This window comes from Ruminococcus turbiniformis, from assembly GCF_020687545.1.
Lineage (GTDB): Bacteria > Bacillota > Clostridia > Lachnospirales > Lachnospiraceae > Mediterraneibacter > Mediterraneibacter turbiniformis.
The window spans coordinates 57672-102265 of the sequence record NZ_JAJEQX010000011.1 but is presented as its reverse complement, the minus strand read 5'-3'; the positions used below and the strand labels follow the sequence as shown (position 1 = coordinate 102265).

Here is a 44594-nt window from a genome sequence, read left to right as displayed (position 1 = left end):
TCATAAAAAACATCCCTCTGGGGTTTCTGCCCTTTGGTCAGCCAGATGAATGCAAGGTCTCTCTGACACAGGTCAACAATACGGTCAACAGCCCGGACTCCGCGCATGTTTGCATAGGTAACAACAGCATACAGCATGATTGGGTTAAACCCGGTTCTTCCCTTATCTGAATAACAGGCCAGCAGGCCTGAAAAATCCAACTCCTCCATCACGTTTTTTAGGGTATAGACTGGATCGTCATCGGGTAAACTCAATTCGAAGAAACTGAAGTTAATTTTTTGTTGCCCAATTTCAAAAAAATCGTTATAATAATCTTGTTTTAGCATAGTTCCATTATAACATGGAACGGAGAGGAAGATGGTTGTCGTTAGCCATCTTTTTCTCTTTTTAGAGGATAAATTTCAGGGGCAGATGTGACTCGTATGAGTCACATCTGCCCCTGATTTGGACTATCTATTTCCCGACAGCCCCTTTTTCATTATGATTCCAGTTCACGTATAACGCATCTGCCCTTGCTGCTGTATTTAATCTCATAGAGCACTCTGTCCGCCTTTTTATACAGATCGGAGAAGGACTTCGCCGTTGTGCCATACACGCCGCCCATCGACACAGAAGTCCCGGCCAGCGGATAGCGGATCTCCGCTTCCTTCTGGTATGCGCTGATCATATTCTCTGCCTTTTCCCGGATTGCGTCGATACTGCTGCACGGATGCGCAAAAAGGACAAACTCATCTCCGCCCAGGCGGAAGGCAACGTCCGTCTGCCGAAACGAATTTTTCAGAAGCTGCCCGGTAAAACGAAGCATTTTATCGCCCGCCTCGTGTCCGTAGATATCGTTGACCCGCTTGAAATTATCCAGATCTATCATAAGGAATATATAGGGTTCACCCTTCCGCATTTTACGGTCAAACATCAGTTCCCCGCTTTTTCTGTTGTAGATTCCTGTCAGGGAGTCTTTCTCAGCCTCCTCCATCAGATGTTTTCTCACCTTCATACTGTCCGAAATATCGACAAGTACGCTTATGATCGCATCTCTTCCGTCTGCTGCGACAATCTTCCGGCCGATATCGTATACCCACAGATAAGTACCGTCCTTTTTCTTGACTCTGTACTCTACCGCATACTGCTTTCCTGACCGCAGCCGCTCCATAACAAGCCGGGTCACTCTTTCACGGTCCTTTTCATAAAAACTGTTTGCAATATTCCCCCCGGTCTCTTCGATAAACTCGTCATAAGTATATCCCATCATTTCAAGCAGTGTATCGTTCACAACATAGAGCGGAAACCCTTCTTCTATGTAGCCGCCTATGATCCCGCCCGGCATCATCTGGCAGAGAATATCAACCAGCTCATGCTGAGCCGTACCATTAAGTTCCCGTGCATTTTCCGACACATACTTCAGAGGAAAAAACTCTTCCGTTTCCTGGTATCTGCTGCTCTCGGACATATGAAACGCCGTTGCAAGAAAGCGTCCGTTCTCTTCCTTAAATGCTGCGGTAAGCCGGGTTCTGTAATAGACTTTTCCCTGTGTTTCCGCATCTGTCATCGTTTCCATGCGGCAGCAGCATTCCCATGTATGCTCTCCCGTACGTTTCTCCGTGTAGTTTTCAATTCTGAATCCTATAGAATTGGGAAGTGCTGCGATTTCCCGCTGCAGAAGCTGTTTCAGTTCCTCTTTTCCATATGCGACTTCCTCATCCCCGGTTCCTACGCTGTATATGTCATCTGATATCATCGACAGAGTGTCTTCTATATTTCTCGCAGTGAGATAAGACTCAAAAAATCTGGTGAGCACCGGATAAATCACCTGTTTTTCCATTTCAAATCCTCCTGTCTCCGACCTTCTCCTGTGCCGGTTTATATAATCTGTATATCAGTTTTGCCAGTTGTTATAATTGAGACAGCCTTTTTGCCTATTTATATAATCTTCGTATTGGCTTCTCTGCGGCGAAAAAGCATTCCAGAAGTTCCGGATTGAACACGCCGCACTCGCCCTGGCGGATCATTTCAATCGCTCTGTCTACTTCGATCGCGCCCTTATATACCCTCCTGCTCACAAGCGCATCATACACATCCGCCAGCGAGACAATCTGTGACCACACAGAGATCTCTTCTCCTTTAAGTCCGTCCGGATACCCGTTTCCGTCCCACCTCTCATGATGGTGTCTGGCAATATCACAGGCATACCGGAACATCCGGTCCTGCGCCATGTTCGGAATCTTCTGCAGAAGCTCCGCTCCTCTGACTGTATGGGTCTTCATCACTTCATACTCTTCCGATGTCAGTCGTCCCGGTTTGTTAAGTATCGCATCCGGGATCGCAATCTTTCCGACGTCATGCATAATCGCAGCAAGGGAAATCTCCCGGATCTCGTTCTCTCCCAGACCGTTTCCAAGTTTTGTGTTGCGCAGCAGATATTCCGTAATGTCGTGAATTCTGTGTACATGGTCTCCCGACTCACCGCTTCTGAATTCGATGGCCGCCGCCAGCGACTCTGCCAGGCTCATATTCAGCCGGATAATCTGGTGCGTCTGGCGCAGAAGTTCAATCTCCTGCTCTGCCACCTTATTTCTAAGGCTCCGCCTTGCCCGGTAAAGTTCGATCACGGAATCAATTCTTCGTTTTACAACATATGGCACAACAGGTTTGCGGATGACATCCATCACTCCCAGTGAATACGCTTCCCTGAGCACTTCGTCGTCCGTTTCCGCTGTAATTAGAAAAACCGGAATCTGCTTTTGGAGCCCTCTCATACTGATCTCTCTTAAGACGTCCATACCGTTCATAACCGGCATCACTACATCCAGAAGAACCGCACAGAACTTTTCCCAGTTTTTCAGGAGTATATCGAGTCCTTCTTTTCCGTTCTCCGCCTGCTCCACGCCGTAGCTCTCCTGAAAAATGTTTTCCAGTATCGCACGGTTAATTTCATCATCGTCCACAATCAGGATTGTCCCCTGATTTTTCTGTTCTTTTTCCAGCGTCCCGCTGTCTCTCTGCATCTGATCACTCCGCCCTTTTTGCATCTAACAGTTTTTTCATTGTTTCTTTCAGCATCCGGAAATCGATTGGTTTTGAAATATGTGCATTCATTCCCGCCTTCTTAGTCAGGGCAATATCTTCTGCAAACGCATTTGCCGTAACCGCTATAATCGGAATATCCGCTGCATCCGGCTTTCCGCTTTTCCGTATCATCTCAGCCGCCTCGCAGCCGTCCATCACCGGCATCTGCATATCCATCAATATGATATCGAACCAACGCGGCTCATTTTTCACAAACAGCTCATACGCCTCTTTTCCATTCCATGCCTGTATCACATCCAGTCCGAACATACCGAGCATCTCCGCGGCGATCTCCATATTGATCGCATTATCCTCTGCAAGAAGAACCCTCCTGCCTTTCAGGATGTCCTCTCCTTCTTCCTGCGGGGAGACTCCTGATCCTTTCTCTTCTATTCTCTCAGGACCGGCCGTCTCCTCGCTTATGCGGAACGGAATTGTAACTTCAAATACCGTTCCCTTTCCAAGTTCGCTGTCCACCTCGATCGTTCCGCCCATTTTCTGCACAAGCTCATGCACGATTGGCATTCCAAGTCCGGTTCCGGCCACTTTGGCCGCTCCAAACTGCACTTCTCTCTCAAACGGAATAAAAAGTCTTGATAAAAAGTCCCTGCTCATACCCGCTCCGTTGTCCCGGACGGTAAAGCAGTATTTTCTGTATTTGCTGTTGCTGTCCACAGTCTCGTTTACTGACAGCGTTATTATACCATCACTTCCGGTAAATTTCATCGCATTAGACAGAAGATTGTTCAAAATCTGCTGTATCTTTCCCCAGTCTCCCACCACACAGACATCTGCGATATCAAGATCTGCTGTAAAGATCTTCCCTTTTTCTTCCATCTGCGGCTGATAGATCGCTGTCAGCTCCTCCAGATTCTCCTTCATCATGAAACTCTCACTTTTAAGTTCCAGTTTCCCTTCTTCTATTCTTGAAATGTCCAGAATTTCATTGATCAGTTCCAGAAGCTGACTCCCGAGCTGCCTGACCTTTTTCAGTGTATCCGCCATCTTTTCCGGATCGTTTACCTGTCCTTCGGCAATCCTCGTAAGTCCGATGATTCCATTCAGCGGCGTACGCATGTCATGGGACATCTGGGAGAAGAACATGTTCTTGCTCTTCGTCATACGGTCCACGGATTCCAGCGAATTTTTCAGAAATTCCAGTCTGGAAAGATCCTGTTTCTTCGCCTCGTTTACATCTCTGAAGGCCAGTACAACCGTTCCCTTCTGAAGGGATTCATCGTAGAGCATCTGCACATGTACCCAGCGGTACTCTCCATTAAAGAGTCTCCGGAAGTCCCCTCCGAAATCACGCACACGTTTTCTGACCAGCTCCTGCATGTTTTTCGTGGAAAATGTACGGCTGAATTCACCGTAATCCTGCCTGTAAATCACTTCCTCCATAATGTTCACGAGTTGGGCATAGTCTCCACGCCGGGGAATATTGTTCCGGACATAGTCCGAGCCCTTCATCATATAATACTCTCCCCGGGTCAGATCGACCTGGTAAAGCGCATAGTAGGAATTGCCAAGTACCCCGATGATCTCATTGTAGATCTTCGCCTTTCTGTTTGTCCTGAAATCAATAATGGCAAAAATAATCACAGTCAGCATAAAGACAACGATCACGCCCACAAAAATCTGCCACGCGCCAAGATACGGCTCCACGAGCACCTGATAGGGGATCGTGACAACAGCATACCAGCCCGAGTCAAGCTGATAGTAGTATACCCCCCGGCGCTGTCCGTCTATACCCGTAATATAATTGACTGCACTTTTTTCACTGCCTGCAGTATTGGTGTCAGTCTCATTTTCTCCGCTGATCACAGCCCGGAAAACATTATTGAACTTGTCCTGCAGCGCATCGTGCTCTGCCTCCGTGACAGAGGAGAACAAAAGAGTCCCCTCTGAATCACAGAGATAATAATTTGTCCCCTCAGGAGTCCCCGCTGTCCGTGCTTCTCTCATACCGCTCATCGGATACATGTCCACTGCAACGACGTCATCTGTCCCCTGAATTTTCATCGCAAGAGTCACTACTTTCTCCCGAAGGCGGGCGTCTGTGTAGACGTTCGTGTAAATAATCTCTCCGTCCGCCTCGATGGCTCTCTGATACCATTCTGTACTGTATACGTCAAACGTCTCGTCTCCCTCCCAGTAAGTAGCGGCATGTATTTTCCCGTCGATGACCGCATAAGCCTCCACTTCGCCCAGATCTCTTATATCCATCACAAAATCCAGGTACCTGCCGATGAGATACGAATAATCCTCCGTGCGGTTCTCCGGCCGGAGCTGATATTCCAGTGTCTCAAGTATTACTTCATATTCATTGAGAACACTCGCTTCGTTGAGCGCATATACATGCGCGCTTTCATCCCCCGCCATCTGAACGTTGTCGATCACAGCGTCATTCATTTTCCTGATTGCAAACGGTATCACCAGTATGATAACCAGTATCACAATAATCAGATACAGATATCTGTTCTTGTACTTTCTTTCCATAATAACATGGTTTCTCCCTGCTTCTTTTCTGCAGCCGCAGCTGCTTTTCTTCAGTATAGCAGATTCGTATGCCTGCCGCAATTATTCATTGAATCGCGGCAGTCCGCATCATTGAATATGCGGTACCTTCCTCCCAATCTCATCGCTGCCCGCGAAAATATACTTGACGTCATTTTCCTACAAGTGTAATATATAGATATCCTGCGAATCTCTGCAGTTCAGATTCCCGAATATGAAAGGGGAAGGATATATGATAAAATCACCAGTAATAAAATATCTGACTGTATTGTTCAGTATCACCTGCCTGACAGGCTGCTCCGGCGCATACACAGGCAGTTTTCCTGCGGAGACTGTCCCCGGAACCGCATCCCGGGAAGAAGCAGAGGCCGGGGCAGTCCCCGCATTGGGAAACAGCACGGACTCCGGATCGAAAGACACGGAAAACAGCGATCCCTGTGAGGCGGATTACATCGATCTTACTGAGAATGAAAAGAGATCTGTCCAAAGGCGCATCTCTTCTGCCGGTGACCTGTGCAGAGAGATTTACGCCGCCGCTGACAAAGGCAGTTCCTCCAATATTGTCCTGGACGAAGAGATCGTGCATGAGATGATTGCCGCCGTATCCGGACAGGGCGCGGCCGTGACATGCGGGAGCTACGACTTTAACATGCTGAATTACGAAAAAACAGACAGCAGCCTGCGTGACGCCGCAGAGGGTAAACATTCCAATACCGAGTTCTACGAAATAACAGCAAGCGGACACATCAAATATTTTGCGCTTGAATCAGAAAAAGGCGAGATGACTGTCACATATGCAAATTCTAAATTCAATGAGGATGCAGAACTTCGGATTCAGCAGCTTGAAAAATTCCGCGTCTACGACTGGGAATACACGGACAAAGGCTGGCTGATCTGGGAACAGGCACTCTCCAGAAATCAGGAGATGGACATGCACAGTTTTTTCCGTATCCTCCCTCTTGATGAGATGTGCCGGGAACTGGGGAATCAGTATATCCTTCCTGTCAGCTATTTCTGCAACAACCTGTTTCTGACTGAATGGGATACAGACAGTATGGACAAAATTGAATTTAACGACCTGTATGATTTTCTGTATGCAATGAAATACGGAGAAGCGCTCGATGCAGACTCCGTACAGGGCGGCATCCCAAAGGACGAGTTCGAAAGCGTTGTACTGACTTTCTTTGATCTTCCCAAAGAGGCTCTTGAAACAATTGCCCGGTATGATTCCGGAACCGGACTGTATCCGTGGGAGGCAATCGGGGCATGGAACCGCGTCCGACAGCTTCAGCCTTTTCCCGAGGTTGTAAAATGTACGGAGAATCCGGACGGCACATGGGCGCTGGACGTCGAGGCGATTCTGATCGAGAACGGGGACGACTGCGCTTTCAGGCATACGGTCACAATGAAAGAGGAGGACGGCAGATGGATCTATCTTGGGAATCATATCCCGGAGGAAGAAAAAGAAAGAGCGCCGGGATATCGGCCGAGACGGGAATTTGCCGGGCAGTCCGGACAGTAAAGCACATATTTTCAGACTTTCAGACATGAAAAAAGCCCGTAAACACGGGCTTTTTTATCATGGAGTATACGGGATTCGAACCCGTGGCCTCCACAATGCGAATGTGGCGCGCTCCCAGCTGCGCTAATACCCCATGACGCGAGTATAGCACTTTTTCAGATAAAATACAAGCAGTTATTTCTTTCTGCATCACACTCATGATTGTCATGATTGTCATCTGTCCTGTCTTGACTTCCCTCCCCTTCCCTTCTATAATCAAAAAAGAGTTTTACAGATATTTTCAGCATTCTTTTAAGGAGGGTACGCGATGAAATACAAGAATATTGTTTTCGATTACGGAAATGTAGTCGGAAGATTCAACGGAAGTTACATACTGGATCAGTTCTGCTCTTCTGAGGAAGACCGGGACATGCTTGCATCGATCGTCTACTCCGGATGGGCCGAACTCGACAGAGGAACCGTAGACTATGACGAATACGCCGAGGCGGCAGTTGCCCGTGTTCCGGAGCGGCTGAAGGAAGTGACCCGCACGTTCTTCAGAGAATGGCCGCGCCACGTTATCCCGCTTGAGGACACCATTCGTTTCATCCGGGAGCTGAAAAGTGCCGGAACGCCTGTGTATCTTCTCTCCAACGCCCCGACCTGTTTTGCGGAATGGGCGAAGGCCGAAGGAATGACCGACATGTTCGACGGCGTCGTCTTCTCCGCCCCCATCAAAATGGCGAAGCCCGATCCGGATATTTACCGGTATCTGTTCGAGAAATACACGCTGAAACCGGAGGAGTGTTTTTTCATCGATGATCTGAAGGAAAATATCGAGGCCGGACGTGCGCTTGGCATGGACGGGATCGTCTTCACCGGTGACATAGACGCAGTAAAAGCCGCTGTCGGTTTCTGACGGCGGCTTTTCTCTATTCACTGCTTTTTTCTCAATTCACTGATTACAAGAAGCGCAGACCCTGCTGCGATGAAAAAGTCACCCAGGTTGTATGTAATCCCGGAGATTTTCTCATTCTTCGTTTGAAATCCGATATAGTCAACCACATATCCTCTCGCAAGTCTGTCGAATGTGTTGCTCCACGCGCCTGCGGTGAGAAGGGACAGACCCGCCCTCCGGCAGATTCCTTTCTTCCGCACGCACGCAGACGCATACATCACAGTCACAACTCCCGCTGCCGCGGCAGAGAGACCACGCACGATCCGGGGCCTGTCTGAGAGAATATTCAGACACATTCCCCGGTTGTGAACTCTTCGGAGAACGATCCGGTCTGTCAGAGTTCTTTCCTCATTTTTCTCCATATTCTGCTCCGCATAGGACTTCATAATCTGATCCGCTGCAAAAGCGCCCGCAGTTCCCCACGGCAGCTGTCGTATTTTCATCTGTACCTCCAGTTATCCGGTTCTCCGGTGTATTTCACGGTCAGGCAACGGTTTTACTGCTCGTTTAACTTGTCCGCAGCCTTTCCCGCTGCATCACTGATCTTCTCTGCCGCTTTCTCTGCCATCTCACCGGTCTTTTCCGCAGCTTTTCCTGCTATCTCGCCGGTCTTCTCCGCAGCTTTTCCTGCCATCTCACCCGCTTTCTTCGCGGCCTCTTCTGCCATCTCTCCTGCTTTCTTTGCGGCTTCCTCTGCTTTGTCCGCGAGGTCTTCCGCCGCATCAGCCATCTTTTCCTTCATCTGGTCCGCATAGCTGTCAGTCTCTTCCGCTTCTGCCTCTGCCTCGCAGTCTTCTGCTTCCGCTGCGGTTACCTTCTCTCCGCAGTACGGACAGTAGGCCATATCTTTTGCCACCAGCTTTCCGCAGTTCGGACACTCGGACGCTCCTTTAATCTTTGAAATTTTTTTCTCATAATCCTCCATGCTGGTCTCACGGTTCTGAATTGCCTCACACAGTCCCTGCGCAGCCTCCTCTACCGCTTCTCCAGCTTTGTAGCGGTCATAGATCATCTTTCCGAGTTCCATAAGATCCACCGCGTTTCCTCTTGCCATATTCCGTATCTGGCTTTTCAGTCTCTGAATCTCGATGGCATCTCCTGCCTTATTTGTCATTGTCTCCGCTGTTTCACCGATGCGTTTTCCCAAATCTTCGAAAAAATCTTTCATTGTAATCCGTCTCCCTTCTTCTTTCACAGCAAGTCTGTGTAAATATCATACAAATCTGTGACCTTAACATACCATTATTATACCCTATTATCCGACAACTTCAACAAAAACGGAGCGAATTTATACTTTTTTAAGCTGCGTTCTCTTTTCTTTATCTTTCTTCCGGACAGGTAATCTTTTCACGGCTTCAGGCATATAATAGTCCGAACAACACTTAAGTGAGCCCCTATGCCGGATTTAGAAGAATGCAGAAAACAGATTCTCTCGGAAGACTACCGTGACTTTATCGGAAATCATGTACGCACTCCTTTTTTCAACAGTATCATGCAGCAGGAACGCTGTGAACAGAATGCGGGATTTGGCTACAAATGCTTTTATCTTCCTTCTGATGCCGCTGACCCTGTCACGCTGACCAGATACTCTTACAACTCCATTCCCAAGTGTTACACACCGCTCAGCCTGGAAACGCTGAATCAGGCGGGTATTCTTCCCGTCCAGAACTATCCCACCCTGCAGCTTAAGGGTTCCGGTATTCTTATCGGTTTTCTGGACAGCGGAATCGACTATGAAAACTCTCTTTTCCGAAACCTGGACGGCACAACACGAATTGCCGCCATATGGGACCAGACGGTACAGAGCGGCACACCTCCGAAGGGCTTCTCCTTTGGAAGTGAATATACCCGCGACGAGATTAACGCCGCTCTCTCCTCGGAATCTCCCTTTGAACTCGTTCCCTCCTCAGACGAAAGCGGACATGGAACATATGTGGCAGGCCTGGCCGCCGGGGGCGCCAACGCGGAGGAAGGCTTTCTCGGAGCCGCTCCGGAGGCCTCCATCGCCGTGGTGAAAATCAAACAGGCAAAAAAATATCTCCGGAATTATTATTTCATTCCGGAAACCGCTGTATGCTACCAGGAAACCGATCTCATGCTCGGTCTGAAATACCTGAATGATCTCTCTGATTCTCTCCAGCTCCCGCTTGTTGTGTGTATGACATGCGGCACAAGTATGGGCGGACATGTCGGCACCCTTCCGCTGTCATTTCTCATCGATGGATACAGTTCCCTCGCGAACCGCGTCACTGTAGCCGGAACAGGCAACGAGGCGGATAAACGGCACCACTGCTCGGACATACTTAAAAGCCGGGAAGACACGCGAACCATCGAACTCCGGGTAGGAGAAGGCGTCTCGGGATTTTCCATGGAGCTGTGGACGGAAGTGCCCAACGTCCTGTCCATTTCCATCATTTCTCCGTCCGGCGAGAATACATCACGCATTCCCCTTCGCGCCGGAGCAGGTGCCGAAATAGACTTTCTCTTTGAACGCACAAAAGTATCTGTAGACTATCGCCTTCTCGTGGAAAAAAGCAGCTCCGAACTTGTCTTCTTCCGCTTTGACGCCCCTGCTCCCGGTATATGGAAAATCGTTGTGGAACCGCTCTCTGTTGCCGACGGAGTCTTTCACATGTGGCTTCCTCCCGCGGAATTTTTAAGCGGTGAAGTCTTTTTTCTCGAGTCGGACCCATACAGTACTCTCATGAATCCCTCCAGCGCGGACAGTCCTGTTGCCGTCTCTTCCTACGACGGCAGCACCGGCGCGGTATCCCAGACTTCTGGCCGGGGAAATACGCGGACCGGAAAAAGGAAACCCGATATCACCGCCCCGGGAGTCAGCGTGCGGGGACCAATGCCCGGAGGACGCTTTTCCTCCCGTTCCGGCTCGTGCGTCTCCTCCGCGGTCACCGCGGGAGCCGTGGCTCTGATGCTGGAATGGATCCTCTATATACAGAAAGCCCCGGGCGTTGACTCTTTTCAGATCAAAAGTCTGCTCATACTCGGAGCCGTCCGCCCGGGGACAATGACCTATCCGAACCGTGAGTGGGGATATGGTCAGCTGAATCTGTATAATACGTTCGAGGCAATGCGCCGTCTCTGAATTTTCTATCCGAGAAGAGGCATTTCCTGCCCCCTCAGACGGATAACCGGACCGCCGGTGCCCTCGATATACGCGCGGGTAATCGTAACCTCACCGATGCTGTCATCCTTCGGGATCTCATACATGATATCCAGCATAAATTCTTCGATGATTGCACGAAGCGCCCGGGCGCCGGTATCTTTTTCCATTGCCTTCTCCGCGATGGCCTCCAGAGCCCCGTCGTCGAAATCAAGTTTCACCTCGTCCAGGGCAAGGAGTTTCTGATACTGCTTTAAGATCGCGTTCTTCGGCTCTTTCAGGATCTTGACAAGCATATCCTTATCAAGACCTTTCAGCGTAAATATGATCGGAAGACGGCCGAGAAATTCCGGTATCATTCCAAATTTGCGGAGATCTTCCACCGTCACTTTCGAGAGAAGATCCTTGTCGTCTCTGTACTTGTCCTTGAGCTCCGCGTTAAATCCCATGGAAGTCTTCTTCTGAAGTCTCTCCCTGATAATATTTTCCAGATCCGGGAACGCGCCTCCGCAGATAAACAGGATATTCTTTGTGTTTACTGTGGTCAGAGGCACCATGGCATTCTTGCTGTTTGCTCCGACAGGAACTTCCACCTCGCTTCCCTCAAGAAGCTTGAGCATTCCCTGCTGCACAGACTCGCCGCTTACGTCTCTCTGGTTTGAATTATGCTTCTTCGCTATCTTGTCAATCTCATCGATGAAAATAATTCCCTGCTCTGCCCTCTCTACGTCGTTGTCTGCAGCGGCCAGGAGCTTGGACACTACGCTTTCGATATCGTCGCCTATGTATCCCGCTTCGGTCAGAGATGTGGCATCTGTGATAGCAAGCGGCACATCCAGCAGTTTTGCCAGTGTCTTAACCAGGTAAGTCTTTCCGCTTCCTGTCGGTCCGATCATCAGCATATTTGATTTCTCAATCTCGATGTCATCCATCGTCCCGGTCGCCACTCTCTTATAATGGTTATACACGGCCACAGACATCGCTTTCTTCGCATATTCCTGTCCCACTACATACTCATCCAGGCGGGCCTTGATCTTATGAGGCGCCGGTATCTCTTTGATATCGAGCTGATGGAACTCTTTCGGCTTTTCTTTTTTCTTTTTGATCTTCTGCTGTCTCGGCTGCATATTTTCAAGATCAGACATATTGAAAAACTGTACCCCCGGCATATTCATCAGCCGGTTTAAATCTACGGACCCGTTGGTCATGGCGTCAAAGCTTCTCTGCATGCAGTCAGGGCATACCGTGATATTGTTGGGAAGATCGATCATCTTTCCCGTCACGCTTTCCGGGCGGTGGCATATAAAGCATATCTTTTCATACCCGTCGTCTTCTCTGTCTTTCTCCTTTTTGCCGTCAGCCGGTACAACATTCTTTTTATCCCCGCGGTCTGAAGCTTTCTCTCCCTCTTCCCGCGTATTCTCTCTATCTTCCTCATCCACAAGGATGAAATCATGATCTGACATATCTGCTTCCCTTCCATCTGTAAAACTGCAGGAGAAAAAACTTCCCCTGACACCATTTCATTATAGTACACTTACCCTGGTTATACAAATGAACTTTTTCTAAAAGCCCGCTCCGTAAAGCCTGTCACTGTACTTCCTGAAGACGGAGTCCCGCCGTATCTGTCACCGGAATGGAAAACACAACCGATTTAGCCTTACTCTCAAGTCCCGCGTTCTCCATAATGGACTTCATAATCGCATTTTTCATCTCTGTTTTTGTCACAATAAAGATAATCTCTTTCTCATCCGCAATGGAGACGCCGAGGAATTTCTCCGCGCGCTCAAGCCCTGTTCCCATCGCATGAATCGAAGTTCCGCCGCCGGCTCCCTGAGCTCTCGCCGCATCCATCACTTCCTCTGTATACCCATGGTTTGCAATCACGACAATCAGTTCATATTTTGTGTTTTTCATCACACTCTCCTCTTCTTTCTCATATACCTGTCCGTCAAGCAGAAACTGCATTACTTTTTTCCCGCCTATGCTTGAGAGCGGCATAAGAAATGCAATCCCCGTTCCCGGGACATCGATCTGAAATCTGTCCTCGAGCTCTCGTTTCACTGTTTTCCATGTGTTGTCCGTAACCACAGCCAGCATCACCGTCTTCTCGGTAACTTCAAGTCCAAAATAGTCGAGTGTCTCGCTCGTAGCCGTGCCCTGTGCAAGCGTACACAGTACGGACGGAAGCCCGTTCTGCTCATAGCACATCAGTATCCTCTTTGCCACAGACCGCTTTGAAATTGTCATCATCAAATAGATTTCACTCATATCTCTACCTCAATTAAAGTTCAATGATATCGTCATCCGGAAGCAGATCAAACGCACCCGCCGCTTTCGCTGTTTCAAGTTTCTCAAGACGTCTGGACTTGATCTCATAGACAAGTCCCAGAATCTGAATTGTAATCAGAGGCGTCATCGCAACCATAGCGACCACCCCAAAAGCGTCTGTCACAATATTTCCGCCCACACTCACACAGGCTCCGATCGCGAACGGCAGAAGGAACGTAGCTGTCATTGGTCCGGATGCCACACCGCCCGAGTCAAACGCGATCGCAGTAAATATCTTCGGTACAAAAAAGGAAAGCGCAAGGGCAATCGCATAGCCGGGAATGATAAACCAGAAGATGGAGATTCCCGTCAGCACACGGGTCATTGCGAGCCCTACGGAGGCCGCGATACCGATCGAAAGGCTCATCCCCATCGCCGATGCCGGAATTGATCCCGATGTAATATCTTCGACCTGATGAGTCAGAACAATAACCGCCGGCTCCGCCCGGACAATAAAGAAACCGATCAGCATTCCGATTGGGATGATAATCCATTTATACGGATTGGCCGCAAGGACCTGTCCGAGATAGTTTCCCGCCGGCATAAAGCCCACATTCACGCCCGTAAGAAACACGACAAGCCCGACATAAGTATAGACCATACCGATGGCGATCCTGATCAGTGTCCTGCGGGACATTCTTCTGAAAACAAGCTGAAAGATCACGAAAAAAACGATAATCGGAAGAAGCGACACCGCGATCTCTCCCATGTAGGCGGGAAATTCTTCCGCGAATATGTGCCAGAGTTCCACTGAATCCGAGATAAACGGCACCGAATCCGGAACATACTGTGCGCTGTCCGGACGGTAAATCAGGCTCAGCACAAGCACTGACAGAATCGGTCCCACAGATGAGAGGGCGACAAGTCCGAAACTGTCATCCTCCGCGCGCTCATCGCTTCGAATCGCGGCGATACCGATACCAAGCGACATAATAAACGGAACAGTCATAGGTCCGGTTGTCACTCCGCCGGCGTCAAACGCCACCGCCACAAAATCTCCCGGCGCAAAATATGCCAGGGCAAATACAATGATGTAAAGTCCGATCAGCATGTGTGCAAGCGTAATGTTAAACAGAATACGCAGCACAGCGGACACAAGAAATACACCGACACCGAACGCCACGGAAAGCACAAGTATCATATTCGGCACCGCGGGCACCTGTTCGGCGAGAACCTGAAGATCAGGCTCAGATATGGTAACAATAAATCCGAGTATAAAACTCAGAAAGATGATAAGTCCGAGTTTCTTTGTCTGGGTCATGCATGTTCCCACACTCTCTCCGATCGGCGACATGGCCATGTCCACCCCCAGGGTGAAGAACATCATTCCCACAATCAGCAGCACTGCTCCCAACAGAAATGCCAGAAGGATTCCCGGTTCAATCGGTGCGATGGTAAAACAAAGCACAAGCACAATCGCGATCACGGGAAGGACTGCCTTTAAAGTTTCATTCAGTTTTTCCTGCAGTTTTTCGACTAATTTGATTTTTTTTAAATTCACGCGTTCCCTGCCTTTCTTTCTTGGGTTTACAGAACAGATCCCGGACTCCTGTTCTGTTGTCACTCATTCATCATAGCTATAAATTCGTCTTCTGAAATAACAGGAATTCCGAGCTCCCTGGCTTTCCGGTTTTTTGATGATGCAGAAGCCGCATCATTGTTGATGAGATAATTCGTCTTTGAAGTCACGCTTCCTGTGACTTTCCCGCCTCTTTTCTCAATCTCCGCCTTTACTTCCGCCCGGTTCGCGAAGTGTTCCACACTCCCCGTTATGACAAAAGTAAGCCCCTCAAAACTCTGCGTACCCGCGGACTCTTCCTCTTTCGGAATCTCTACTTCTCTCAGAAGACGTTCAAACAGATCTCTGTGTTTCGTGTCCGCGAAATACGACACAAAAGTCCCCGCAATCACTCCGCCCACACCGGAAATGCCGCTTAATTCTTCTTCCGTCGCGTTTAAAATCCGCTGCGGATCATTGTCAAGCGCCGTACAGATCATCCGTGCGTTCGCAGCTCCGATATTCGGAATTCCCAGACTGTATACAAGCCGCGGCATTGTGGTTGTCCTTGCAGAGCGGATACTGTTCTGCAGATTTTCATAGGACTTTTCCCCGAAGCCGTCCATGTTCTTGATCTCTTCCTCATACCGGTCAAGGTGGAACAGATCGGTAAAATCTTTCACGTACCCGTTCATGATGAATTTTTCCAGAGTTGCCTCGGAAAGCCCTTCGATGTTCATGGCGTCACGGCTCGCAAAGAGCGTGAACGACTTGATGTGCTTTGCCTGACATCCCGGATTCGTACAGAACAGTGTCTTTGTCTCGTTTTCCATTGTAATCCGTGTGGCGCCTCCGCATACGGGACATGTTTCCGGAATATCCCTGACACCGCTCCGCGTCAGATTTTCCGCGATCTGGGGAATGATCATGTTTGCTTTGTACACGGTAATCCGGTCTCCCACTCCCAGTTCAAGTTCCTCCATGATGCTGATGTTGTGCACACTGGCACGGCTTACAGTCGTTCCTTCCAGTTCCACAGGCTCAAAAACCGCAACAGGATTGATCAGTCCTGTTCTTGAGGGACTCCACTCAATTTCCAGAAGCGTGGTCTCCGCTGACTCGTCGGCCCATTTAAACGCGAAGGAATCCCTCGGGAACTTCGCGGTTGAGCCGAGAGACTGGCCGTAGGCAATGTCATCGTAGACGAGGACAAGACCGTCGGACGGCACTTCATTGCCTCTGATATGATCCGCAAACCATGCCACCTCGCTGTCAATCGTCTCCGCCGTGACAGGATGATTTTCCACGACGTCAAAGCCCTGTTCTTTCAGCCACTGCATCTGGTAAATTCTGGAGTTTTTAAAATCTACGCCTTCCGCACGTACAAGCGTGAAGGCGTAAAACTTCACGTTTCGTTTCGCCGTGATCTCATTGTTGAGCTGCCGCACAGATCCGCTGCAGAGATTGCGGGGATTCTTGTACTTTGCCTCCGCGTCCCCGATCTCTTCGTTGATCTTCTCAAAATCCTTATAGGAGATCACTGCCTCCCCCCGCAGAACGAGTTCACCCTGATAGGGGATCTGAAGCGGAATGTTTTTAAACACTTTCGCGTTGTTCGTCACCACCTCACCCACTTCTCCGTTTCCTCTCGTCACGGCCTTTTCAAGTCTCCCGTTCCGGTAGGTGAGAACAATCGTCAGCCCGTCCAGTTTCCAGGAGATCATCGCTTTCTGATCTCCGAGAAATTCTCTGAGCCGTTCCACTTCTTTTGTCTTGTCCAGAGAAAGCATGGGACGCTCATGCCGCTCTTTTGGAAGTGAGCTTAATACCTCATAGCCCACATTCACAGTGGGACTGGAAGCAAGAGTTGTATTCAGCTCCTTCTCCAGTCCCAGCAGTTCGTCATAGAGCCTGTCGTATTCGTAGTTGCTCATGATTTCCATGTCTTCCTGTTCATATGCCTTCCGGGCACGGTTAAGGAGCTCAACCAGTTCCCGCATCCGCTCCATCTTCTCTTCCGTGCTCTTCTCTGTCATGCCCTTTTCCATCATGCTGCTCTCTGTCATGCGCTTCTCTGCCGCGCTCTTTTCTGCCATGCTCTTTTCTCCCTTACTCTCTCCCCTGTTTTTTCTGTTCCGGCACTGACCTGAAATCGTGGATCATATCATAGAGATCATCCAGTTCACGGTCCGTCAGCTCCCGGTATTCGCCCTCTTTCAGACTCCCCAGACGGATATTCATGATGCGCACGCGCAGAAGGTCTCTTACTTCATATCCCAGAGCCTCGCACATGCGTCTGATCTGGCGGTTCATCCCCTGTGTCAGAATAATCCGGAATGTGTATTTTCCGGTTTTTTCCACCACACACGGCCGCGTCACCGTATCCAGTATGGGAACCCCCGCGGCCATCCGCCTTACAAAATCATCCGTAATCTCGCGGTCAACCGTCACTTTGTACTCTTTCTCATGCCGGTTGGCCGCGCGCATAATCTGATTGATCAGATCCCCGTTGTTCGTCATAAGAAGAAGTCCCCGGGAATCTTTATCCAACCGTCCTGCGTATGTGATCCGCACCGGGTAATCAAGGAACCGGACAATACTGTCCCGCTCTCTTTTCTCCTGCGTGCATACAATTCCGCGGGGCTTGTTTACCGCGAGCACAACCATCTCGTCCCGCCGGGATACTGTCTTTTTCCCGACTTTTACCGTCTGGCCCGGCGTGATCCGCATTCCGGTCTGCGCAGTTTTTCCGTCCACCGTGACGCGCCCGCTCTCAATTAAGCGGTCCGCTTCTCTCCGGGAGCACACTCCCGCCTCACTCAGATATTTATTCAGCCTTACAGGCTCCTGTTTTCCAAGAAATTCTTCCCTGATCCGATTACTCACCCGAAAACACTCCGCTTATATTGTTGTCTGTAAAAAAGGTATTTCCACTGTACAGAATCAGGGTGTCCGTAATCCTGTAAGTATCCATAATATCATCCATTGTGCCGCTGTAATACCTGGGATCCACCACGACAATCTCCCGGAAATACGGGGTAAGAAACGGGATGAAGCAGTCTGCAAAGGAATCTTTCACAATGAGAAGCCGCCTCTGGCTCGTGGATACCGTCTTAATGTCCACAACCGACGTATTTCCGCCGAGGAACACACCGTATTTGTCCCTCGTCTCCAGCTTGGAGGAATCATAGAGAGACGTTGTCTTTCTTCCCTCGTCCACATAGTTGACAACCACATCGTCGTCTCCCTCTGACGGCACGTAGATGTCAATCTGCTCATACTCGTCAAGCCCGACGCCGCTCGTTGAAGCGAGCACCCCGTTAAACTGATCCGTCACCGTATAGGAAACAAAACTTCCCGACACATCTTCGTCAATCCCAAGTGTTTTTGCCGCATCCTGAAATACATAGAACGCGCCCTGCGTCGTCCAGTGATGGTCTGTCTTATAGTATATCTTTTCTGTTCTGTGCTTATTCAGAGTTGATATGGTATCTACCCATGTCACGGAATCGCCCAGCTCGCGCGCAGCCATTCCGAACATCTGGCTCTGATCCTCCACTGTTGCGAACGCCGGAAGCTGGTCCGTCAGAATACATGCCGCGTCCGGGACAAGCATCATAACCGTAGGAATGTCGGAATACCGCTCTGCAAACCCTTTTATCGCCTCCAGGTTGTCGGAGAGCTGCTGCTGATCCGGCACTTCAATATCATCGAGAAGCTGTCCGTTTTTTCCGATATAGACACCGTTCTCCAGCCGGCTGCCGCCCAGGCGGTCAATTCCAACCTTGAGACTGCGCCAGAAATTTCTTCCCACGAACTGATCGCTCATATAGCTTTCCCACTGCTCCATAAAATCGCCGTTCATGATCGTGCTCATGTTCAGATCCGGCCGCTCCTGGAGCACCCGGTTTTCCTCTTCCGACTGCTCCCTGTCCGGAACAATAAAATTCACAATCATCACGGCAAAAAGCAGCAATATGAATATTTTTCCGATCAGACCTGCGGTCCGTCCTCTTCTTTTCCTGCTGTCCATAAATCCTCACCTGAATTTCCGGGCCTGAGCCTAGAATCTGAAATACAAAAACGGGTTAAATGTATCTGTCACAAGGAATGCGACCGATATCAGAAACATACCGATATAGATCACAACTGCAGCCGCTGTGCGCAGTTTTGCGTTCCGCGGCGCCCGTATCACGCCTCTTAAAACCGACATTCCGAAAGCCGAACAGCCGAGCACCGACACAAGATACAGAAGCCAGTGGGTAACCAGAAGGAACGCGCCTTCTGAATCAACAATCCCTGCTCCTCCTCCGATCATGGCAAACAGATACCGGATCGCATATCCGAGGCTGGGGCTGAAGAAGAATACCCAGCCGACCAGGACGAGTACGCCCGCGTAAATGTGGCGCACCACATTCGGCAGCCTGTCCACGTATGCTCCCCATACATATTTTTCCAGCACAAGTATGACTCCGTAGTACACGCCCCATGCGATAAAGTTCCACGCCGCGCCGTGCCACATGCCGGTGAGCGCCCACACAACCATAAGGTTGAAAATGTTTCTGGACACGGAACACCGGTTTCCGCCCAGCGGGATATACACATACTCGCGGAACCATGTGCTCAGGGAAATATGCCATCTTCTCCAGAATTCAGTCACGCTTTTCGACACATAAGGATAGTCAAAATTCTTCCGGAACTCGAAGCCGAACATCCGGCCGAGTCCCAGCGCCATATCCGAATATCCGCTGAAATCAAAGTAGATCTGAAATGCGTAGGAAAATACTCCGATCCACGCCGTAAGAATCGACAGGTTTCCTGCCGCCATGCCCGACACCTGCTCAAAGACAGCTCCCGTGGAATTTGCAAGAATGACCTTTTTCGCAAGTCCGATGATAAAAAGCTGTGCTCCCTCGCCGATCTTCCGGATACCCATATGCCTGCGCCGAAGCTGCTCCTCAATGTCAGCATACTGCACAATCGGCCCGGCAATGAGCTGCGGGAACATGGAGATATACAGGGCAAAATACAGAATATTGTTCTGCGGCTGCGCCTTTTTCCAGTATACGTCCAGGATGTAGGAGATCGCCTGGAATGTATAGAATGAAATTCCAACCGGCAGCGGAAGCTCCCTGTACGGAATGTCTATCGGAAGCATCGCATTCAGCGTCTCAATAAGGAATCCGTAATATTTGAAAAATCCCAGGACAAACAGATTTGCCGCAACAGCAAAGATCACGCCAAGCTTCGCCCTGCGCGGATCCTCCTCATTCTCTTTGATGTCCCGCCCGCAGAAATAATTGAGCATAATCGAGAGAATCATGAGAATGACATAGACCGGTTCCCCCCAGGCATAGAAAAACAGACTCGCAATAAGCAGGACAATATTTTTCGCCTTAAACGGTACGATATAATATACTGCCAGCACAACCGGCAGAAACAAAAACAAAAATGTAATACTGCTGAATAACATCTGACGCTTTCCTCTCTGTCACAGACTGTTGTTAAAAGCGGCGAGATACTCCCCGGCCTTTGGCGCCGAGGCAAAAAAGATATACGTTCCCCTCACACTCTGCACGGAATCCTCAAGCAGCTTCACTTCCTCAGGCGCGTAGCCGTCAAAATCATTCGTCCGTGACTCCACACGGTCTTCAATCGCTTCCGTGACTGCCTGTACCTGGTCACTGTTTTTTACTTTGACCAGAAGCACTTCCTCGGCCGAGATGCTGAATTCGGAAGAATAGTACATAACCCCGTCGTAGTCCGCCGCGTTCAGTCCAAAATTACGCTTAAACGCAGCGGCGTCTTTCTCCGTGAGATTGGACGTGTCAAGAGAACTCTCCACCGCCTGTCTCACTTCCTCAAAAGGCCTGCTGCTTCCGCTGGCATACAGCATAAGCAGTACGACAAACACCACAATCAGGACACATACAACATATTTCATAATGCGCGCAGCGCTGAATTTCTTCTGTGTCATAATGAAGCCATCTCCGCCATGCGCTCACCCCATACCGGGTAAAAATCCGCTTTGAAGTGAATGCCGTCCTCTTCATAGTACTGATCCTGCACAAGCTCCGTATTGTCTATAAAACCGATCTGGAGACTGTCGCAGAGCTCCTTTAACGCCTCGTTGCAGGCCGCAATATTCTCCAGCGACGCGTCTTCCTCCAGCGCGTTATCCTGGACCGGAAAGATCGAATTCACAAAGATATGCGCGTCAGGCACATCTTCCATAATCTTTTCGAGAACAGTTCTGTACTGTTCCGTGAAACTTGCCGTATCCTGCGCCACATCATTCATTCCCACTGAAAGGAAGATAATGCCGGGACTTAATCCCTGCACCTGCGTAATCAGGTCATCAAGTTCGTTTAAATGCACACCGATCTGGGAGACGACACTGGACGCGTTCAGCACGTCATACTCCAGAAATCCCGCAGCGATGGAATCCCCGAGGACAACCGCGCCTGTAAACTTTTCCTTCAGGCTTCTGGTGTCTTCCCCATTGCTGTCCTGCTTTTCAAGAAGATTGATCTTTTCCTCAATCTCCGCCACATCTCCTGCTTCTTCCTGTTTGATATATTCAACCCCTGCGGTAACATCCGCCTCTCTGCCAAACAGTCCCATCACTCCCCGGACAATCAATATTATGAGAATGAGAACGACAACTGCAAATATGCAGAGAATAATACGTCTTTTTGTTCTGTTTTTTAACTTTTTCATTTAATGCCGCTGACTCTCTGTAAATCATTTTTTAATATCTGTAGTATATAATGCATATAGTACACCACTATATCTATATCATCATACTTTTTTTGCCGCAAAAAGTCAATGGGGCTATCGGGAAATAGATAGTCTTAAACAGGAGCAGGTGTGACTCGCACGAGTCACACCTGCTCCTAAATTTATCCCCTAAAAAAGAGCAAGATGACTAACGACAACCATCTTGCTCTCCGTTCCATGTTATAATGGAACTATGCTAAAACAAGATTATTATAACGACTTTTTTGAAATTGGGCAACAAAAAATTAACTTCAGTTTCTTCGAATTGAGTTTACCTGACGACGATCCAGTCTATACCCTGAAAAACGTGATGGAGGAATTAGATTTTTCGGGCCTGCTGGCCTGTTATTCAGACAAGGGAAGAACCGGGTTTAACCCAATCATGCTGTATTCTGTTGTTACCTATGCAAACATGCGCGGAGTCCGGGCTGTTGACCGTATTGTTGACCTGTGTCAGAGAGACCTTGCATTCATCTGGCTGACCAAAGGGCAGAAACCCCAGAGGGATGTTTTTTATGATTTTAAAGGAAAGAAGTTGGTCTGTTAGGTATTTCCGGGGCGGTTCTCGCAAAAAAGCGGCCTGCCGGACGGAAATATTTTTGCGGTGCAAGCCGCCATAGCAGGGTTTGGGGAAGGCACTCCCCAACAAGTTTCCCGCGAGGGGCAAAACCGCAGAATTGCGGATTTTGGCACCGTGGTAGAAACTTGCTCTGTAACTGCCGCAGACTTGCCCCTTTCTGGTTTTCCCGTACATAGAACGGACAGGACAGGGCTTGTTTCATAAGGGAGCAACTTACTCATACCGGCACGCCTCCATTTCCTCGCGCAGCCGCCGCAAGGCAAGCTGGATATGCCGCCCCGCTGTGCTGCGCGTCCGGCCGATATGTGCGCCGATCACTCGCTGCGGCTGGCGCAGGAAGTAGTAGCGCAAAATCACTTCCTGTGTCTGCTTTGGCTGGGCGGAGAGCGCGGCGGCAAGAGCGGCGTTACAGAGCAGGACGGTCTGGCCGCAGACGGTAAAGGGGTATTCCTCGTCCGGCTCCGGCCCGGCAAACTGGACAAACTTCTCGTCCATCAGATAGTCAAGGGAAATTTGCCGCTCCCATTTCCGGCGAAGCTGCAAAATCTTATCGCGGGCAGCATAGCGGATTACTGCCTTACAAAAGGCGTTGTGCTTGCGCTGGATGTACTCCTGATAGGCTTCAAAGTCGGTCATGGGAATTCCCCCTCTCTGAATAATAGTGCGGGGCGGCAGCACTCCTTGCTGTCGCCCCTTGATTGCCTATCTGCAAAGGCGGGCGGGGCTGTCAACGGCGGCGCGTATGCGCCGTTCATCTTGACCGTTGACTGGCTCGGCTGGCTTTGCTATTACCTTGCGGTGAACGTAAATGGATATGATCGCAGTAATCACTTCCGTGATCCAAAACGCATTCCAGACGCCAACCGCTCCGAGAAACCTGCTGAGTAAAAACGCAGCCGGGATGATTACCACTACATACCGGCAAAGAGAAATCAGTAAGGAGGGCGTGCCTTTCCCCAGCCCCTCCAATGCGCCGGAAGAAGTAACAGAAACCGCCGAGACGATAAATCCGGCTCCGATGATGCGCAAGGCAGTTTCCCCGGCCTGGATCGTCGCTTCCGTGTGGGTAAACAGCCCTATCAGCTGGCCGGGGATCAGCAGACATATCGCGGTTCCAAGCACCATAATGATACCGCTCATGCACAAAACAATCTGATAAATCTGGCTGACTCGTTTGTGCTCCCCTGCACCGTAGTTATAGCCGATCAGGGGGCGCATCCCCTGCACAATGCCATTCGCCGGAAGATAGATGAAGGTCTGCAATTTGTAATAGATCCCCAAAACCAGAATATACACTTCGGAATAGGCAGCTAAAATCGCATTGAGCGCCGAAATCAAAAGAGACGGAAGTGCAAGATTCAGGGTTGCGGGAATGCCGATAGAATACAGCTTGATGACCATCTTTTTGCTGGGCAAAATGTACTGCCTGCGGATATGCACGCGAATTGGCCGCAAAAGATAGACTACAAGGTAAATCGCCAGTGTCAGAGCCTGTCCGATGCCGGTTGCCAGCGCAGCGCCTTCAATTCCCATTTCCGGGAATGGGCCATAGCCAAAAATCAGAACGGGGTCTAAGACGATGTTTGTGATGCACCCGCACATCAGGCTGATCATGGTTGTCTTCATGTTTCCTACTGCCTGGAACAGTTTCTCAAACGCCATGCTGACGGTAACAATGAGCGTAAAGGCGAACGCAACGATAGAATAGCGGACGCCAAGTTCAATGACCGCTTCGGATGAAGTGAACATCCGCAGGAAAACCGGCATGATGGCGATACAGCAGACTGTCATAACAACGCCATGAATCACGGCAAGCACAAGTCCCTGCGTGGCGGCCTGATCCGTTTTTTCATGATCCCCCGCGCCCAGATAGAAGGCGATCACTGCATTGATCCCAACGCCAAATCCAATTCCGGCAGCATTGATAAAATTTTGAACCGGGTAAACCAACGATAATGCCGTCATAGCCTCCTCGCTGATCTGCGCGACGAAAAAACTGTCCACAATGTTGTAGAGGGAATTGACCAGCATGGATAACACCATAGGCAGGGACATGGATAAAATCAGCGGTAATACCGGCTTTTCTTTCATGAAAGTATCGTTCATAATTCCTCCTTCGCAGAATACGTTATGATTTTTTACGGTGATACCAGGCCATCATTATGAGAGCAACAAGCAAGGTGCCGGTTTCCGCGACAGGGAATGCAAGCCAGATTCCGTTCAGATGGAACAATTTGTCCAGACACCATAAGGATGGAACAAGGAAAAGCAGTTGCCTGCATAATTGAATTGCCATGCTGGAACCTACTTTTTCTGTGGCCTGAAAATAGGTGGAAATCATCGTGGAGAGGCCGCAAAACAGATAGCTTGCCGCCATAATCCGCATAGCGGATATTCCAAAGGAGCGCATGGTTTCCGACGCCGTAAACAATCCCAAAATCTGTGCCGGGAAAAGGATGACGGCCAACGTCCCCAGTATCATCATGCCGGTGACCAAAGCGGTTCCGTATCGGAAAGCAGCATGCAGCCTTTCACTGTTGCCTGCGCCGTAGTTAAACCGCATGACAGGCAAACAGCCCTGGATCAAGCCGTTTACCGTCATAACGATCAACTGCTGCACCTTAAAATACGCGCCAAAGAATGCGATCGCCGTATCGGAATAGGCCACCAGAAAAAAGTTTACAAAAGTCACCATAAAAGAACTAAGGGCGTTCATGATGAAAGACGGCAAGCCAAAGGCAAAAATACGGCGGATCATCTGCTTTTGCAAATGAAATCCTTTGATCTTTATCCGCACTTTTTGCTTTTTGCCCAGCAGCAAGGCAAATGCCAAAATCATGGACAGCAAATAGCCTGCAACAGTAGCCACCGCAGAGCCACGGATTCCCATAGTGGGGAAAATGCCAACACCAAAAATCAGAATGGGATTGAGCGCAAAATTGACCACCACGCCCGCAATCTGGAACCACATGGGAGCGACCATATTTCCGGTGGCCTGTATCATCTTCTGGATGGCGATATGCACCATATTGGGAATTTGCATGAACGAACATACGCTCATATAGGCAATGCTCAACTGATAAATTTCTTCATTATTGGTGAATGCCCGAAAGTAGGGTTTCATAATCAGCAATGACAGAAGATTGAACAAAGCCCCAATTCCAAAGGCCAGTAACAATCCGTGTGTAACGGTGATATTTGCTTCATCTTGCTTTCTCTCCCCAAGATACCCCGCAATCAATACATTCACACCGACACCGATCCAGATGGACGCTGCGTTCATCAGGGTTGTAATCGGGAATGACAGAGAAACAGCCGTCAACGCATTCTCACTCAGCCGCGCTACAAACGCGCTGTCTATCAGGTTATAGGAATATTGCAGGAACATGGAGATCAGCGGCGGTATCGACATTTGCCAAATCAGTTTTCCAACGGGCATGACAGCCATTTTGTTTTCCGTCTGCATACGATCCCTCGCTTTCCACAAATTGTCCGGCGCAGGAAAACTGCGCCGGACGGCAGGACATTAAATCCGAACAATATAGTTTTGTTTCCGCGCTGCGGGCTGACCGGATTCTTTGGCCGTATAACCCAGCGCAATCGCTCCGACGCCGCGCAAGGTTTCCGGCAGCTTCCACTCCCGCAGGAGAGCCTTGCCTTTTTCGCTGTCAAAAATCTCACGTTCCCGATGTACCCATACGGTTCCAAGGCCAAGGGCATGGGCGGCCAGCATCATATTTTCAAGGACGCAGCTTCCGTCCTCCACAAAGGTGCTTGCACCGCCATCTGCTAAAACCAGGATCACGACAGGCGCACCATAGTAGGGGTCTGTGCTGCTCCCCATCACTTCTGCGTTTAACTTGGCGATCTCCTGTCGGTATTTGGGGTCTGTGATTGCAATAATGGTGGGGGATTGATGTCCTCCGCCGGTAGGTGCATAAGTCCCGGCTTCCAGTACAGCGTCCAACGCCTCGGAAGGGACAGGTTGCGGTTTGTAAGCCCGTACACTACGGCGCGTCTTGATCAGAGATAAGAAGTTGTTTTCCATAAAAAATCATCCTCCATTCTGTCAACATTTCCGAGATGCAGGCAACAAAAAAGCCACACAACTATCATAAGACAGTTGTGTGGCAAAAAGATGACCGAATCCGGAAAAGTCCACTCAAATTTTACGTCTATTATTATAGCGAGCTTTCGGGAGACTGTCAAGTATCAATCTCTACGGAATTGTGGCGGCTGTCTGTTGCTTTTTGTGTTACTTTATGGCACATGAGCATTAAATCCCGGTTTATCATGCTGAAGAAGTTAAACGTCGCCTTTCCCGGCGCAATGGTAAGATAATCCTGGTAATTCCCGAAAAAGTGTATCACACTGTTCGCCTCGTTGACCACAACAGATGCAGGCAGAAAATTCTCCAGATAATGTATGTACGCACTCTCCAGTGTGTATTCGCTTACATTCCGGTCTGACGGAGCAGCAGATGTCCTGGGTGAAAACGTCTGAACATTCGGTATATTAAATGAAGGCGGTGTAAACTCATCCACTTTTCCCTCTCCTTTGTGAATATAGATTTTTTCTGTACTGCATACAGGAACAAATACACTCGAATACTCTCCTGCAGTCTCGCTTTTCCCCAGAAACAGATATCCTCCGTTTTTCAGGGCCGAATGGAAAATAGAAAAAAGGGATCTCTGCAGAACAGGCTGGAAATAGATCATCACATTCCGGCAGCTGATCAGATCCAGTTTACCAAACGGCGGATCTGACAGCATGTTGTGCGGAGCAAAGATAATCATCCTTCGTATATCTTTGGAAATGACGTACTGGTCGTTTTTCTTTGTAAAGAATTTCGCCAGTCTGTCACTCGGCACATCGTCGAGAATGCTTTCGGAAAAGACGCCTTTCCCCGCCTGCTCAATTGCTTTTGTGTCCACGTCTGTCGCAAAGATCTTGACGTCTCGCTGGACGCCCTGTTCCTCCAGCACTTCGCGGAACAGAATCGCGATGGAATACGCCTCCTCACCGGTGGAGCACCCGGCGCTCCACACACGAATCGGATCTTTCTCTCCCGTCCGCTCGACGATACTGCTGATGACGTTCTGCTTCAGCTTCTCAAAATACGCCGGATCTCGGAAAAAGTTTGTCACGCCGATCAGTATCTCCTTGACCAGAGTACTCGCCTCATCCCCATCTCCTGCCAGAAGATTCACATATTCGGAAAGCTCCTGTCTGTGGGTAACGACCATCCGGCGTTCGATCCGCCGCAGTACAGTCGTCCGCTTATAGTTCGTAAAATCAATGCCGCTCACCTTCTTGAGTATCGAATAGATCTTCGGGAAAGTCTCTTCGTCTGAAAAAAAGCTGTCCTGATCATGAGGGCGTATCAGCGTCGGATAATGTGAAAAATTCAGAATCTCATCCACGATCTCCTCCGGAGACAGCACAAAATCGGCAAGTCCCGTATTGATCGCGCTTCTCGGCATGCCGTCGAATTTGGCCGTATCCGGGCTCTGGATAATCACCAGTCCCCCGTTTTCCTTCACCGCCTTTATGCCTCCGGTGCCGTCGCTTCCGGTTCCTGAAAGCACCACCGCGATCGCCCGTTCTCTCTGTTCTTTCGCAAGAGAAGAAAAGAAGATATCTATGGGATGATTCAGTGTTCCGTGTACATAAGTGCTCAGTTTCAGTCTCCCTCCGCTGATTGTCATGTTCTTCTTCGGCGGAATAAGGTAAACCATATCCGGCATCACCTCCATCCCGTCCTCGGCCTGAACGACAAACATTTCCGTATGCTTTCCGAGAATATCTGCCATAAGACTTTTATAGTCCGGCGACAGATGCTGTATCACAACAAAACTCAGTCCGCTGTTTCCCGGCATATTCTGAAAGAACTGCTGAAGTGCTTCCAGACCGCCCGCAGAGGCTCCGATGCCGACAATAAGAGGGGAATTCTGCTGTACCTCTTCATTCCTTTCATTTGTGCTGTTCACATCTGACATATAAGGGTCCCTCCTCCTTATCATTTGACGTATTTTATACGCTTTTATCTGCTTCAGATATGTTTCAGATACCGTTTCTCAAATTCCTCCGCCGGAAGCGGCCTGGAGTAATAGTAGCCCTGCCCGAGGACGCATCCCGCTTTCAGAAGCGCCTCCTCCTGCCGGACAGTCTCCACGCCTTCCGCGATGCACTGCATATCGAAATTTCTGCATATCTTTGTAATATTCTCGACAAGCATCCGGCTGATCTCGTTTCCCGGCAAGTCATTGACAAGCGTCCTGTCAAGCTTGATCGTATGGAACCTGATATTGCTGAATACCGATATATTTGCGTACCCTGATCCGAAATCATCCAGTTCAAAGCGGATTCCGCACTCCATAAAATCATCCACAATACTCGCCAGCGTAGCTTTTTCCATATCACCCGCGGTCTCCGTAATCTCCAGTTCGATCTGATCCGCCGGGATACTCGGATAATGGCTCTGTATTGCAAGAACCGATGCAAGAGTTGTCGGATTAAACAGCGTAATGCGGGATATGTTGACAGATATAGGTGATGCGTCCCCGGTCGTTCAGGAAGAACACCCATTCCTCTTTTCGTTTTTTACTCATACGCGGCATAGCGGCCTCCTGTGGTTATAATTCCTTTCGCTGGGTCTCTTTGAGCAGCGACCAAATCTCGACCTGCCGTTCTTTCAGCTCCGCAACATCCTCAGCGTAGAGATTCCCGGTGCTGTTGATCCGGCGGCAAATCTGGTTGATATTCCCGGCAACCCGGCTGACGGCTGCGGCCAGCTTTTTCTGCTGGGTGTAATCCACTTTGATGATGTAGCCGTCGATTGCCATTTTTCTGAGATATGCGCCCATGTTCTTAGTCCCAAGCTGCGCCATCTTGTTTTGGATAAGCTTCCGCTCCTGCTCGGTGACGCAGAACTCGATGCGGATCGGTCTTGTGCGTTCAGCCATTGGATATTCGCCTCCTTCAAACTACAACGGACATTTCAAGCGGAAAACTTGGTACTGTGCAAAGAATTTTTCTGAACATGAAACCTTCCTTCACTTTACAACGGACAATATTTTATGGATTGGGGGGTATCTCCAAAAATTCTTTTCAATTTACAACGGACATTTTCTCCGAGAAAAACAGGGGTCTGCTTGAAAAAAGTGAAAATAAAAATGCTCCCGGCCTTGGAAAAAGCGGAAGCATCGCGTTCTGCGGATATGAGATTTTAGAGTGCAGCAAGCACAGCCGCTGTCCGTACACAGCGGCGAAATGAGCGTTCCGGCCTGTCTGCCAGTCTGCTCATTTGTTCTTGTTGGGAGCACCCAAACCCCTATAAAAACGCCACTTTGTTGTTGTAGAAAGGAACTGAAAAGTATTACCGCTTCAAGTTTGAAGAAATCCGCTTTTCCGATGAGAAAATGGTGACTTTGGTGGAAAAGATCGGATGTCATAATTTAACAAGAAATCGTGCTCGTAGGATGAAAGGATAAGTCGTTTTTAGAAAAGCGCTCAAGAAGTGCTCGTTCACAAGTTCTAAAAATAAACCATACGCAACCGGATTGACGGGGCTGTCGCATCAATGATTAGAAAATCATAGATGCGGCAGCATCTTTTTGCTATTTTTAAGCCGAAATATTCACTTCTTTTATTCCGTTTCTATAAAAAGGCGAACTTTAATAAACCTTTTCTGAAAAAAGGTTCATTTTCAGGATTTACTTTTGAGCTGTCAAAATCAGGCGGTTTGTTTGAGTGGAAATAAATGACGCCCTGTCCTTCCTGCCTGAATCTTATGATGAAGTTTGTTTATGTTATACCCGATCGCCAGCAGGATACTCTGGGCGGTTACATTTGCATTCCCTCGATATAAATATCGTCTGAATTCCATATCCTCTTTGATGTTTGCAAAACTTCCCTCGGCCTGGATACTTCGGTTCATTCGGAGCTGTGTACCATAATCACTGGTAATCCGCTCCAATGTCTCCTGACGTTTTTCTTTCATTTTTTTCGAAACGTACAGTACTTTCTGGCGGTCTTCCATTGGTGTTTTGCAGTTGTTCCCCTTGATGCAGTCTGTTTTGAAAGGGCATCCGCTGCATCCGTTACTTCGATATACGGTAACGGTTCTCCGGTATCCACTGGCCGTCTTTTCTCTCTTTTCGTACTGCATCGTCAACACCTGTCCATTTTTACAGTAATAACAGTCCGCTTTCTCATCATATTTCATGTTTTCCATCCGCCCGATATCCTGACGGTATTTTCGGGTTTTGGAAATTTCATAGTTCTGGGGTTTGATATAGGCCAGCTGACCGTTTTCTTCGAGAAACAGGTAATTCTCTTCGCTTTCATATCCTGCATCTGCCACAATCTCCTGATATTTAAACGGAAGATACAACTCCATATCTTTCAGGAATGGGATCAAGGTCCTCGTATCCGTAGGCCGTGGACTGATATCCAGCCATGTGATGTATTCTGAATCCACTCCATGCTGAAGATTATAAGCCGGTTTCAGCTGCCCATTGAGCATGGCATCTTCTTTCATTCGCATAAAAGTCGCATCCGGGTCTGTTTTAGAATAACTGTTACGGTCTCCACAGACATAAAGCTTTTTATTGTACTCCTTCAGTTTTGCTATGTAAGTTTCCAGAGTTTCCAGCGATTTCTGAAGGTGTGTTTTTCGTCGTCCGGTTCCATGAACAAAGACAATCCCTTCCTCCTGCCTGATCCTGCACAGCTTTTTTCGCAGCCTTTTTAATGTGTGAAGAGAGACTTTCCCGTTATAAGCGATCCTGAAACCGTAAAGATTTTCACACTCTTCCACAAAGACAAGAATCTTATCGAATAGTTTTGCCTGATTTTTCGTAATGGCTTTTTTCCAGACAAAAGTATATTTATTCGCAACGGATTCTATTTTCGTTCCGTCAATAAAGATACTTTTCCCGGAAATCTCCCCAAGGGAATATAAGAGTTTCGACACCTCGGCCAATGTCTTTTTCGAGCATTGTGCGAAATGCAGAGAAATAAAACGTGCAAAGGTTGCATGGTCAGGTGCTGGTTTCCCTTCCAAAAGGTACATGAAGTTGATATCCCTGCGGCATGCAGTTTCGATATCCCGGCTGGAATAGATCCGATTCATGCTGGCGCAGACCATGATCTTAAACAGCTGTCTCGGTGTCGCCTGATTTTTCTTTATCTTTCCATAAGTCTGATAAAGATCGCTGAGTTCCATTCCCTCCACAAATGCACTCAGAAGACGGACCGGATCATCTGCCGGAATCAAAATTTCCACATCCAGCGGAAGTTTGATTTGATAGTACAGAGAAGATAAGGTATAATCTTTCTGTAGGATTTTATTTATTCGCATAAATAAATTTTACACCAAGAGCCAGGCCTTGCACAGACCTGGCTCTTATTCTCTGCAAAAAAGTGCTGCCGCACTAATTATTTAGTGCGACAGCCCCTCTTCATTTACAATATTCTCAATCATGTTTTCCCGGAAACATCTTTCCCGTGATGATCTTTTCCATCTGTATGACCAGCTTTTCCTCATTCAGGTTTGGTTTTTCCATATACTGCAGCAGGACTCCCACCATTCCGCAGGCATAAAACCTCAGCATCACTTCCAGATCATCCACGCTCAGGTCAAGCTCCGGAACCTTACTGCGCGCTATCTGCGCCAGATATACGGTTACCGCCTCGACAAGCATCCCTCGATCTGAACCCAGCGGCGGGAATAGAGCAACCGCTCGAATTTTTTCCTGTTCTGCCGCACAAACGCGACATAAGTGGTCAGTGCTCCCAAACGGTCTTCTTCATTCAGGCTCTTCTGCATCAGCTCCTGCGTGGCACGTCGGAACGTCCACTCCAGCACATCCATAATATCTTTAAAGTGATAATAAAATGTCTGCCTTGAGATATGGCATTCCGCGATCAGCTTTGTCACCGTAATTTTATCTATGTCTTCCTTATCCAGCATCTGGGAAAAGGTATCTGCAATCACTGCTTTCATGTCTTCTCTCATATAAACACCTCTTCTGTGATGCTATTTTATTATACCTTTTCCAAAGAAACAAGTAAAAAATTTATCATTTTGCAAGCCAGATCGGGTTACTCCATGCAGTTTTTCCGTTCTTGTCCGTACATTTTACCCGAACATAAGTCTCATGACCCTTCAGTTCGTATTCTCCGTGCTCAATCGTATCGTCATAAGATCCGCACACTCTGGAAATACCGTCATTTATATCATTTCCAGCAACAAAGTCAATCCTGTAGACCGGACTGCAGTCAACGTAGGCCACATTGTCTCTGATTCCCCAGTCACGGATCTCCGGTCCCGATGATGAATAATAATTTCCTGCCAGCATATTCTGTACAATATCTTCATGCGTCAGCCTCTCTGCTTTGACCACGATGTAGCCTCCGCATGCGTCATCGAAATTTCCTTCATTATGATTGTCGTCCGATGCAAAAGCAAAAATTTTCTTTCCTTCTCTTAACATCACATCGAAATATGTTTCATCATATCCGGTATTACTTTCATTAACTGTATTATAGTTATAAATCTCAAGTGCCCAGATTCCTTCTGTATTTATAAATTCCTCTTCTCTCACTCTCGACCATATCGGATGATTGTATGTAGCTACCATACCGTGCTGTATCATTTCATCCGCCAGTTTCTGGGCAGCCGCAGCCCCGTCCCATTGTCCGTAATATTTATGCACCGGATGGATCTCATTGTGCTGATACAATGGAAGGACCGCATTTCTCTGCATCTCCTCTGTGCCGAGAATGCCATGAATGTGATGTACTTTTTTTCTTCTCCCGGAAACCTCATCATAATAAAGGATTGCGGACGCCTCAAGCCCCGGCAGGATAATGAAGTCATCACAGTCAAATTCCGCTCTGTAATCCGTATACTTATCATGTTCGGAAAAGCACAGAAAGTTGTATCCATGCTCTTTAAAAAGCTTTACAGACTGTTCAGGGGTAAGCATTCCATCAGAATTCACCGTATGGCTGTGAAGATTCCCCTTGTACCAGTTTCCTTTTTCCGAAAATCCGCGTATTGTAATTTTATCCACTTTTTTCCTCCTTGCCGCCCGGTCTTAAAGCCGCACACAGTTATGATCGGCCACTCCTACATTGATCTTCTCACCCACATTAAACATAGACATACTCCGGAACAGCACGTCTGCATACACTTCCACGCCATTGATATCAATATGGTAGCGGAGCACATTTCCTCTTGGCACATAGTCAATGATCGTTCCGTTCATACGGTAATCTTCCGTCGTGATCGTATCCTTGGACAGCAGGAAAGTCTCAGGACGGATTGCAAACTGTCCGCTGTTCCATTTCTTTCCTGTAATTGCTTCCATGGCATTCGCATCCAGAATATTATAATTTCCGATGAATCCTGCCGCAAAAGTCGTCTCCGGTTTTGTATAAACTTCTACAGGACTGCCCGACTGTTCAATAACGCCGTCATGGAATAGGTGTATCACATCAGACATTACCATTGCCTCATCCTGATCATGGGTTACGAACACAGACGTCAGACCAAGATCTTTGTGTATTCTCCGAATGCTCGTCTGAAGAGATTTTCTCAGTTTCGCATCAATAGCACTCAGAGGTTCATCCAGAAGCAGCACTTTCGGCTGCATCACAATTCCTCTCGCAAGAGCGACCCTCTGTTGCTGTCCTCCGGAAAGATTTCCCGGGGACTCTTTTTCTTTTCCTTTTAACTCTACCATATCAATGGCATCTCTTACACGTCTTCCAATCTCATCTGACGGAAGTTTCTGAAGTTTTAATCCGAAAGAAAGATTCTCTTCTACCGTCATATTCGGGAAAAGGCTGTACTGCTGGAACACCATTCCGATATTACGGTCCTTTGGATCTTTGTTTGTAATATCCTCACCGTCCAGCAGTATCTGTCCCCCTGAGATCTGCTCAAGTCCTGCGAGACAGCGGAGCAGCGTACTCTTTCCACATCCGGAAGGGCCCAGAAGTGTAACAAAATCACCTTTCTGGATTTCCAGATTGATTCCCTTTAACACATGATTATCACCATAAAATTTATCGATATTTTTAAATTCAATATAAGCCATTTTCTTTATCTGTCCTTTCTGTCTTTGCCCTTCGACTGCAGGAAAAATGCACAAGCCGAAATGATCAGAGTTACGAGGAAAAGTATAACGATCACGGCGCAGGTCCTCTGCCCGGATTTTTTCATTACATCATATAAATACATCTGTGCTGTCATAAACTGTCCGCCCGCCAGTGTATTAATGATAACGAAATCACCAAATACAATTGCCATCGCCAGCATGACTGAAATTGTGACACCGCTCATAATATTCGGAATAACGACGCGGAAGAATGCGTAAAACTTGCTCGCTCCCAGCATCTGCGCCGCCTCGATAAGCCTTGGCGCCCCGACACCGTTCAGATTATTTCTGATTCCCTGATATACATAGGGAAGGATTACAACCATATAAGTCGCAACAAGCATGAACATTCTGTCTCCGAAAGGTTCCGGCGCACTGCTGTAAAGCGACAGAACGCAGATTGGAAGGATGACGCCCTGGATTGCATACGGAATCGTACACAGAATCTGAATCATTTTATCCCATTCCGGATGGTAGACAACTACCACATACATCGCCAGCAGTACAAACACTGTACACAGCACGATCGGAACAATAGAAATAATAACCGTACGCCCGACTGCTTTCCAGAACAGAGGATCAGTAAACAGCTCTGTATAAGCTCCCAGAGTAAAACCTGTCGGCATCACGTCGATCCACTCCTGAAAAAGGGAGTAAATCAGCGTCATTACCAGTGGGAGAAGCAGATACACTATAATTACAATAATCGCAATCTTTGATCCTGCATTGCGTTTCTTTTTTTCTGTATTCATCAGCGTCTCCCCCCTTTCTTTGGAGTCATCTTATTCTGTACGCCAATGGCGATCACCATGAAGACCATCATGATGACTGCAATCGCACTTCCGAACTCCGGTCTCTGTATGATATCGCCGACGAACTGTTCCGACAGACGGATCGGAAGCAGTGATACATTGTTCATCAGCAGTGCATAGGCAGACGCATAAGCTGCCAGTGCGTTGGCAAACAATACAGAAAATGTTCCCAGTATACTCGGCATCAGTACTGGGATGCCGACTTTCCTCCAGAATGTCATCCGGCTGCCGCCCAGAAGGGCAACCGCTTCTTTCCACTCTTTTCTGATCGAATCAAATGCCGGGATCAGCAGGAGTGTGGACAGGGGGATTTGGAAATATACATATATCAGCAGAAGTCCCCATACAGAATACAGGGGGAACTCCGCCAGAAATTCAATTCCGTAATTCGCGCCGATCATCGTCATGACACCGATGTTTCCAAACATAATGATATATGCAAACGCCAGCGGTACGCCCGAAAAATTTGATACCATATTCAGAATACTCATGAATACCTGCTTCAGTTTACCTTTTTCCTCATGGACTGCTTTTGCACCGATAAATGCCACGAGCAGCCCGATAACCGAAGAAAGAATCGAGATGAGCAGACTGTTGACTATGGCCTGCTGATACAGTTTTCCGGTAAATATATTAATATAGTTATCAAGTGTAAATCCCATGTCTCCTCCCTCCGGGAAGAAACTTCTGATGACCGTAAAAATGACCGGTATGATCTCAAACAGAAGACATAGCAGCAAAAACGGCACCAGCGCAAATATGTATGTTTTCTTTTGTGTTTTCATATTAACCTCACCTTTTACATAAAACGGACCGCTGCACTTTATGCAGCAGTCCGGTCATCCGTCAATACATTTTATTGTGCGTAAGCTACAACCTCTTCCTGCCACAATGTTCCGATCGTCTGCGCGGTCTCGTCCCATGCATCCTGATCTTCTACCATTCTCGCGTTTGCATACTGGCTGTCGTCCAGGAGTTTTGAAGCCACATCGTCCGGAAGCTCCACATCCTCACGTATCGGTGTTGCATAACCTTTTGCAAGATTGATCTGTCCCTCATCACTTAAAATGTATTCTCTCGCAAGAGCCGCAGCACACGGATGCTTTGAATATTTGTTGATAATTGTAGCATATCCGGTCTGGATAGATGCCTCAGACGGGATAAAAACTGTAAAGTCTGCATCCGGATTATTCTCTACAAACTGCTCTCTGTAACCAAGAGCGTTGAAATCCCATAAGAAAGCTACTCCGACTTCTCCTTTCTCGATACGTGCCTGAGTAAACTCGCCGAGGTCAAGTCTTCCCTGCTCAGCAATCTGTCTGAAGTAATCAAGTCCCGGCTGAATGTTGCTTTCATCTCCGCCGTAAGCAATTGCTGCAGCAAGGACTGCATACTGAGCCTGAGTGGCAGCCTGCACGTCTCCGACTGCAACTATATAATCACCGTTTAAGATATCTTCAAAAGATGTAGGTGTGTCTTTTACGATCTTGTTGTTAACAATAACAGACATTGTGCCGTAATATCCTATGATCCAGTCTCCGTCATCGTCTTTCGCCCAGTCCGGAATCGAATCCCAGTAGCTTGTCTTATACGGAAGTGTAACTCCCTGCTCTTCCGCTACCGGTCCGAATGCCTGTCCTACATCACCAATATCCTTCGTAGCATCTGTCCCCTCTGTCTCAAACAGCGAAATTTCTTCCGCAGAAGACATATCAGTATCCACATGCTCAATCCCGTACGTATCTGTGTACTCCTGCCATGTTTCACCCCAGTTGGCCCATGTATCAGGCATCGCCGCAGATGCAAGTTCTCCCTCTTCTTTTGCCTGTGCTTCAATCTCTTCCAGAGTCATACTGTTCAGATCAACTGTTTCAACCGGTTCATCAGAACCGCATCCTGAAGCGATTGCCGCAGTAATACAGACAAGCAGCAACGCACTTATTATTCTTCTTTTCATTCCTGTTCTCCCTTTTTCAACTTCTTTTCTTTTGAATTACCGAGATACATTATAGGAAAATGATGTAAAATAATCACCAACGGAACGTTAAGTCATTGTAAGTTCAGGTTAAATTTTATTTTTCTTGCCTCCGGAGTATTGGCCACTCCGCCTTCCCCTGTCTCTTTTAAAGAAATATGCATACTCTCCCCTACTTCTTTCATCGCATCGATGACCTGATCCGGCGGGATTCTACTTACAATTCCGGCAAGAGCCATATCTGCGCTTGAAACGGCATTAACCGCACCTATCACATTCCGCTTAACGCAGGGCACTTCAACCAGTCCCGCCACCGGATCACAGACAAGCCCGAGAAGATTTTTGAGCGCCATAGCAGCCGCATGTGCGATCTGCTCTGCCGTTCCTCCCCTGAGGGATACCAGCGCCCCCGCAGCCATTGCCGATGCCGAGCCGATTTCAGCCTGACAACCGCCTGCCGCACCTGCAATAAAAGCCCGGGACGCAATAACCTGCCCTATCCCTGCGGCTGTATACATTGCCTCCGTGATCTCAGTATCCGATGCTGTTTTTCGGCTGTATATCGGAAGGAGCACTGCCGGAAGCACACCGCAGGCTCCGGCAGTCGGCGCTGCGACAATCCGGTGCATACAGGCATTCGACTCGCCCATCTCCAATGCCTGTGCAATCACTTCGGACATAAAATCCCCGCTCAGCGTATCGCCTTTTTCCATATAACTCCTCATCTGACCGCCCATGCCCCCCACAAGACCGCTGCGCGATTTCTGATCCTTATCGTAAGAATCTCCCGCTGCTTTCATAGCATTCCACATCTTCTGCATCATCTGAAAGGACGCCTGCTCTGTTACTTCCCGTTCCTCCATATCTGAATACTGTACCGCCTTCCAAAACGGAATACCTTCGCTGTTACACCTCTGTGTGATCTCATTTAAAGATGAATACGACATTACACTTCCTCCCCACGGATATACATAATACGCTCAATACCTTCCAACTTCTCCAGCATGGAGACTGTTTCCCGAGGAACCGTCTGATCTGTCTCTATCACCATTACTGCAAGTCCGCCCCTCTTATCCCGATAAAGCTGCAGAGTCGCAATATTAACATTCTTCCGCGACAAAATACCTGTTACTTCCGATACCATACCCGGACTGTCCTGATTGTGTATAATCAAAGTCGGACAGGAACCTGTACAGTGTACTTCCGTATCATCCAGTTTATCGATCATAATCCGGCCTCCGCCAAGCGAGGATGCCTGTATTTTTATTGACAGTCCTGTTTTCCCTTCCACTTCCAGTACAGCCGTATTCGGATGTGCCCCTGGGAGCCGTATATTTGCAAAAGAAAAAGACAGCCCCTCCTGTTCTGCCAGTTCAAAGCTGTCCGGTATGCGCATATCATCCGGCTTCATACCAAGAAGCCCTGCGATAAGCGCCCGGTCTGTTCCGTGTCCGCTCCCTGTCGCTGCAAATGAACCGCTCAAGCTGATCATGGCATTCACAGGCTCTTCTCCCAGCATTGTCCTTGTAACATACCCTATTCTGACCGCTCCCGCCGTATGGGAACTGGACGGGCCAACCATAACAGGGCCGAGAATATCAAATATGTTCATCTTCTATTTCTCCATTCTAATAATTTTAGCCGCAACATGGCGTCATATTCGTCCGACAGACATATTCAAGTGTAATTCTAACAGATATCTTTTCCCGGTTGTATTACATCCATGTAAAAAGCACGTAAAAATGCCGGACAGAATTAATACTTCTAACTCTGTCCGGCACTTGTCCGAAGACGCCGCTTCAAAAATATGTTTACCTGCGGTATCTGTTCTTATTCTTCAATTCCCAGCGTAGCCATCATCACAGCCTTGATCGTATGCATACGGTTCTCTGCCTCGTCAAACACTTTAGACTGTTCGGACTCGAACACTTCGTCCGTCACTTCCATATCTTCTATATTAAAACGCTCACCCATTTCTTTTCCGATCTTTGTCTTCAGATCGTGGAATGCGGGAAGACAGTGCAGGAAGATCGCGCTGTCTTTTGCGTTTGCCATCACTTCTTTTGTCACTTTATATGGAGAGAGCTCTTTAATCCTCTTCTCCCATACTTCGTCCGGCTCTCCCATGGATACCCATACATCTGTGTAGATAACGTCGGCATCTTTTGTTCCCTCTTTTACATCGGATGTCAGCGTGATCGTTGCACCTGATTCCTTTGCATACTCCTGACACTGTGCGACAAGCTCGTGCATACGGATAAGAGCTATCATACCTCTGCTTTTACATTCAGTCTTAAAAGCGGAGCCTGACGAAAACGCCAATATTTGCCAGGAAGAGCATAGATGCCGACCAGGATTAAATACAGTTTTTTGGGGAGTCTAGGACCCCTCATTTTTTCTTCACTGTATCGCGGTCAATAGGGCTTCTTTCAGCTTCTGTTCGATACTGAGGAGTTCTGTTTCGGCATTCTGGCGGGCGGCGCGGCCCTCCTGCTGGATCTTGATGGTTTCCTCGATGGTGGAAATCAGATCTGCGTTGACCTTTTTCAGCGTCTCCAGATCCACAATGCCGCGCTCGGATTCCTTCGCCACTTCTGTGCTGTTCTGCCTGAGCAGTTCTGCGTTTTTGGTGAGCAGGGTATTGGTGGCGTCGGAAACGCTTCTCTGCATTTTCAGCACGCTCTCCTGCCGGTGCAGCCCCAGGGCAATGACAATCTGGCTCTTCCACAGCGGAATGGTGCTGAGGATCGCTGTCTGGATCTTATCCACCAGCATTTTGTCGTTGTTCTGGATGAGACGGATCTGCGGCGCTGTCTGGATAGCGACGGCCTTGCTCAGCTTCAGGTCGTGGATCTTCTTTTCAAAACGGTTTACCGTGTCCTCAAAATCCCGCACTACCTGGGCGCTCATGGCGTCGCCCTTGGCCGTCGCTTCGGCGTGGAGCTGCGGTAGGGTGATTTCCTGCAATTCCTTCAGCTTTTCTTCGCCTGCGGCGATGTAAATTTGCAGTTCCCGGAAGTATTCCAGGTTTTTTTCATACAGCCCGTCAAACATGGTGATGTCCTTAAGCATCTGCATCCGGGCCTGATCCAGCTGCTGTTCGATGCGGTCGATCTGCACCTCCAGCTTTTCATACCGCTGCATGAACTTTTTAACGGCCCGGGAGGCGTTTTTCAGAAACGGGAGTTTATCCAAAAAGCCCTCGTCCAGTCCGTCCACATCCACCTCTTTGACCTTCAGCACCAGATCCGACATCAGCTCCCCCACATAACCGCTGTCCTTGCTGCGCACCTGTGTGAGGATATTGTCGGAAAAGCTGGAAATATTCCGCTGCGCCCCCACGCCGTACTGAAGCACGGCCTGGGAATCGATCAGGTCAATGCTATTTTTGACCTCCTCCACCCGTACCCTCTGCTCCGGGCTCAATTCTTCCACCTGAGCGCGCACCGCTTCCACGCTCGCAGGCTCCTGTACTTGAAGGGCGGTATGGCCGCTGCTCTGCATCAAAGTATCCAGTGTGATATGCTCTGCCATCTTTTATCTGCTCCTTTCCGCTATGAAAGCGCTTTAATGATCCTGTCCATGGTATTGGCATCCGGCATGGGCGCTACCTGCGTCAATTCCTCGGCAATACCGGACACCCCGAAATGGGCCGCATCCGTGGGGGTATCGTATACGCCGGTACGGAACCCGTGCTTTTCCCAGGCCAGCCGCTGGATGTCCTCATCCAGCAGGGCGTCGATCCCCGCCGTACCGGCCTCATCCAGGGCGATATACACATGGGAGGACCAGACGGTGGGCGTCGGGTACATCATCACAATGTCCCCCTTGATCTGCTCCCAAGTATCCGGGTTTTCCGCGGCGAATTCCAGCAACTGGTTTTCATAGCCGGCGATCAGAGGCTTGGCGCCCATACCGGTCTTCAGAAACTGATCGAACAAATCCGAGGAGGAGCTTTCCATATACCCCAGCTTCTGAAAAATGTTTTGCAGCCGGGGCAGGATCTCCGGAAGGTTGCTTTCATCCGCTACGCCCCCACAAAGGGTATTGGCCAAGAGCCCGGCGAACATGTTGCCGGAATTGGATTTGGTTGGATCGGTGGTGCCCACGGAAACACTGCCGTAAAGCTGGGGAAGGCCGATTTCCTCCCAAGTTGTGCCGGCTTCTATGGTCTCGGTCAATTTTTCCATGTCCACCGTGTATACGCCGTTTGTAACGACAGCAAGCCCGCTGTCGACCAAGGCCTGCGCCACGGCGCTGCGGGTATACAGGACGATGGGTGTATTGAGGATGATCTCGCTTTTCACCGGGTCTCCATGAACCTGCTTATACAGTTCCAGAGCCGTCTGATTGGAGGGGAATAGGAAATCCCGCCCCTCGGCGTCGTCGGTGACCATATCGATGGAACCTGCCTTGGCGTAGTCGATGACCAGCCGATACCTGTCCCGCAGGATATCCTGTACCTCCTCGTCTTCCAGCAGGCCGATTTTTTCGCCGCCCACATAACCGTTGATTTCAGTAACGGTTTGGCTATTACTGATGAATACATAGGCAGCGGCGGCTATGATGACAGCTGCCAGGATGCCCAGCCCAATGAGCTTAGTTTTCATTTTCCGCCCTCCATTTTCAAGGTGCTTTTCAGGAGTTCGATATCTGCCTCGATATCCAGCAGCTCGCCCTGCATCAGATGGGCAAACTGCTTTTCAAAGGCGGAGTTCAGCACCGGCAGGGCCTCCGCCGTCTTTTGCAGAATATCGGCGACCTCCCCCGAATGAAGCTCCGTCTCCTGGAAATCCACATATCTTGTCAGCAATTTGGCGGCCGTATCCAGATAATAGGTAAAGAAGCGGCGCGCCAGCTTAATTTTGTCTGGATTTTCCTCCAGATAGGTTAGGATCCGGGCCCCGGTAGCATATAGAGCCTGCGCATCCTGCCGCACAGAGGAAGTTTTGATCTCTTTTACTGCTTTATCAATGTCTGCCAGGTCCGCCTGGGCATCGTCCAAAAGTTGCCGGATCTCTTCACCGCCAGGCATAGATTCCACATCAATTCCCGCGATTTTCCGGCTGGGCTTGAGCAGGAAAAACAGTCCGAAATAGATGCCGACACACAGCAGGATGCAGACAATCAGATTCCAATGGAAAAATAGGAACAGTAGCAGGAAGACGATTGCAGCAGCAAAGGAGGAAACGAGCATTCGCGAAGTCTCTTTCATCAGTTATACCCCTTTACGCTGCGGAACGCCTCCGTCAGATTCTCCCGGCCGTCGAACACCCGGGCATTGGTATACCGCGCCAGCTCCTCCAGTTGGGTTTCGTCAGCGTCTCCAAACATGATGGAGAAGACCGGGACCTCAGTTCCAAGCCCGGCGTAAGCCGCCTCAAAATCGGACAGGGACCCGCTGGACTGCCCGTCGGTGAGCAGGATGATCGCCGGCGTATACTGCGACAGATCATATTCTCCCAGCAGCTCAATCCCCCGCACGGCGGCCGCGTACATATCGGTACCGCCGCCTACTTCCTGGTTTTCCACTTTGTCATAAAGCGCTTCCAGCTCGCTGCCGTTGCCTGTGGCCGTATAAGTGTCGATCACGCCCCCGTTAAAGGGAATAAGGATATTCACCTCGTTTTCTGATGCCTGCAAGAAGTTTTTCCGGGCGTTCTCCTGGATGAGCAGCTGCTCCATGGCCTGAACCAGCTGTTCATTTCCCTCGCCGCTCATGCTGCCGGAGTAGTCCAGGCAGTACACGGTAAGGGAAGGCTTGCGGAAATCGGTTTGGTATAGATTTAGGCATTCAAACAGAACATCGGCAGCTGGCATTTTGATGGAGGAGAGCACCCGGTCGGGCTGCAGGCCCCAGTCGGCCCGGAATACATCCTTGTTTTTCTCCGAAACCCCGGTGTAGCCAGAACGGCGGCCGGTGCGCTGGATCTCGTCCTGCACATCCTCCGACAGCAGGTATTCCTGCAATTTTAAAAACAGTTCCTCCTGGCCATCGTCCCCTTTGTCCACATAGCCCAGGGGCGAATCCGCCAGCGAAAGACCGTCATAGGGGTACACTACATACAGCGGCTCCTCGCCACGCTCTTCCAGTTCCCGGTTGGCCTGGATGACCAGGCACTCGTAGTTCACCATAGCGTCATAATCGCCCTGCAAGAACATGTCCTTCAGCCAGTCCGAGCTGCCGGAGGAGCGGTCCACGCCGGAGAGAAGCTCCTGCATTTGCGCCCTCAGTTCGTCACTCTGCAGATCCTCCGATGTGATGACTTCCGGGTTGCCCAGGAGCGCGTACAAAAATCCGATATACGCGCTGGCGCCGGAATTGGACTGAGTGGCGCTGGTCATGCAGAAGCGGAGTTTTCCGTTCCGGATCGCCTCAAGAAGGTCGTTTACCGACACCTCCCGCCCCACAAATCCCAGCTCCTCCGCCAGGCTTTTGCGGATACCGAACACCACCGGCGAAATGGAGATGGATTCCGCGTGCTTGATCCGGTGTTCCGTATCCCCCACCGTCAGCCACAGGCTGCTGGCCGGCCACACGGCGTCATAGGGGATGTCTTCCTCTCCCAGTAGACGCATGATATCCAGCGAGCCCATATAGGTCATCTCAATGCGCACATGCTCCCTGTCGGAAAACTCCTCCAAGATCGGTTCCAGTTCGGAATTTTCCGATCCGGAAACAATACGCAGCACCGAGCTACCACCACCCAAAACCGTGTCGGCTTCACCTCCGTCCGTGCTTCCTACATTGCAGCCACTGAACATTGTCAGTATCACGAAAATAGACAGCAGACAACCAATAAAGCCCCTTTTCATTTTCATAGTGAGACCCCTTCCTTTGCCAACATTCGTATATTGCAAAGTAAATATTTTTTACAATTACAACAATCCATTATATTTTACAATGCGTCGTGTAAAATCTGCTACCTCAGCAAGGTAAAAGATATGTATATTTGGAGCAGTATGTGGATGGAGGGCATAGAATAAAACAAAGATGCTGAACTTGACGACACCGCAAAAAATAGACGATATCGCAAACAACAAGGCTGAGAAGCATCTTTTCCTAACAGAATGAAAAACGCCACATACAGCGGCAGAAATGCCTCAAAATTGACCCGAAATCACACACAAAAGCGCTGATATATGCCACACCCCCTTTGGCAGAGAGCAATTCTCGATTTCTCTTAAAGATTCGTAATAGGTATTGCAATTATCTCTGATTTGTATTATACTATATTCAAGATGAATTGGAGGTGCTTTGGTGAATACAGTTGGTGAGCGTTTGAAA

General features: G+C 48.9%; 40 protein-coding genes, 1 tRNA gene and 2 pseudogenes (1 of these 43 only partly in view). 5 read left to right on the top strand and 38 right to left on the bottom strand.

What is annotated here, in order from left to right; all coding sequences use genetic code 11:
• The 4 genes and pseudogenes from LKD70_RS07955 to LKD70_RS07940 all read right to left on the bottom strand — a co-directional run.
• A pseudogene (locus tag LKD70_RS07955) lies at positions 1-326 on the bottom strand (hypothetical protein); the annotation flags it as partial.
• 152 nt (positions 327-478) lie between these two features.
• The gene (locus tag LKD70_RS07950) at positions 479-1819 is read right to left on the bottom strand and encodes a diguanylate cyclase (protein WP_227707496.1); all 1341 of its coding nucleotides are present in this window, start codon (positions 1817-1819) and stop codon (positions 479-481) included.
• 94 nt (positions 1820-1913) lie between these two features.
• Positions 1914-3002 (bottom strand): HD domain-containing phosphohydrolase, encoded by a 1089-nt coding sequence (locus tag LKD70_RS07945; RefSeq protein WP_227707495.1) that lies wholly within the window; start codon positions 3000-3002, stop codon positions 1914-1916.
• Positions 3003-3006: 4 nt separating this feature from the next.
• Complete coding sequence (locus tag LKD70_RS07940; protein WP_227707493.1) at positions 3007-5562, bottom strand: hybrid sensor histidine kinase/response regulator; 2556 nt, start codon at positions 5560-5562, stop codon at positions 3007-3009.
• Positions 5563-5812: 250 nt separating this feature from the next.
• Between LKD70_RS07940 and LKD70_RS07935 the strand changes: the two genes are divergently transcribed.
• Positions 5813-7102, top strand: a complete 1290-nt coding sequence (locus tag LKD70_RS07935) for a DUF6070 family protein (RefSeq protein ID WP_227707491.1) — start codon at positions 5813-5815, stop codon at positions 7100-7102.
• A 60-nt stretch (positions 7103-7162) separates the two neighbouring features.
• Here the strand turns inward: LKD70_RS07935 and LKD70_RS07930 are convergent.
• Positions 7163-7235: transfer RNA gene (locus LKD70_RS07930), tRNA-Ala, on the bottom strand.
• A gap of 174 nt (positions 7236-7409) precedes the next feature.
• On the opposite strand from LKD70_RS07930, the gene LKD70_RS07925 reads away from it, so the two are divergent.
• Positions 7410-8000 carry an HAD family hydrolase gene (locus LKD70_RS07925; RefSeq protein WP_227707490.1) on the top strand — a complete coding sequence of 197 codons (591 nt, stop codon included), beginning with the start codon at positions 7410-7412 and terminating at the stop codon, positions 7998-8000.
• A gap of 17 nt (positions 8001-8017) precedes the next feature.
• On the opposite strand, the gene LKD70_RS07920 is transcribed toward LKD70_RS07925, so the two are convergent.
• Both LKD70_RS07920 and LKD70_RS07915 read right to left on the bottom strand, forming a co-directional pair.
• The gene (locus LKD70_RS07920; RefSeq protein WP_227707489.1) at positions 8018-8482 is read right to left on the bottom strand and encodes a signal peptidase II; all 465 of its coding nucleotides are present in this window, start codon (positions 8480-8482) and stop codon (positions 8018-8020) included.
• Between the two features lie 53 nt (positions 8483-8535).
• Entirely contained in the window at positions 8536-9207 is a 672-nt protein-coding gene (locus tag LKD70_RS07915) for a zinc ribbon domain-containing protein (protein WP_227707488.1), read from the bottom strand.
• 228 nt (positions 9208-9435) lie between these two features.
• Between LKD70_RS07915 and LKD70_RS07910 the strand changes: the two genes are divergently transcribed.
• Positions 9436-11142, top strand: a complete 1707-nt coding sequence (locus LKD70_RS07910; RefSeq protein WP_227707487.1) for a S8 family peptidase — start codon at positions 9436-9438, stop codon at positions 11140-11142.
• A gap of 5 nt (positions 11143-11147) precedes the next feature.
• Here the strand turns inward: LKD70_RS07910 and clpX are convergent, their stop codons facing one another.
• The 9 genes from clpX to LKD70_RS07865 all read right to left on the bottom strand — a co-directional run bounded on the left by clpX (position 11148) and on the right by LKD70_RS07865 (position 21709).
• On the bottom strand, positions 11148-12626 hold the full coding sequence (clpX, locus tag LKD70_RS07905; protein ID WP_227707486.1) for an ATP-dependent Clp protease ATP-binding subunit ClpX: 1479 nt from the start codon (positions 12624-12626) through the stop codon (positions 11148-11150).
• 124 nt (positions 12627-12750) lie between these two features.
• The gene (locus LKD70_RS07900; RefSeq protein WP_227707485.1) at positions 12751-13431 is read right to left on the bottom strand and encodes a P-II family nitrogen regulator; all 681 of its coding nucleotides are present in this window, start codon (positions 13429-13431) and stop codon (positions 12751-12753) included.
• 13 nt (positions 13432-13444) lie between these two features.
• The gene (locus LKD70_RS07895) at positions 13445-14992 is read right to left on the bottom strand and encodes a DUF1538 domain-containing protein (protein WP_227707484.1); all 1548 of its coding nucleotides are present in this window, start codon (positions 14990-14992) and stop codon (positions 13445-13447) included.
• A gap of 59 nt (positions 14993-15051) precedes the next feature.
• Entirely contained in the window at positions 15052-17025 is a 1974-nt protein-coding gene (gene ligA, locus LKD70_RS07890; RefSeq protein ID WP_227707500.1) for an NAD-dependent DNA ligase LigA, read from the bottom strand.
• Between the two features lie 73 nt (positions 17026-17098).
• The gene (locus LKD70_RS07885) at positions 17099-17875 is read right to left on the bottom strand and encodes a pseudouridine synthase (protein ID WP_227707483.1); all 777 of its coding nucleotides are present in this window, start codon (positions 17873-17875) and stop codon (positions 17099-17101) included.
• Positions 17868-19022: a DHHW family protein gene (locus LKD70_RS07880; RefSeq protein ID WP_227707482.1), complete on the bottom strand. Its 1155-nt coding sequence runs from the start codon at positions 19020-19022 to the stop codon at positions 17868-17870. Before LKD70_RS07880 ends, LKD70_RS07885 begins: the two co-directional genes overlap by 8 nt.
• Positions 19023-19052: 30 nt before the next feature.
• Positions 19053-20462, bottom strand: a complete 1410-nt coding sequence (locus LKD70_RS07875) for an MBOAT family O-acyltransferase (protein ID WP_227707481.1) — start codon at positions 20460-20462, stop codon at positions 19053-19055.
• A gap of 18 nt (positions 20463-20480) precedes the next feature.
• Positions 20481-20966 (bottom strand): DUF4358 domain-containing protein, encoded by a 486-nt coding sequence (locus tag LKD70_RS07870; protein WP_227707480.1) that lies wholly within the window; start codon positions 20964-20966, stop codon positions 20481-20483.
• Positions 20963-21709, bottom strand: coding sequence for an SGNH/GDSL hydrolase family protein (locus tag LKD70_RS07865; RefSeq protein WP_227707478.1), 747 nt, complete (start codon positions 21707-21709; stop codon positions 20963-20965). The genes LKD70_RS07870 and LKD70_RS07865 overlap by 4 nt, the downstream gene beginning before the upstream one ends.
• Positions 21710-21962: 253 nt before the next feature.
• Between LKD70_RS07865 and LKD70_RS07860 the strand changes: the two genes are divergently transcribed.
• Complete coding sequence (locus tag LKD70_RS07860; RefSeq protein WP_227707476.1) at positions 21963-22316, top strand: transposase; 354 nt, start codon at positions 21963-21965, stop codon at positions 22314-22316.
• 246 nt (positions 22317-22562) lie between these two features.
• On the opposite strand, the gene LKD70_RS07855 is transcribed toward LKD70_RS07860, so the two are convergent.
• From LKD70_RS07855 to LKD70_RS07750, 22 genes and pseudogenes are all read right to left on the bottom strand, one after another.
• A complete protein-coding gene (locus LKD70_RS07855) occupies positions 22563-22985 on the bottom strand; it encodes a sigma-70 RNA polymerase sigma factor region 4 domain-containing protein (protein WP_015573789.1) in 423 nt (140 codons plus the stop codon).
• 66 nt (positions 22986-23051) lie between these two features.
• Positions 23052-24455 (bottom strand): MATE family efflux transporter, encoded by a 1404-nt coding sequence (locus tag LKD70_RS07850; RefSeq protein WP_227707474.1) that lies wholly within the window; start codon positions 24453-24455, stop codon positions 23052-23054.
• Positions 24456-24477: 22 nt separating this feature from the next.
• Positions 24478-25815, bottom strand: coding sequence for an MATE family efflux transporter (locus LKD70_RS07845; RefSeq protein ID WP_227707473.1), 1338 nt, complete (start codon positions 25813-25815; stop codon positions 24478-24480).
• Positions 25816-25875: 60 nt separating this feature from the next.
• Positions 25876-26397: a nitroreductase gene (locus LKD70_RS07840; RefSeq protein WP_227707471.1), complete on the bottom strand. Its 522-nt coding sequence runs from the start codon at positions 26395-26397 to the stop codon at positions 25876-25878.
• 157 nt (positions 26398-26554) lie between these two features.
• Complete coding sequence (locus LKD70_RS07835; RefSeq protein WP_227707470.1) at positions 26555-28348, bottom strand: chemotaxis protein CheB; 1794 nt, start codon at positions 28346-28348, stop codon at positions 26555-26557.
• Between the two features lie 53 nt (positions 28349-28401).
• Positions 28402-28872: an EAL domain-containing protein gene (locus LKD70_RS07830; protein ID WP_265104775.1), complete on the bottom strand. Its 471-nt coding sequence runs from the start codon at positions 28870-28872 to the stop codon at positions 28402-28404.
• A gap of 112 nt (positions 28873-28984) precedes the next feature.
• Positions 28985-29314 carry a plasmid mobilization protein gene (locus tag LKD70_RS07825; protein ID WP_227707468.1) on the bottom strand — a complete coding sequence of 110 codons (330 nt, stop codon included), beginning with the start codon at positions 29312-29314 and terminating at the stop codon, positions 28985-28987.
• A 770-nt stretch (positions 29315-30084) separates the two neighbouring features.
• Positions 30085-31713: an IS1182 family transposase gene (locus LKD70_RS07820; RefSeq protein WP_227707467.1), complete on the bottom strand. Its 1629-nt coding sequence runs from the start codon at positions 31711-31713 to the stop codon at positions 30085-30087.
• 115 nt (positions 31714-31828) lie between these two features.
• Positions 31829-32056, bottom strand: coding sequence for a hypothetical protein (locus LKD70_RS07815; protein WP_227707466.1), 228 nt, complete (start codon positions 32054-32056; stop codon positions 31829-31831).
• Positions 32038-32370 carry a TetR family transcriptional regulator gene (locus LKD70_RS07810; RefSeq protein ID WP_227707465.1) on the bottom strand — a complete coding sequence of 111 codons (333 nt, stop codon included), beginning with the start codon at positions 32368-32370 and terminating at the stop codon, positions 32038-32040. The genes LKD70_RS07815 and LKD70_RS07810 overlap by 19 nt, the downstream gene beginning before the upstream one ends.
• A gap of 64 nt (positions 32371-32434) precedes the next feature.
• Positions 32435-33430, bottom strand: coding sequence for a PHP domain-containing protein (locus LKD70_RS07805; protein WP_008394697.1), 996 nt, complete (start codon positions 33428-33430; stop codon positions 32435-32437).
• Positions 33431-33454: 24 nt separating this feature from the next.
• Positions 33455-34459: an ABC transporter ATP-binding protein gene (locus LKD70_RS07800; protein ID WP_227707464.1), complete on the bottom strand. Its 1005-nt coding sequence runs from the start codon at positions 34457-34459 to the stop codon at positions 33455-33457.
• A 5-nt stretch (positions 34460-34464) separates the two neighbouring features.
• Positions 34465-35271, bottom strand: a complete 807-nt coding sequence (locus tag LKD70_RS07795) for an ABC transporter permease (protein WP_008394693.1) — start codon at positions 35269-35271, stop codon at positions 34465-34467.
• Entirely contained in the window at positions 35271-36116 is an 846-nt protein-coding gene (locus LKD70_RS07790; protein ID WP_008394690.1) for an ABC transporter permease, read from the bottom strand. The genes LKD70_RS07795 and LKD70_RS07790 overlap by 1 nt, the downstream gene beginning before the upstream one ends.
• 71 nt (positions 36117-36187) lie before the next feature.
• Entirely contained in the window at positions 36188-37288 is a 1101-nt protein-coding gene (locus tag LKD70_RS07785; RefSeq protein ID WP_008394689.1) for an ABC transporter substrate-binding protein, read from the bottom strand.
• A gap of 92 nt (positions 37289-37380) precedes the next feature.
• Positions 37381-38253 (bottom strand): L-serine ammonia-lyase, iron-sulfur-dependent, subunit alpha, encoded by an 873-nt coding sequence (gene sdaAA / locus LKD70_RS07780; RefSeq protein ID WP_021966152.1) that lies wholly within the window; start codon positions 38251-38253, stop codon positions 37381-37383.
• Positions 38253-38918 (bottom strand): L-serine ammonia-lyase, iron-sulfur-dependent subunit beta, encoded by a 666-nt coding sequence (gene sdaAB / locus LKD70_RS07775; RefSeq protein ID WP_008394686.1) that lies wholly within the window; start codon positions 38916-38918, stop codon positions 38253-38255. Before sdaAB ends, sdaAA begins: the two co-directional genes overlap by 1 nt.
• Before the next feature lie 218 nt (positions 38919-39136).
• Positions 39137-39568 (bottom strand): annotated as a pseudogene (locus LKD70_RS07770) (ornithine carbamoyltransferase); the annotation flags it as partial.
• Between the two features lie 138 nt (positions 39569-39706).
• Positions 39707-40840, bottom strand: coding sequence for a toxic anion resistance protein (locus LKD70_RS07765; RefSeq protein ID WP_227707463.1), 1134 nt, complete (start codon positions 40838-40840; stop codon positions 39707-39709).
• 20 nt (positions 40841-40860) lie between these two features.
• Positions 40861-41916: a hypothetical protein gene (locus LKD70_RS07760; protein WP_227707462.1), complete on the bottom strand. Its 1056-nt coding sequence runs from the start codon at positions 41914-41916 to the stop codon at positions 40861-40863.
• Positions 41913-42521 (bottom strand): 5-bromo-4-chloroindolyl phosphate hydrolysis family protein, encoded by a 609-nt coding sequence (locus tag LKD70_RS07755; protein ID WP_177754553.1) that lies wholly within the window; start codon positions 42519-42521, stop codon positions 41913-41915. Before LKD70_RS07755 ends, LKD70_RS07760 begins: the two co-directional genes overlap by 4 nt.
• Entirely contained in the window at positions 42521-44128 is a 1608-nt protein-coding gene (locus tag LKD70_RS07750) for a vWA domain-containing protein (protein WP_227707461.1), read from the bottom strand. Before LKD70_RS07750 ends, LKD70_RS07755 begins: the two co-directional genes overlap by 1 nt.
• Before the next feature lie 439 nt (positions 44129-44567).
• On the opposite strand from LKD70_RS07750, the gene LKD70_RS07745 reads away from it, so the two are divergent.
• On the top strand, positions 44568-44594 hold the 5' end (the start) of the coding sequence (locus tag LKD70_RS07745; RefSeq protein WP_177754555.1) for a helix-turn-helix domain-containing protein. 321 nt of this gene lie beyond the right edge of the window; only the first 27 of its 348 coding nucleotides appear in the window; it begins with the start codon at positions 44568-44570; the stop codon falls past the right edge of the window.

Coding starts and splice junctions, on each gene's coding strand:
- LKD70_RS07835 (WP_227707470.1), bottom strand. CDS start 28,348: ATGTCAGATGTGAACAGCACAAATGAAAGGAATGAAGAGGTACAGCAG.
- LKD70_RS07915 (WP_227707488.1), bottom strand. CDS start 9,207: ATGAAAGATTTTTTCGAAGATTTGGGAAAACGCATCGGTGAAACAGCG.
- LKD70_RS07865 (WP_227707478.1), bottom strand. CDS start 21,709: ATGAAAAAGTTAAAAAACAGAACAAAAAGACGTATTATTCTCTGCATA.
- sdaAB (WP_008394686.1), bottom strand. CDS start 38,918: ATGAACATATTTGATATTCTCGGCCCTGTTATGGTTGGCCCGTCCAGT.
- LKD70_RS07925 (WP_227707490.1), top strand. CDS start 7,410: ATGAAATACAAGAATATTGTTTTCGATTACGGAAATGTAGTCGGAAGA.
- LKD70_RS07825 (WP_227707468.1), bottom strand. CDS start 29,314: ATGGCTGAACGCACAAGACCGATCCGCATCGAGTTCTGCGTCACCGAG.
- LKD70_RS07855 (WP_015573789.1), bottom strand. CDS start 22,985: ATGACCGACTTTGAAGCCTATCAGGAGTACATCCAGCGCAAGCACAAC.
- LKD70_RS07935 (WP_227707491.1), top strand. CDS start 5,813: ATGATAAAATCACCAGTAATAAAATATCTGACTGTATTGTTCAGTATC.
- LKD70_RS07945 (WP_227707495.1), bottom strand. CDS start 3,002: ATGCAGAGAGACAGCGGGACGCTGGAAAAAGAACAGAAAAATCAGGGG.
- ligA (WP_227707500.1), bottom strand. CDS start 17,025: ATGACAGAGAAGAGCACGGAAGAGAAGATGGAGCGGATGCGGGAACTG.
- LKD70_RS07765 (WP_227707463.1), bottom strand. CDS start 40,840: ATGGCAGAGCATATCACACTGGATACTTTGATGCAGAGCAGCGGCCAT.
- LKD70_RS07785 (WP_008394689.1), bottom strand. CDS start 37,288: ATGAAAAGAAGAATAATAAGTGCGTTGCTGCTTGTCTGTATTACTGCG.
- LKD70_RS07940 (WP_227707493.1), bottom strand. CDS start 5,562: ATGGAAAGAAAGTACAAGAACAGATATCTGTATCTGATTATTGTGATA.
- LKD70_RS07750 (WP_227707461.1), bottom strand. CDS start 44,128: ATGAAAATGAAAAGGGGCTTTATTGGTTGTCTGCTGTCTATTTTCGTG.
- clpX (WP_227707486.1), bottom strand. CDS start 12,626: ATGTCAGATCATGATTTCATCCTTGTGGATGAGGAAGATAGAGAGAAT.
- LKD70_RS07875 (WP_227707481.1), bottom strand. CDS start 20,462: ATGTTATTCAGCAGTATTACATTTTTGTTTTTGTTTCTGCCGGTTGTG.
- LKD70_RS07910 (WP_227707487.1), top strand. CDS start 9,436: ATGCCGGATTTAGAAGAATGCAGAAAACAGATTCTCTCGGAAGACTAC.
- LKD70_RS07795 (WP_008394693.1), bottom strand. CDS start 35,271: ATGAATACAGAAAAAAAGAAACGCAATGCAGGATCAAAGATTGCGATT.
- LKD70_RS07850 (WP_227707474.1), bottom strand. CDS start 24,455: ATGAACGATACTTTCATGAAAGAAAAGCCGGTATTACCGCTGATTTTA.
- LKD70_RS07845 (WP_227707473.1), bottom strand. CDS start 25,815: ATGCAGACGGAAAACAAAATGGCTGTCATGCCCGTTGGAAAACTGATT.
- LKD70_RS07880 (WP_227707482.1), bottom strand. CDS start 19,022: ATGGACAGCAGGAAAAGAAGAGGACGGACCGCAGGTCTGATCGGAAAA.
- LKD70_RS07920 (WP_227707489.1), bottom strand. CDS start 8,482: ATGAAAATACGACAGCTGCCGTGGGGAACTGCGGGCGCTTTTGCAGCG.
- LKD70_RS07900 (WP_227707485.1), bottom strand. CDS start 13,431: ATGAGTGAAATCTATTTGATGATGACAATTTCAAAGCGGTCTGTGGCA.
- LKD70_RS07810 (WP_227707465.1), bottom strand. CDS start 32,370: ATGAGAGAAGACATGAAAGCAGTGATTGCAGATACCTTTTCCCAGATG.
- LKD70_RS07950 (WP_227707496.1), bottom strand. CDS start 1,819: ATGGAAAAACAGGTGATTTATCCGGTGCTCACCAGATTTTTTGAGTCT.
- LKD70_RS07815 (WP_227707466.1), bottom strand. CDS start 32,056: ATGCTTGTCGAGGCGGTAACCGTATATCTGGCGCAGATAGCGCGCAGT.
- LKD70_RS07860 (WP_227707476.1), top strand. CDS start 21,963: ATGCTAAAACAAGATTATTATAACGACTTTTTTGAAATTGGGCAACAA.
- LKD70_RS07755 (WP_177754553.1), bottom strand. CDS start 42,521: ATGAAAGAGACTTCGCGAATGCTCGTTTCCTCCTTTGCTGCTGCAATC.
- LKD70_RS07760 (WP_227707462.1), bottom strand. CDS start 41,916: ATGAAAACTAAGCTCATTGGGCTGGGCATCCTGGCAGCTGTCATCATA.
- LKD70_RS07840 (WP_227707471.1), bottom strand. CDS start 26,397: ATGGAAAACAACTTCTTATCTCTGATCAAGACGCGCCGTAGTGTACGG.
- LKD70_RS07820 (WP_227707467.1), bottom strand. CDS start 31,713: ATGCGAATAAATAAAATCCTACAGAAAGATTATACCTTATCTTCTCTG.
- LKD70_RS07790 (WP_008394690.1), bottom strand. CDS start 36,116: ATGAAAACACAAAAGAAAACATACATATTTGCGCTGGTGCCGTTTTTG.
- LKD70_RS07800 (WP_227707464.1), bottom strand. CDS start 34,459: ATGGCTTATATTGAATTTAAAAATATCGATAAATTTTATGGTGATAAT.
- LKD70_RS07870 (WP_227707480.1), bottom strand. CDS start 20,966: ATGACACAGAAGAAATTCAGCGCTGCGCGCATTATGAAATATGTTGTA.
- sdaAA (WP_021966152.1), bottom strand. CDS start 38,253: ATGTCGTATTCATCTTTAAATGAGATCACACAGAGGTGTAACAGCGAA.